At 58.8% G+C, this 57498-nt stretch carries 51 protein-coding genes and 3 pseudogenes (2 of these 54 running past the window's edge); 30 read left to right on the forward strand and 24 right to left on the reverse strand.

Going from position 1 to position 57498, the window contains the following annotated elements; all coding sequences use genetic code 11:
* Window positions 1-1078, reverse strand: partial view of an NADH:flavin oxidoreductase gene (locus tag QRN38_RS22520; RefSeq protein WP_011104374.1) — the 5' portion only. The gene continues 20 nt to the left of window position 1, outside the view; 1078 of the gene's 1098 nt are visible here — the first part of the coding sequence; the start codon lies at window positions 1076-1078; the stop codon falls past the left edge of the window.
* 138 nt (window positions 1079-1216) lie between these two features.
* Here QRN38_RS22520 and QRN38_RS22525 point away from each other — a divergent pair, with 138 nt between their 5' ends.
* The gene (locus QRN38_RS22525; RefSeq protein ID WP_024668269.1) at window positions 1217-2140 is read left to right on the forward strand and encodes a LysR family transcriptional regulator; all 924 of its coding nucleotides are present in this window, start codon (window positions 1217-1219) and stop codon (window positions 2138-2140) included.
* Between the two features lie 41 nt (window positions 2141-2181).
* Here QRN38_RS22525 and QRN38_RS22530 read toward each other — a convergent pair whose 3' ends face one another.
* The 4 genes from QRN38_RS22530 to QRN38_RS22545 are packed head-to-tail and all read right to left on the reverse strand — an operon-like array spanning window position 2182 to window position 5114.
* Window positions 2182-3054: a transporter substrate-binding domain-containing protein gene (locus QRN38_RS22530; protein WP_007246265.1), complete on the reverse strand. Its 873-nt coding sequence runs from the start codon at window positions 3052-3054 to the stop codon at window positions 2182-2184.
* Window positions 3051-3812 (reverse strand): amino acid ABC transporter ATP-binding protein, encoded by a 762-nt coding sequence (locus QRN38_RS22535; protein WP_054090749.1) that lies wholly within the window; start codon window positions 3810-3812, stop codon window positions 3051-3053. The genes QRN38_RS22530 and QRN38_RS22535 overlap by 4 nt, the downstream gene beginning before the upstream one ends.
* Entirely contained in the window at window positions 3809-4468 is a 660-nt protein-coding gene (locus QRN38_RS22540) for an amino acid ABC transporter permease (RefSeq protein ID WP_005766148.1), read from the reverse strand. The genes QRN38_RS22535 and QRN38_RS22540 overlap by 4 nt, the downstream gene beginning before the upstream one ends.
* On the reverse strand, window positions 4449-5114 hold the full coding sequence (locus tag QRN38_RS22545) for an amino acid ABC transporter permease (protein WP_044389961.1): 666 nt from the start codon (window positions 5112-5114) through the stop codon (window positions 4449-4451). Before QRN38_RS22545 ends, QRN38_RS22540 begins: the two co-directional genes overlap by 20 nt.
* A gap of 297 nt (window positions 5115-5411) precedes the next feature.
* On the opposite strand from QRN38_RS22545, the gene QRN38_RS22550 reads away from it, so the two are divergent.
* Window positions 5412-5573 carry a hypothetical protein gene (locus QRN38_RS22550; RefSeq protein ID WP_005766152.1) on the forward strand — a complete coding sequence of 54 codons (162 nt, stop codon included), beginning with the start codon at window positions 5412-5414 and terminating at the stop codon, window positions 5571-5573.
* 4 nt (window positions 5574-5577) lie between these two features.
* Entirely contained in the window at window positions 5578-6216 is a 639-nt protein-coding gene (locus QRN38_RS22555; RefSeq protein ID WP_057417749.1) for a helix-turn-helix domain-containing protein, read from the forward strand.
* A 110-nt stretch (window positions 6217-6326) separates the two neighbouring features.
* On the opposite strand, the gene QRN38_RS22560 is transcribed toward QRN38_RS22555, so the two are convergent.
* Window positions 6327-7163: a type III effector gene (locus QRN38_RS22560; protein ID WP_010207080.1), complete on the reverse strand. Its 837-nt coding sequence runs from the start codon at window positions 7161-7163 to the stop codon at window positions 6327-6329.
* A 1257-nt stretch (window positions 7164-8420) separates the two neighbouring features.
* Between QRN38_RS22560 and QRN38_RS22565 the strand changes: the two genes are divergently transcribed.
* The 7 genes from QRN38_RS22565 (at window position 8421) to QRN38_RS22595 (ending at window position 15948) form a co-directional block, all read left to right on the forward strand.
* On the forward strand, window positions 8421-10049 hold the full coding sequence (locus QRN38_RS22565) for an ABC transporter substrate-binding protein (protein WP_057417751.1): 1629 nt from the start codon (window positions 8421-8423) through the stop codon (window positions 10047-10049).
* On the forward strand, window positions 10046-10996 hold the full coding sequence (locus QRN38_RS22570; protein WP_007246271.1) for an ABC transporter permease: 951 nt from the start codon (window positions 10046-10048) through the stop codon (window positions 10994-10996). The genes QRN38_RS22565 and QRN38_RS22570 overlap by 4 nt, the downstream gene beginning before the upstream one ends.
* 4 nt (window positions 10997-11000) lie before the next feature.
* Window positions 11001-11918 carry an ABC transporter permease gene (locus tag QRN38_RS22575; protein ID WP_007246272.1) on the forward strand — a complete coding sequence of 306 codons (918 nt, stop codon included), beginning with the start codon at window positions 11001-11003 and terminating at the stop codon, window positions 11916-11918.
* Window positions 11915-13561, forward strand: coding sequence for a dipeptide ABC transporter ATP-binding protein (locus QRN38_RS22580; RefSeq protein WP_007246273.1), 1647 nt, complete (start codon window positions 11915-11917; stop codon window positions 13559-13561). Before QRN38_RS22575 ends, QRN38_RS22580 begins: the two co-directional genes overlap by 4 nt.
* Before the next feature lie 38 nt (window positions 13562-13599).
* The gene (locus QRN38_RS22585; RefSeq protein WP_057417752.1) at window positions 13600-14436 is read left to right on the forward strand and encodes a class I SAM-dependent methyltransferase; all 837 of its coding nucleotides are present in this window, start codon (window positions 13600-13602) and stop codon (window positions 14434-14436) included.
* 128 nt (window positions 14437-14564) lie between these two features.
* On the forward strand, window positions 14565-15086 hold the full coding sequence (locus QRN38_RS22590; protein WP_005766169.1) for a hypothetical protein: 522 nt from the start codon (window positions 14565-14567) through the stop codon (window positions 15084-15086).
* A gap of 400 nt (window positions 15087-15486) precedes the next feature.
* Entirely contained in the window at window positions 15487-15948 is a 462-nt protein-coding gene (locus tag QRN38_RS22595; RefSeq protein WP_005766171.1) for a DUF3574 domain-containing protein, read from the forward strand.
* Between the two features lie 91 nt (window positions 15949-16039).
* On the opposite strand, the gene QRN38_RS22600 is transcribed toward QRN38_RS22595, so the two are convergent.
* From QRN38_RS22600 to QRN38_RS22610, 3 genes are all read right to left on the reverse strand, one after another.
* Complete coding sequence (locus QRN38_RS22600; RefSeq protein ID WP_225982948.1) at window positions 16040-16309, reverse strand: hypothetical protein; 270 nt, start codon at window positions 16307-16309, stop codon at window positions 16040-16042.
* Between the two features lie 38 nt (window positions 16310-16347).
* Window positions 16348-16992, reverse strand: a complete 645-nt coding sequence (locus tag QRN38_RS22605) for a hypothetical protein (protein ID WP_057417753.1) — start codon at window positions 16990-16992, stop codon at window positions 16348-16350.
* A gap of 67 nt (window positions 16993-17059) precedes the next feature.
* Window positions 17060-17554 (reverse strand): Hcp family type VI secretion system effector, encoded by a 495-nt coding sequence (locus tag QRN38_RS22610; RefSeq protein WP_005766174.1) that lies wholly within the window; start codon window positions 17552-17554, stop codon window positions 17060-17062.
* A gap of 532 nt (window positions 17555-18086) precedes the next feature.
* On the opposite strand from QRN38_RS22610, the gene QRN38_RS22615 reads away from it, so the two are divergent.
* Together QRN38_RS22615 and QRN38_RS22620 are read left to right on the forward strand one after the other, a co-directional pair.
* On the forward strand, window positions 18087-18632 hold the full coding sequence (locus QRN38_RS22615; protein ID WP_057418429.1) for a BRO-N domain-containing protein: 546 nt from the start codon (window positions 18087-18089) through the stop codon (window positions 18630-18632).
* A 28-nt stretch (window positions 18633-18660) separates the two neighbouring features.
* Window positions 18661-18783 (forward strand): annotated as a pseudogene (locus tag QRN38_RS22620) (amino acid ABC transporter ATP-binding protein); the annotation flags it as partial.
* A 51-nt stretch (window positions 18784-18834) separates the two neighbouring features.
* On the opposite strand, the gene QRN38_RS28400 reads toward QRN38_RS22620, so the two are convergent.
* Window positions 18835-19707: a methyl-accepting chemotaxis protein gene (locus QRN38_RS28400; protein WP_375233746.1), complete on the reverse strand. Its 873-nt coding sequence runs from the start codon at window positions 19705-19707 to the stop codon at window positions 18835-18837.
* 33 nt (window positions 19708-19740) lie between these two features.
* A pseudogene (locus tag QRN38_RS28405) lies at window positions 19741-20763 on the reverse strand (methyl-accepting chemotaxis protein); the annotation flags it as partial.
* A gap of 301 nt (window positions 20764-21064) precedes the next feature.
* On the opposite strand from QRN38_RS28405, the gene mexE reads away from it, so the two are divergent.
* The 5 genes from mexE to QRN38_RS22650 all read left to right on the forward strand — a co-directional run bounded on the left by mexE (window position 21065) and on the right by QRN38_RS22650 (window position 29012).
* Window positions 21065-22309, forward strand: a complete 1245-nt coding sequence (gene mexE / locus QRN38_RS22630; protein ID WP_007246281.1) for a multidrug efflux RND transporter periplasmic adaptor subunit MexE — start codon at window positions 21065-21067, stop codon at window positions 22307-22309.
* A 12-nt stretch (window positions 22310-22321) separates the two neighbouring features.
* On the forward strand, window positions 22322-25513 hold the full coding sequence (locus QRN38_RS22635) for an efflux RND transporter permease subunit (RefSeq protein ID WP_003380455.1): 3192 nt from the start codon (window positions 22322-22324) through the stop codon (window positions 25511-25513).
* Window positions 25513-26910 (forward strand): efflux transporter outer membrane subunit, encoded by a 1398-nt coding sequence (locus tag QRN38_RS22640; protein WP_010201131.1) that lies wholly within the window; start codon window positions 25513-25515, stop codon window positions 26908-26910. Before QRN38_RS22635 ends, QRN38_RS22640 begins: the two co-directional genes overlap by 1 nt.
* Before the next feature lie 157 nt (window positions 26911-27067).
* Window positions 27068-28162, forward strand: coding sequence for a tetratricopeptide repeat protein (locus QRN38_RS22645; RefSeq protein WP_057415947.1), 1095 nt, complete (start codon window positions 27068-27070; stop codon window positions 28160-28162).
* Between the two features lie 487 nt (window positions 28163-28649).
* Complete coding sequence (locus QRN38_RS22650; protein ID WP_003380449.1) at window positions 28650-29012, forward strand: histone-like nucleoid-structuring protein, MvaT/MvaU family; 363 nt, start codon at window positions 28650-28652, stop codon at window positions 29010-29012.
* Window positions 29013-29488: 476 nt separating this feature from the next.
* Here QRN38_RS22650 and QRN38_RS22655 read toward each other — a convergent pair whose 3' ends face one another.
* Window positions 29489-30097, reverse strand: coding sequence for a DUF4946 domain-containing protein (locus QRN38_RS22655; RefSeq protein WP_010211225.1), 609 nt, complete (start codon window positions 30095-30097; stop codon window positions 29489-29491).
* Between the two features lie 102 nt (window positions 30098-30199).
* Between QRN38_RS22655 and gloA the strand changes: the two genes are divergently transcribed.
* A complete protein-coding gene (gene gloA / locus QRN38_RS22660) occupies window positions 30200-30721 on the forward strand; it encodes a lactoylglutathione lyase (protein WP_005737870.1) in 522 nt (173 codons plus the stop codon).
* 88 nt (window positions 30722-30809) lie between these two features.
* Here the strand turns inward: gloA and ahpF are convergent, their stop codons facing one another.
* The 3 genes from ahpF to QRN38_RS22675 all read right to left on the reverse strand — a co-directional run bounded on the left by ahpF (window position 30810) and on the right by QRN38_RS22675 (window position 34130).
* Window positions 30810-32372, reverse strand: a complete 1563-nt coding sequence (ahpF, locus tag QRN38_RS22665; protein WP_007246288.1) for an alkyl hydroperoxide reductase subunit F — start codon at window positions 32370-32372, stop codon at window positions 30810-30812.
* Between the two features lie 124 nt (window positions 32373-32496).
* A complete protein-coding gene (gene ahpC, locus QRN38_RS22670) occupies window positions 32497-33060 on the reverse strand; it encodes an alkyl hydroperoxide reductase subunit C (protein ID WP_003380444.1) in 564 nt (187 codons plus the stop codon).
* 110 nt (window positions 33061-33170) lie between these two features.
* On the reverse strand, window positions 33171-34130 hold the full coding sequence (locus tag QRN38_RS22675; protein WP_024668287.1) for a site-specific integrase: 960 nt from the start codon (window positions 34128-34130) through the stop codon (window positions 33171-33173).
* 186 nt (window positions 34131-34316) lie between these two features.
* Here QRN38_RS22675 and QRN38_RS22680 point away from each other — a divergent pair, with 186 nt between their 5' ends.
* Window positions 34317-35327: a DNA-binding protein gene (locus QRN38_RS22680; RefSeq protein ID WP_057418427.1), complete on the forward strand. Its 1011-nt coding sequence runs from the start codon at window positions 34317-34319 to the stop codon at window positions 35325-35327.
* A 10-nt stretch (window positions 35328-35337) separates the two neighbouring features.
* On the opposite strand, the gene QRN38_RS22685 is transcribed toward QRN38_RS22680, so the two are convergent.
* The 3 genes from QRN38_RS22685 to galU form a co-directional block, all read right to left on the reverse strand.
* The gene (locus QRN38_RS22685) at window positions 35338-36636 is read right to left on the reverse strand and encodes a hybrid sensor histidine kinase/response regulator (protein ID WP_032710559.1); all 1299 of its coding nucleotides are present in this window, start codon (window positions 36634-36636) and stop codon (window positions 35338-35340) included.
* A 63-nt stretch (window positions 36637-36699) separates the two neighbouring features.
* A complete protein-coding gene (gorA, locus tag QRN38_RS22690) occupies window positions 36700-38058 on the reverse strand; it encodes a glutathione-disulfide reductase (protein WP_054090764.1) in 1359 nt (452 codons plus the stop codon).
* 103 nt (window positions 38059-38161) lie between these two features.
* Window positions 38162-39001, reverse strand: a complete 840-nt coding sequence (gene galU / locus QRN38_RS22695; protein WP_003315315.1) for a UTP--glucose-1-phosphate uridylyltransferase GalU — start codon at window positions 38999-39001, stop codon at window positions 38162-38164.
* A 330-nt stretch (window positions 39002-39331) separates the two neighbouring features.
* Between galU and QRN38_RS22700 the strand changes: the two genes are divergently transcribed.
* Window positions 39332-39613, forward strand: coding sequence for a lipoprotein (locus QRN38_RS22700; RefSeq protein WP_005766205.1), 282 nt, complete (start codon window positions 39332-39334; stop codon window positions 39611-39613).
* A gap of 57 nt (window positions 39614-39670) precedes the next feature.
* Here the strand turns inward: QRN38_RS22700 and QRN38_RS22705 are convergent, their stop codons facing one another.
* The gene (locus tag QRN38_RS22705) at window positions 39671-40024 is read right to left on the reverse strand and encodes a hypothetical protein (RefSeq protein ID WP_005737860.1); all 354 of its coding nucleotides are present in this window, start codon (window positions 40022-40024) and stop codon (window positions 39671-39673) included.
* A 167-nt stretch (window positions 40025-40191) separates the two neighbouring features.
* Here QRN38_RS22705 and QRN38_RS22710 point away from each other — a divergent pair, with 167 nt between their 5' ends.
* The 3 genes from QRN38_RS22710 to alkB are packed head-to-tail and all read left to right on the forward strand — an operon-like array spanning window position 40192 to window position 41438.
* Entirely contained in the window at window positions 40192-40497 is a 306-nt protein-coding gene (locus QRN38_RS22710; RefSeq protein ID WP_003380432.1) for a DUF1883 domain-containing protein, read from the forward strand.
* A gap of 14 nt (window positions 40498-40511) precedes the next feature.
* The gene (locus QRN38_RS22715) at window positions 40512-40694 is read left to right on the forward strand and encodes a hypothetical protein (protein WP_003380430.1); all 183 of its coding nucleotides are present in this window, start codon (window positions 40512-40514) and stop codon (window positions 40692-40694) included.
* A gap of 57 nt (window positions 40695-40751) precedes the next feature.
* Window positions 40752-41438, forward strand: coding sequence for a DNA oxidative demethylase AlkB (gene alkB, locus QRN38_RS22720; RefSeq protein WP_011104393.1), 687 nt, complete (start codon window positions 40752-40754; stop codon window positions 41436-41438).
* Between the two features lie 8 nt (window positions 41439-41446).
* Here alkB and QRN38_RS22725 read toward each other — a convergent pair whose 3' ends face one another.
* From QRN38_RS22725 to gnd, 4 genes are read right to left on the reverse strand one after another with little or no spacing between them, the layout of a single operon-like run.
* A complete protein-coding gene (locus QRN38_RS22725) occupies window positions 41447-43264 on the reverse strand; it encodes a glycoside hydrolase family 15 protein (protein ID WP_005766210.1) in 1818 nt (605 codons plus the stop codon).
* A 52-nt stretch (window positions 43265-43316) separates the two neighbouring features.
* Complete coding sequence (locus tag QRN38_RS22730; protein ID WP_005766212.1) at window positions 43317-44135, reverse strand: Cof-type HAD-IIB family hydrolase; 819 nt, start codon at window positions 44133-44135, stop codon at window positions 43317-43319.
* Window positions 44128-45660 carry a glucose-6-phosphate dehydrogenase gene (gene zwf / locus QRN38_RS22735; RefSeq protein WP_005766214.1) on the reverse strand — a complete coding sequence of 511 codons (1533 nt, stop codon included), beginning with the start codon at window positions 45658-45660 and terminating at the stop codon, window positions 44128-44130. Before zwf ends, QRN38_RS22730 begins: the two co-directional genes overlap by 8 nt.
* Complete coding sequence (gene gnd / locus QRN38_RS22740; protein ID WP_310886852.1) at window positions 45660-46799, reverse strand: phosphogluconate dehydrogenase (NAD(+)-dependent, decarboxylating); 1140 nt, start codon at window positions 46797-46799, stop codon at window positions 45660-45662. The genes zwf and gnd overlap by 1 nt, the downstream gene beginning before the upstream one ends.
* Before the next feature lie 148 nt (window positions 46800-46947).
* Between gnd and QRN38_RS22745 the strand changes: the two genes are divergently transcribed.
* Window positions 46948-47121: a DUF6026 family protein gene (locus QRN38_RS22745; protein ID WP_032622366.1), complete on the forward strand. Its 174-nt coding sequence runs from the start codon at window positions 46948-46950 to the stop codon at window positions 47119-47121.
* Between the two features lie 136 nt (window positions 47122-47257).
* On the opposite strand, the gene QRN38_RS22750 is transcribed toward QRN38_RS22745, so the two are convergent.
* Window positions 47258-47749 carry a GNAT family N-acetyltransferase gene (locus QRN38_RS22750; RefSeq protein ID WP_005766220.1) on the reverse strand — a complete coding sequence of 164 codons (492 nt, stop codon included), beginning with the start codon at window positions 47747-47749 and terminating at the stop codon, window positions 47258-47260.
* A 617-nt stretch (window positions 47750-48366) separates the two neighbouring features.
* Between QRN38_RS22750 and glgA the strand changes: the two genes are divergently transcribed.
* The 6 genes and pseudogenes from glgA to glgX all read left to right on the forward strand — a co-directional run.
* A complete protein-coding gene (gene glgA, locus QRN38_RS22755; protein ID WP_285362567.1) occupies window positions 48367-49956 on the forward strand; it encodes a glycogen synthase GlgA in 1590 nt (529 codons plus the stop codon).
* Window positions 49957-49975: 19 nt separating this feature from the next.
* The gene (gene treZ, locus QRN38_RS22760) at window positions 49976-51790 is read left to right on the forward strand and encodes a malto-oligosyltrehalose trehalohydrolase (protein WP_057418426.1); all 1815 of its coding nucleotides are present in this window, start codon (window positions 49976-49978) and stop codon (window positions 51788-51790) included.
* A pseudogene (malQ, locus tag QRN38_RS22765) lies at window positions 51780-53858 on the forward strand (4-alpha-glucanotransferase). Before treZ ends, malQ begins: the two are co-directional and overlap by 11 nt.
* On the forward strand, window positions 53855-56638 hold the full coding sequence (locus QRN38_RS22770; protein WP_057418425.1) for a malto-oligosyltrehalose synthase: 2784 nt from the start codon (window positions 53855-53857) through the stop codon (window positions 56636-56638). The pseudogene malQ and the gene QRN38_RS22770 overlap by 4 nt, the downstream one beginning before the upstream one ends.
* 17 nt (window positions 56639-56655) lie before the next feature.
* Entirely contained in the window at window positions 56656-57069 is a 414-nt protein-coding gene (locus tag QRN38_RS22775) for a DUF2934 domain-containing protein (RefSeq protein WP_054090768.1), read from the forward strand.
* A 159-nt stretch (window positions 57070-57228) separates the two neighbouring features.
* On the forward strand, window positions 57229-57498 hold the 5' portion of the coding sequence (glgX, locus tag QRN38_RS22780) for a glycogen debranching protein GlgX (protein ID WP_007246305.1). 1914 nt of this gene lie beyond the right edge of the window; 270 of the gene's 2184 nt are visible here — the first part of the coding sequence; the start codon lies at window positions 57229-57231; the stop codon falls past the right edge of the window.

Here is a 57498-nt window from a genome sequence, read left to right on the forward strand (position 1 = left end):
TGATATTGGCAATCGGCCCGAGAATGGCCGGATCAAACTCCCGGATTGCCCCGCCCTCGAGCAGCAACCGTGGAAGGTCCGGATTGGCCAGCGCGCCCTTGCCCACGGCGATGATGTCTGCGCCATCGCGAAAGACCTGCGCGGCTTTTTCCGGGTCGTGCAACCCGCCATTGGCGATCAGCGCAACATCGGGCGCGTAGCGACGAGCCAGTCTGACCAGGCTGGCCTCACCCTGCGCGAAGGCTGGCTGCCAGGCCTGGTGCTCCGTGATGTGAATGTAATCGACACCGGCATCGGCCAGTGCGCCAAAAATGACCTCTGCGTCGCGTTCGCCTCCCGCCCATTTGTGCTGAAAATCGTTGACCTTGCCTTGCGAAATACGCACGCCAACCGGAGCCTGCCCGGCGGCCTTTTTCACCTCGGCGATGACATCGAGCGTAAGGCGCAGACGCTGGTAGACGTTACCGCCCCATTGGTCTGTTCGCTGATTGGTGTAATCGGTCAGAAACTGATCCAGCAAATAGCCGTTTGCGCCATGAATCTCGACCCCGTCAAACCCTGCTGCACCAACAGCCCGTCGCGTGGCGCGGGCGAACCCGTCGAGGGTATCGGCGATGTCCTTGTCGCTCATCGCCCGCGGCACCCGATAGCGGCCCTCGCCATAATAGAACGCCATCTGTTCACCTTTTGGGCGAATGGCAGAGGGGCCAGCGGCTTCGTTGACGAAGCGATTGGCCTGACTGAGCGCCCCCGCGTGCATGATCTGCGCAATTACCGCACTGCCATGACGATGAACCGCATCGGTCGTGGCGCGCCATGCCAGGGCTTGCTCGTCATCGGTGAGGCCAGGCTGGAACGGGTATCCTTGGGAAAAACTGCGATCGGTGTAGTTGCCCTCGGTGATAATCAGACCGAAACCGCCTTTGGCGAATCGCTCGTAGTACCGAGCCATGGCCTGTGTTGCGCAGCCCTGCTCGGTCGCGCTGACTCGGGTCATGGGCGCGAGTGCGAACCTGTTCTTCAGTTTCAGACTTCCCATATTGAACAGCGCTGGAACGTCTTTGTTTATCTCGCTCATACTTCAAAACCTCACCGTGCAGGTAGCCTGCGATTGGCCCGCAGTCATTGACAGAACCTGCACGACGGTAAGTCTTGAGGCCGCTCAGCGGAACCCAGCCATTCAGATAAGGCGCTTTAACGGAAATGGATAGAATCTGTGCAAATTTCTGACATTGAGGTGTTCGCGGCCATCGCCTCCAGCAGGAGCCTGTCCGAAGCAGCACGGCGACTCGGGTTATCTCCGATGGCGGTTTCCAGACGCCTGGCTGCGCTGGAAAACGACTTGGGCGTGAGGCTGGTTCACCGAACAACCCGCTCGGTATCACTGACCCCGGAAGGCGAAGTTTTTCTGCCTCACGCCAAGACGATGCTGCAAGCAAGCGAGGCCGCCCGTGCCACGCTGAAAGCGGACGCAGGCACTGCCAGCGGCATTTTGCGAGTGACAGCACCCAGCGTGTTTGGCCAGACAGTCATCATGCCGCTGCTGCCCGAATTGATGCTGGAAAATCCGGCATTGAGCATCGACCTGACGCTCTCGGACAGCATCGTCGACATTGCCGGGCTGGGGATCGATGTCGCCATCCGGATTGCCACGATACGCGACTCGGCCTTGGTGGCCCGGTCGTTGGCACCCAACCCTCGGGTCGTGTGTGCAAGCCCCGACTACCTTGTGCGGCGCGGCACGCCGACGGTAATGGACGATCTCAGGCACCACCCGTGTATTGCCTTGCATGGCATGCCTTACTGGTCTTTTACCCGGGGCGGCGAGCCCGTGACCATTCGGGCGCAGGGGTCTTTTTCTGCCAACAGTGTCGAAGCCGTCCGTACGGCCAGCAAACAAGGCCTGGGGCTGGCCATGCTGACCTATTGGGATATTCAGCAGGAAATCAGGGAAGGCAGTCTTCGGCAGATAGACTTTGAAGATGCCCTCCCCGAACAACTGTCGATCACGGCGGTGCTGCCAACACGCCAGCGTGTTCCTCACCGGGTGCGCCTGTTCGTTGACCGCCTGGAAGCAGAGCTTCAGAAACACAACGCAGGCTCAACGGGTACAGCCTCGTCAACGAACGAACCGGCATAACGCCGGTTCGCACTCTCTGCGCTGCACTCAAACGCCGACCCTCAAGGCTTCCAGTTGCCACCCTCGACGATGACCGCATTAGGGTCAGTGCCTTCGGCCAGCTCAGGGCGCACATACTGGTCGTAGAGTTTGAGCAGGTATTTCTCTTCGCCCAGTCTGGTCAGCTCGGTGTTGACCCAGTCACGCAGTTCAATGTTGCCTTTCTTGACGGCTGGAGCGATGGGCGCTTCGTCACCCAGCTTTTGCTCCAGCACGCGGTAGCCGGGGTTTTTCTTCGCCCAGCTGAACAGCACCAGGTTGTCCTGCGCATAAGCGTCGCCACGGCCATTGGCCAGCGCTTGCAGGGACTCGGAGTTTTTCTCGAACTTCAGCACTTTCCAGTCCGGGTGGTTTTTCGTCAGCCATATATCCGCGGTGGTGCCGGTGGTAACGATGGTGGTCTTGCTTGCCAGATCGTCCAGCGTCTTCACCGGGCTGGCTTCGGGCACCAGCGCCTGCACCGCAACGCGCAGGTTGGGGTGGGTGAAGTCCACGGCCTCGCTGCGTTCCGGGGTGACGGTCATGTTGGCCAGAATCAGATCGACCTTGTCGCTCTGCAAAAACGGGATGCGGCTGGCAGGCTCGACCACCACGAACTCGACTTTCTTCTCGTCACCCAGCAGGTCCTTGGCAAAACGCTTGCCCAGGTCTGTGTCGAAACCGACGTATTGACCTTGTTCGTTGACGAAGCCAAAAGGCGGTTTGTCGCTGAACACGCCGACAATCAGTTTGTCACGGGCCTTGATGGTTTCGAGGTAGCTGGTGGATGGTGAAGGTGCAGCCTTGGCGACCGGCTTCTGTTCGGCGGGCTTGTCGCAGCCGGCCAGCAGAGTAAAGGCAATCAACGGTAAAACGAGGGCAGTCTTGAAGCTCACGATGCTTTCCTTTTTGGCATGTTTTCCACGTAGGAGAACCTCTCCAGGAACTGCTGCGCGCGTGCGGTCTGCGGGGCGCTGAAGAAAGTTTCGGGGTCGTTCTGTTCCGCGATGATTCCACGGTCCATGAACAGGATTCGGTCAGCTACCGCTCTCGCGAAGGCCATTTCATGGGTGACGATGAGCATGGTCATGCCGCCCTGTGCCAGATCGAGTATCACTTCCAGCACTTCCTTGACCATCTCTGGATCAAGGGCTGCAGTGACTTCATCGAACAGCATGACTTTGGGGTTCATGCACAGCGCACGTACGATGGCGATACGCTGCTGCTGGCCGCCGGACAGCTCGCGTGGATAGGCGTCGCGTTTGTCGGCCAGGCCCACCCGTTCCAGCAGCGCTTCAGCCTGCTGACGGGCCTCGACCGCCGCACGCTTTTGCACGCGCAACGGGCCGAGCAGGATGTTATCGAGCACAGTCATGTGTGGAAACAGGTGATAGCTCTGAAACACCATGCCGATCTGCTGCCTCACCAGCCGCCAGTCGGCGTTGGCCGGCAGCGCCTTGCCGGCAAAATGCAGAGTGCCCGCGTGGCCCAGCTCCAGACCATTGAGGCAACGCAGCAAGGTGCTCTTGCCGCAACCGCTGGGGCCGAGAATCACCACGACCTCGCCCTCCTGCACCTTCAGGTCGACGTCTCGCAATACCGGTGTAGCACCGAAGTTTTTACTGAAACCGGACAGTTCGATCAATGTGCTCATACGTGATTCCAGCGCCGTTCAAGCACGCGCGAGGCGGCTGACAGCGGATAGCAGACGATAAAAAAGAACAAAAACAGAAAGCCGTAGATCAGCACCGACTCATAAGTGCGCTCGATAATCTGCTGGCCGACCTTGGTGATGTCGATGACGCCGATCAACACTGCCAGCGAACTGGTCTTGATCAGGCGCGTGTAGACATTGATCACCGGCGGCGTCAGGCGCTTGAGCGCTTGCGGCAAGAGCACTCGACCATACAACTGGCCCAGACCGAGGCCGATCGCCAGGCCCGCTTCACGTTGCCCGCGCGGGATGGAACGCAACCCGCCGCGCACCACTTCGCCGACCTCGCTGGCCCCCCACAGCGACAACACCAGAACCGCGCACCAGAACGCCGGAATGCTCAGGCCAAAGAAGATCGGCAAGCCAAAGAAGAACAGGTACAACCAGACCAGCACGGGGATCGCCCGGAACAGCTCCAGATAAATGCGCAGCGGTATCTCGAGCCAACGCTTGCCGAGGCTGCGCAACACGCCGTAACACAGGCCACCCACACTGCTGAAGACAATCGCAAGCAGCGAAATTCCCAGTGTGCGGCCTGCCCCGGTGATCAATTGCGGCGCCGACACCCACAACAATTCAAGACCCGAACTGGCCATGCTGGAGCCTCCTTTCCAGAAGGCCAAGCAACAGCGACAACGGCAGGAACAACAGCACACACAGGCCGGTCATCACCGCGAGCATCTCGTAGGTCTTGTAATACAGCGCGATGTAGCTTTTGGTGGTGTACAGGATTTCCGGTACCGCAACCGCCGACACCACGGTGGTTTCCTTGAGCAGGAAGACAAAGTTGGCGAACAGTGCCGGCAGGCTGAGGATGCCCGCCTGCGGCAGAATGACGTGCCGCAGCAACTGCCAGCGAGACAACCCGATGGACAGGCCGGACTCGATCTGCGCCTTGGGCACCGCTTCAATCCCCGCCCGCAGGATCTCGGTCAGGTAAGCACCGCCGAGGAACGTCATGGCGATCACCGCCGAGGCAAAGCCCGACACGCGAATGCCCATCGTCGGCAAAGCGAAGTAGATGAAAAACAGCTGGATCAGCAACGGCGTGTTACGGGCGAGTTCGACGTACACCGGCACCAGACGGTGCAACACCGGCACCCGAAACATGGCAATCGCTGCATTGATGATCGCCACGCTCAGCGAGGTCAGAATCGCAATCAGCCCTACTTGAAGGGTGACACCAACGGCTTTGAAAAACGCAGGCAACGTGGAAAGGGCGAACGCGTAATCGAAGGTCATCGCGGGCCTTCTACGTGATGGTAAGCGAACGGGAGAGACATCAGGCGGGGCCTTGAACTGGCTGATTGATATATAGCTTAACCGTCTGTTTTGTATAAATTTAATACCTGTTTCGCATAAGCATAGAGCGGGAACGGTGTATGACTCAAGGCTGCGCACCTGCGCCTTGCTAAGCACCAAATGGAATTAATACATACTAACTCAGTATTTATGGATCTATACGGATTCGCAGTAGTGTGAGCATCACTTGGCCGCCCGCCCAGGCCAAACCCATGCAAAAACTGTGAGAGCCGCCTCATGTCTGATTCTGCAAACGTCATCGATTTCAATCTTTACCGCAAACGACGCCAGGCACGGGCTGCGGCTGAACTGATGTGGGCCATGTACGTCGCCAGGGCCAGCGTTTCCAGTTTCACCGTTGCCGTTGCAAGCACCTCCAGCGAGACGCGCCAGGCCTGAATCAATGAATTTTCTACACACCGTTGAGGGTCAGGAACAAACAGCACAGGGATCCGGTGACAGCATCCAGAGCGATGAGGACCTGATAGGCCCCCGGGTCGCGCGCAACCTGCAACGGTTGCGCAGCAAACGCTATTTATCCATGGACGCACTCGCCCGCCTGACCGGCGTCAGCAGAGCAATGCTTGCGCAAATCGAGTCAGGCCGCAGCGTGCCGTCAATCAAGGTGCTGTGCAAGATTGCCAAAGGCTTGAAGGTCTCGATCGCTGCATTTCTCGAGGACCGCGCCTTTGAAGGCGTGGAGCTGTTGCCTGCGCAACACAGCAAGCGGTTGGTCAGTGCCAGTGGTGTGTTTGTCAGTCGGGCGTTGTTCCCCTTCGACATGGCACGCCAATCGGAATTCTACGAGATACGCCTTGGTGCATTGGGGGAAGAAATCTCCAAAGGGCATGGCCCCGGCGTGCAGGAAAACCTCGTGGTCGCCCAGGGCGTACTCGAAGTCAGCGTCAATGAAGAGCGCTACCTGTTGTCCACCGGCGACTCGATTCTGTTCTACGCCGACCAGCCGCACCGCTACCGAAACCCCGCCGACAGTGAAGCGTTGGCGTTTCTGGTGATGACCTACCCCGAGCGCATGGACTGAGCCCTGACGCAGGTGCGAAGTCCGTGACTCGGGAGCTTTCCACGCCGACCTTCGAAGTGGCAGTGAGCGCTGTCGGCGCTAGCTTGATGGGCTTTTAGCTGTCAGCGCGGTCAGGGGACTATTCTAAAAGCATACTTGGCGATATTTTCGGCGTTAAGCGTTTCTCTGGTCATCGGATGCTCAGGCTTGCCTGCGAGGAATTGGGCAAGTTTTTTCATATCCATGAACACCAGGTCCTTATTTGCCTCTCGGCTGTAAGACTCCGACATGTCCGTTGCCTTACCTGCCAGGCCGATCACCTGCTGATCCGAACTGGTCAGCGACAATTCTTCACCAAAAAGGCATTGCGTCGCGTCGTCTGGGTGGTCCGCCGCATCCTTGAAGCCCGGTTTATTGGAGGCAGCATCGGCCTTAGAGACCGTACGCAACTTATTGAATTGTTTAGATAAATTTAGGGCTGCGCGTATGTCGGCAACAACCGCCTGCCGCTCGTAACGGTTGTTTACAAAGGCCGCAACAGTCTCCCTGACCCCCGCGCCCGGATTCAGGCTCAGCAAGCGCACTCCGTAGGCCACATTATTTTCGTAATCCTCCCGCGCCGGTATTACCTGCAATCTTGTGGCACGCGCGCTATCTGGTCGCCTGGAGACGGTCGCGGGAGCCACCGGAACGGCTGGACGAGGCGCTTGAGCACGAGCGGGACGAGGCCCTAGTGCGCGGTGCAGCGCAACACTCAAATTCATCAGCGGGTTTTCCATAAGGCTCTCTCCCGTATCGATACTTGGCGCAATGCCCACACCCTGCAAGGCGTACGCTATATCCATGGGGATCGGGCGGCGATGCAATATATGTCTTTCAAGCGCGGCGCGCAGGTCCTCCATATCAACCCCCTGCTGAGCCAATCCTTGCAGCGCGGCGTCGGCCTCGTTATTACCATGATTACGCATCACAACCCTGTTAGCGCCTGTGGGTACCTGGTTTACGCGTGGCGGGCTTCTGTCTACAGGCCTTTGAGAGGCAGACGCGTTCGAAGCGCTCGACGGACGTCTCTGATTAGGCGTCATCAACCCGGCGAACCGCCCCAATAACGTACGCTGGTTGCTGCCCGATGATGATTCCGTAGAAGTGGGCGGCACCGTCGACCGCTCCGGCGTCCTTACGGAGGACCGCGCTGCTGTTCTTGGGGGGGGCTGACGCCTCCTGTTGGCGAACCTCCCGACGGAGAGCCGCACGGAACGCGGTAGCGAGCTCTGAGCCACTAATGAGTTCACCCGCTAGCAGGTGAGGGAAATGCTCGATCAAAATACTCTGTACTGTTCGAGAAGGAAGAGCTATCGCGTGGCGACGCATGGCATTGTCAATCATGGTGTTAATACCGGCAAGATCAGCGCCCGCGTCAACCAATTGTTGAACAATTCTATTGGCGTGTGGCACCGCACCTGTGTGGCGTGGGGAGGTACCGGCAAGCGCCTGCGGTGTGCGTCCTCCCTCTGTGCGTACATGCGACGCTGCTGCATCAGCCTCCGGCGTGTGTCTTTCCTCTGCACGTGCCTGCGGCGCTGCAGCCTCGGCAGACTCCTGCGGCCTGATGGGCACTCCAGCCTCCGCCGTTGGCGGCATACCCTGCGCCACCCACTCCCTGGTTTGGCGCGACAGCGGCCTGGCTCGCAAAAGCATTTCGCGTCGATCTCGCGCCTGCGACGCGGGTGCATCCGGAGGCGCCGGCAAGCGCGGACTGTTCGAGGATCTCGCGCCACTGCTGGATCCGTGTGCGCCCCCCGATGCTGGCTCGGGGTCTGTGTGGCCAACAAAATAAGCGCCCGATGGTCCCGCTCTATTGATACCCGCCATATGCTGATCCTCTCCGATCTTCTGCCTGCGGACCGAATCACCCGCAAGATCAGCTCTGTGTGGAAAAAGAGCAGGAAAGAGTTCCATCACACCTTTCCCTATACACCCTGGGGAACGTACACCACACAACCAGACACACCCTCTAAAAATACCAATAAAGCATAATTAGTTATCAAATAAATCACAAAAACCTATATTAGCTTAGAAGAAAAAAGACTTTTACAGCGCCCTTCCATAAGAATACGGTCTTAAAACCAGCTACAGCGCTGCGCTCGACTTGAAGAGGATTTTTCCATGCCCCGCACTCAACCTTCGACATTCCCAAACGGATTCGTGTATCGGAGGGCAGCACGATGAGCGGGCGCCCTCTCCTCACGCGCCTGCTGTTCGCCGCTATTACTGTCACCCTGCTCGGCTGTTCGCCTTCGGGCCAGGACAGCCAGGCTGGCAAGACACTCAAGGTCACTTTTTTCAGAGACAACACCACGCTGGTCAGCCTTGACCCGTTCCAGGTGTACTGGCTGGAGCACCGAGTGGTGCTGCGTAACGTTGCCGAGTCGCTGACCGATCAGGACCCGCAGAACGGCGACATCATTCCCTGGCTGGCGGAACGCTGGGAGGTCAGTGACAACGCGCTGGAGTACACCTTTCACTTGCGCAAGGACGTGACGTTCAGCAATGGCACGCGCTTCGATGCTCAGGCCGTAAAGACCGCCTATGACACCAACAAGGCGTTCGCCGACCAGTTGCCGGCCACCTTTGGCGCGACCTACCTGAAAGGCTACGACCACGCTCAAGTGCTGGATTATTTCACCGTCAAGCTGGTGCTGGCCAAACCCAATGCCGGATTCCTGCAAGCCACCTCCACCACCAACCTCGCCATACTCGCCCCGCAGTCCTACGCACTCAGCGTCAAGGAGCGTTCATTGGGCGCGATCATCGGCACCGGGCCTTTCGTGCTGGAGCGCTACACCCCGGAGAGCGGCCTGCGTCTGACCAAGCGCAAGGGCTATGCCTGGCCATCAGCCAACGCACAAAACAAGGGCGAGGCGCATCTGGATGCAGTCGACGTCAGCTATGTGCCGGAAGAAAGTGTGCGCAACGGCCAGTTCGTTCAGGGCCAGGTGGATATTCTCTGGCCGCGCAACCCGTTTTCCGAGGTCGATCTGAACCTGTTCAAATCCAGGGGCGCGACCATCCAGAGCCGTTCGCTGCCAGGGCCGGCCCTGAACATGTACCCCAACACCCGTGGCAATCGCACCCTCGCCGACCGTAACGTGCGTCTGGCCCTGCAAAAGGCCATTGACCGCAAAACCTATGCAGCCACGGTTTACAACCCGCAGTTCCCGGTGGTTTCGGGCATCTACGATGTCACCACACCGTTTTACAAAAACCAGGCTGACAAACTGGCCTACGACCCTCAAGGGGCCGAACGCCTGCTCGACGAGGCTGGCTGGGCAAAAAATGCCGACGGCTATCGCTACAAGGACGGCAAGCGCCTGAAACTGGCTTACAACCTGTCGCCCGCCGAAACCGCTGGTGACGTGCTGATCCAGGATCAACTGCGCAAAGTCGGTATCGAGTTCAAGCTCAACGTAGTCACCACCGCCGAGTGGGCCGCGAACAATGCCGCGGGCAACTACGACCTGACCTACAACTACATGACCCGCGCCGACCCGATCATCCTGCAGACAATCATCGACCCGCGCAGCGCCAACAGCTCAACGCTGGCCACCAACCTTTACGCACCGCAAACGCTGCCAAAGGCCCTGGAACTGTTCGATGCCGGACTGACCGCCACGCGCAGCGAGCAGCGCGCAAAAGCCTATGGCGACTTGCAGGATTTGCTGATCGACGAAGGTTCGGCATTCCCGGTCTATGAGCGGGTCTGGCAAGCCGCCACTGCAAAAAACGTGCGTAACTTCCACTGGACCGCCGAAGGGTTCGCGCTGTTCAACGACATCGAGATCGCAGCGCCATGAGCCGTTATATCCTCGGCCGAATCGCGCAGGCGTTGCTGGTGCTCTGGGGTGCCTACAGCATCACCTATTTCATTCTGTACCTGCTGCCCGGTGACACGCTGTCGATCATGCTCAGCGCTTCCGGTGTTGAAATCGACTCGCTGTCCGCGCAGGACCTTGCCAAGGCCAAGTTGTATTACGGGCTGGATCGCGGGGTTTTCGAGCAGTACTTAGACCTGTTGTGGGGCGCGATTCACGGCGATTTCGGCAATTCGCTGACCCTCAACCGCCCGGTCTCGGAACTGCTGGTCGAGCGTCTGCCGCAAACCCTGAGCCTGGCCGGCCTGGCCATTGTGCTGTCGCTGATCGGCGGGATCGGTCTGGCGTACCTCACCGCCTACGTGCGCTGGCAGCCGCTGAAAGTGGCGCTGTCACGCTTGCCGTCGCTGGGCTTTTCGGTGCCGGTGTTCTGGATGGGCCTGCTGTTCATCCAGTTGTTCGCGTTCAGCCTTGGCTGGTTCCCGGCGACCGGCAATCAGGGCTTCGCCAGCCTGATCCTCCCCGCCGTCACGCTGGCGATCCCCAGCGCTGCGGTGTACGCGCAGGTCCTGCAACGCGGCTTTCAGGGGGTGTGGAAAGAACCCTACATCATTACCGCCTACGCCAAAGGCCTGACCCGCGCGCAGGTTCAGGCCCGCCATGCGTTCAAGAACGCCGCCCTGCCGCTGTTGACGCTGATCGGTCTGCAAGTGGGCAACACGGTTTCCGGGGCCGTGCTGGTGGAAACCATCTTCGCCCGCGCCGGGGTCGGCCGCCTGGCTCAGGAAGCCGTGCTGCGCCAGGACATTCCGGTGGTACTGGCCATCGTTGCGGTTTCGGCCGCAGCCTTCGTTGTGGTCAATCTGATTGTTGACCTGCTGTACCCCGCGCTGGATCCGCGCATCGCCCACACGCCAAAGGTCTCTTGACGCCATGACCATTTTCGACGACCGCCTTGCACGCCTGACCCAGGCTGTTCTCACCTCTAAAACCCCATCGGCGGCGCAATGGCGACGACGCAGCAACCTGAGCCGAGTTATCGAGGCGGTCAGGCCGCTGCTGCGTCGGCCGGGGTTTGTGCTCGCCGTGGCGTTGGTGGCCTTTGCGCTACTGGCCGCGCTGGCACCCAACCTGTTGACCAGCTACACGCCTTACGCCACCTCGCCCACCGACAAACTCATCCCGCCGAACGCCGTGCACTGGTTTGGCACCGACGAACTGGGCCGTGATCTTTATACCCGCGTTGTGCATGGCTCCAGCCTGTCGGTGCAGGCCGCCCTGCTGGCGGTGGGCATTGCCATGGCCGGCGGCCTGAGCCTTGGGGTGATTTCCGGTTTTGCGGGGGGCCGCATCGATGCCGTGATCATGCGTTTCATCGACGTATTGCTGGCGCTGCCCGGCCTGCTGCTCGCGCTGGCGATTGTCACCGCCATCGGTTTCGGCACCCTCCCGGTGGCTATCGCGGTGGGCGTGGGGATCATTCCGGGTTTCGCCCGCACCACCCGCGCCGAGGTGCTGCGGGTCAAGACACTGCCGTATGTGGAAGCGGCGCGGCTAGGCGGCGCCAGTTGGACCCGCACCCTGCTGCGGCACATTTTGCCCAACGCCTGGGGCCCGGTGGCGGTGCTCGCTACGCTGGACTTCGGCGCGGCGATTCTGGCCACTGCCGGGCTGAGCTTTCTCGGCTTCGGCGCAGAGCCGCCAGCCGCCGAATGGGGCACGCTGATCGCCAACGGCCGTCACTTTCTGATAACAGCACCTTGGGTATCGCTGCTGCCCGGCCTGTTTCTGGTCGGCGTGGTGTTCAGCTTCAACCACATCGCCCGCACTCTGGAAGAGGTTCAACGATGACTGACAGCCCGCCACTGATCGACATCCGTCATCTGAGTGTCGCTTACCGTTTCGACGGCCAGATCAACCAGGCCGTGCGCAGCGTGTCATTCCAGGTGGCCAGCGGCGAAACCGTGGCGATTGTCGGCGAATCCGGCTCCGGCAAGTCAACCCTGGCCAACGCGATCCTCGGCCTGCTACCGGACAACGCGCGCATCAACGGCGGCGAACTGCATATCGATGGTCACGACCTGAGCCACGCCTCCGAGCGCGAGAGACGTCGGGTTCGCGGCAGTGTGATCGGTCTGGTGCCACAAGACCCGATGGTCAGCCTCAACCCGACATTGCGCATCGGTCGGCAGATTGCCGAAGCGCTGATTCTGGCCAATGGCCGCCGCTATCCGGCAGTCGATGCCGATGTGCTGGAATTGCTCCAGCAGGTCGGCCTGGACAAGCCCGTGCTGCGCGCCCGACAGTACCCGCACGAGCTGTCCGGCGGCATGCGCCAACGTGTGTTGATTGCCATTGCGCTGGCCGGCAACCCGCGCCTGATCATCGCTGACGAGCCCACCAGCGCGCTGGATGTGACGGTGCAGCGCAAGATCCTCGATCACCTGCAACGACTGGTCGCCGAACGGGGCATTTCCCTGCTGATCATCACCCATGACCTCGGCGTGGCAGCCGATCGGGCTGATCGCGTACTGGTGATGAAAAGTGGCGAGCTGGTCGAACAAGGCGCGCCGCAACACATTCTCATCAACCCGGCTCATGCCTACACTCGCGCACTGATTGCCGCAGCACCGGCTTTCGGCCAGCGCAAAAGCCCGGCAGCACCCCGCGTGGTGTCGAGCAATGACACGCCGCTGTTGACCCTGAGCAACATCGGCAAGACCTATCGCTTGCCTTACGTCAAAGGCGAGGATGCCGATTTTCAGGCATTGCAGGACGTCAATTTCAAGGTGTATCCCGGCCAGACCCTGGCGATTGTCGGCGAGTCCGGTTCAGGCAAAAGCACTGCGCTGCGCATTGCCCTGGGCCTGGAGAAACCGACCTGCGGGCGAGTGTTGCTTGAAGGACGTGATGTCACCGACCTCGGCTGGCGCGAGTTTAGGCCCTTGCGACGGCGTATCCAGTTGGTGCAGCAAAATCCGTTTGCCGCGCTGGACCCGCGCTTTACGTTATTCGAGAGCATCGTCGAGCCACTGGTCTCATTCGGCCTGCTGAAAGGCCGGGAACTGGAACAGGCAGCCCGCCAGTTGATTGAGCGGGTGCACCTGCCAGTGGCTTACCTGGACCGCCTGCCCCGCGAGCTGTCGGGCGGGCAGCGCCAGCGGGTGGCGATTGCCCGAGCGCTGGCGCTGAAACCGGATTTGCTGCTGCTTGATGAGCCGGTGTCGGCGCTCGATGTGTCAGTGCAGGCGCAAATTCTCGACTTGCTGGTAGAGCTGCAAGCCGAATCCGGCATTGCCTACGTGCTGGTCTCTCACGACCTCGCGGTGGTCGCCAGCGTCGCCCATCAGGTGCTGGTGCTCAAGCATGGCAAGACCATCGAACACGGCCCGGCCAGCGACGTTTTCGAGCGGCCGGAAGCCGCCTACACTCAAGAATTGATTGCTGCGATACCCGGCCGCCGCCTGGAGCTACAGGCAGCGGCACAGCACTAAAATCCGGCCCGTTTCAGCCGTCTACTTTCAGGAAGATCATGAACAAAGCCCTCATCGCGTTAAGCCTCGCCACCCTCCTGCTGCCCGGTATCAGCCAGGCTGCCTCGCCCGACGCGCACATCAGCGACGAGCAATACGCCACAGTGCTCAAGGGCCCTTGGCGAGCCAAGGAAAACAGCGCGCGCGACACCTATCGCCATCCACAACAGACCCTGCAGTTTTTCGGTGTGCGGGCCGACCAGACGGTCATCGAAATCACCCCCGGTGGCGGCTGGTACAGCGAAATTATTGCGCCATTGCTCAAAGACCGCGGCCACTACATTGCGGCGCTACAGGCGCCCTCTTCCGATGAATCAAGCAAGCAGGCCGCAGACCGCCTTAAAAAGAAATTCCAGGCCGACCCCGCACGTTATGCCAACGCCGGATTCGTCGAGTTCGACCCGCAAAAACCGGTGTTTGGCGCACCCGACTCGGCCGATCACGTGCTGACCTTTCGCAACGTACACAACTGGATCGAGGCCGACGATGCCCGGCAAATGTTTACCGGGTTCTTCGACGTACTCAAACCGGGCGGCGTGCTCGGTGTTGTAGATCATCGAGGCAACGAAGGCGCAGACCTGCAGAGCATCAAGCAAAGTGGCTACCTGCCCACCGCCTACGTCGTGAAACTGGCCACCGAAGCAGGCTTTGAACTGCAAGCGCAAAGCGAAATCAACGCCAACCGCAAAGACACCAAGGACTACGAGGCAGGCGTCTGGACACTGCCGCCGGCCTTGAAGCTGGGTGACAAGGAGCGCGCCAGGTACCTGGCCATTGGCGAGTCGGACCGCTTTACACTGCGCTTTGTAAAACCGATCAAGACGGCAAGCCGGTAGGCGGCACTGCGCTACAAGCGCCTGGCCAACCGCTGAAAACACAAAAGCCCTGACGCGCAAACGTCAGGGCTTTTCATTGCCGGGCCGGTCGCAGCGCCTCAGCGCTGCGTGACCGAACCGATCAGCAGGTGCAGCACATCATCGGCATGCCGTTGCAGCTCATCATCATCGGCATGGCGCAGTCGTTCATCATTTTCATCATCAATGCGCAGCAGTTGCTCATCATTTCCATGCTCATGCCAGGCATCGGCATCATCATGCACTTCATGCAATCAGCCTCGACGGTGCAGGTCATCATGCACTTCATCATCGGCATAGGCATGCCCATCGGCATCATCATCGGCATGTTCATGCCAGACATCATGTTCATCATTGCCATACCGTCTTCCGACATGCACATCATCGACATGTTGCCGCACTGCATCATCATCGGCATGCCGCAGGTCATCATCATCGACATCATGTCGGCGCTGTTCTTGAACATAGTCATGTCCATACCCGCAGCAGGCTTCATGGTGCACATCATGCCGTCGACCATCATCTCGCACTGCATGGTCGCCATCATCATGGGCATGCCCATCATCGGCATCATTGGCATGGCGTTGTTCATAGGCATCTGCATTGCATTCATCATGTTCGAAACTCCGTAATCGAAAGGGATGTTGAAATTCATGGGCGGATTCTAGAGATACGCAGACATGCCGCAAGACGCTGGTCAAACGGTCGGATTCAACGCTCAAGGCGCTTGATCCTCCATAAAAGCAGCATCCGACTCGTGCATCACAGCGGCATCAACAGCTATAGCAGCTGCCCATGACGCTGCAGCGTCGATCTGATGACGATGGATATGCTTTTGTGATCTATCGATAAAACAAAAAGAAATAATCGGTCTAAACAGCTGCCACTTTGATGAAGTAGAAACGCTGCAAGTTGGCCCTGCTTATTCTTTTTAGTCGCAATAAGCGGTTTTTTATTATTTCAGTCCCTGCACCTGGCTTCTTATAGTGAGCCTTCACTCTGAACGCTGTTATGTGCCCCAAGGAATGCCTGATGCCCGCACGTCTTCTGTTACCTGGCCTGCTATTACTGCTGGCCGGGTGCACTGCCACCCCCGTTTTGCCGGTGCATACAACCAACCCGTCCAGCGCAACCCTGCAGGGCGACAGCCGCCGCCCCGCACAAGCGCAGTGGCTGCGCACCGAATTGTACTTCTCGACCGGGTCGCTGGACGATCCGCAGCATCAAGTGAATGCGGCGCGCTGGCGCGAGTTCCTCGACAAGGAAGTCACCCCGCGCTTTCCGGACGGCTTCACCGCATTCGATGCCTACGGCCAGTGGCGCGACAAAGACGCTGCCCAGCCAGAGCGGTTGAGTACCAAAGTCATTGTCATCCTGCACGAGAACACCGCCACACATCGCGCAGACATCGAAGCCATCCGCCTGGCCTGGAAACGGGTGACGGGCGACCTGTCGGTGTTGCGGCTGTCGCAGCCGGCGGAGATTTCTTTTTGAGTGCTGATTCGCCATTGAACCTCGCCTGTACCTGATCGGCCATTGCCTTACAGGTTCGGCGTTTGATTGCCCACGTGAGCGACGTCGGCCGCTAAGCGTACACAACCAGAATCACGCCAAAAAGCATGATGGTTAATACGGCCTCTTTTCTAGAAAACAACACGCCAATAACGACTTGAAAAACGACAGCCATCGCTACCGCCATACCTCGAAAAACCGATCGATTGCTGTCGCCAGGCTCCAGGGTCTCGGCTGACGAATAGTCTGGCAGCAGTGCGAGGGAGTCAGGTTCAAACCAGTCATACTGCGAGCCCTGGAAAAACGCATAGGCAAGCAGGCATGTAAGGTAGACGGTGTACACGAGGAATCTGGTTAGGCACTTTCTTACTTTTATAAAATTCATATCATGAGCCGACTGAAGCGTTGCCAAGAATTGACAATGAAATTGCCATAACGAGTATCTCTTTTTATTTCCTCAAGCGACAAATCCATACCACGATTATAGCGAGCGCCTATAATCCTAACTTCATCCATTCCAATAGAATCGAACAGATCATGGTCGGCAAGCATGCGCAGATGCTTTGCGACTACATTGATATTGTACACATCGCGCTCAAGGCAGTTAGCCAGCCCCCTTAGCTGATCGGTATTCATATCGTCAGGGTTAAGCCCTAGAGTACGAGCTGCAGTACGAAGCTGTATGCTAACCCACCCGAAGCTTGTTTTTGCCGGCGGCACTGTCACGACTCTCGACGGAGTACCCAAATGGTCAAAGCTTCTTACCTCGAATGCGGCTCTATCTATAAAATTCGGATCGCCTCCTGTTTCAATCCAGCACACCCCAGCCAACAGTTCTACAGGAAGTGAATACTCATCCGCCGATGCTCTAATGTATTGTTTATTGTGGACTAACCACGCATCTTTAAAACGCTGTATGTAGCCACGCCCACCAGCAAAGCGCTCAGGCACCAGCTTCCAAAAAATGACATCCAGTGCACCCCACACTGGACTATGGTTGGAATTCGTACTGCAAAAATCATTCATATCAAATCCTTGATACCTGACTCACCCGCACAAAATATCTGCATTGGAATTCGCGAAGATAAGCGCTTTACGCAAACGGCTTGTTTGCGACCCTGTCCCACCCACCGGAAACCATACCCGCGCTAGCACCGTCTGTACGACGCTGTTGAGAGTATTCAAATTTTATTCGGCCATAGTTCAGTGTGATGGACTCTACCGGCAAGCCCGCATGCTCTGCACCCCGCCCACTGACGGTAGAGATTAAAACCTCCTCCATAACAATATCTAGGTATTTAAATTTCTCACTGCCAGCGCGATGCACTCGAAGCGTTACGGTTTTGATGTGCGAGCCTTTACAGCATAGTTCAAACAGCTTCGGCGTTGCGCGGTCTACATATTTACTGACCTGAAAATCTACAAGCGTCACACCGCCAGCGGACGCACCACCGCTTGAACTAGCAGAATGACTGATCGATTGCACCGCATCATAATGGTAGGATAATAACTCGATCCACCCCTTATGTTCGGCATCCACAGACTCACCTTCAATACCTTCCACTTTCATAAACGTATCAAATGACATGATGATTTCCTGATCTGAGATTTAAGAGAGCCCAACGTACACCGAACTTTTCACCTGTTAAAAGGGCTCATCATTCGAGACCTTAACTTTCAGAATGCGCCGTCAGACTTTTATGCTCATGCAAGTAGGAAGTTCACGCCAGCAACGTAGTAATTATCTCACTCAACGTGTAAGAATTTTCCATTGCGCCGCAGCCCCCCCAACAACCCGGCAAACCCTCCAGACTTTCGTTCTGCTCGACGAGCTACTATCCCCCCTTGCCACCCCACCCCCACCACGCTAACCTCCCCGCCGTTCGCTGCAAAACCAGCGGCTGGGTTTGGCGACCCAAAGAAAAGACAAAAATACGCACCATCGCAAAGCAGCAGATTCTATCGGTCTGACTTTCGCGCTATGGCGGCTGTGTGCGGGAGACCTTCGGGTCTGCCGGGGTTTGTCTTTTTGCCCGGTTCGCCAACCCTCGCACAGCTGCCACCCATTCGTTTGGCGACGATTCGTGGCGGCTCTTGATAAACAAAAAAGAGTGTCATACATGCAAAATATTGCTCTCAGAAACACCCACACCGCCTATTTCGACGCCACTCTGTTTCTGCGCCACAGTCGCATGCTGCGCGCCATTTTTACTGACGCCCAGGCGTGGTTCTGTCTGGCCGACCTTGCCCGGCTGATGGGCAAGGCGCTGGACCAGCGTGCCACGCTCAAGCTTGATGCGGATCAGCGTCGCGAGGTCTGGTTGCAGGCCAATGGCGAGTGCCAGCGGCAATTGATGATCAGCGAGTCCGGCACGCTGGCGCTGCTGGTTCATCACTACGTGCCGGAGAGCCGCGCGCTGCGGCAGTGGCTGACGCATGAGGTGCTGACGGTTTTACACGATCAACAAAACGTGATCCTGGACAACCCCAGAATGACCCAACTGCAATGGCCGGGCACTTCGCTGAGCGTGCTGCACTGGCGCAGCGAAACCTGGATTCGGTTGCGCGATATGCCGAATGTGGTGACCGAGGCAGCGCCCCGGCCGCAGCCGGCGTTATGGCGCAGGGTGTTGAAGCGGGTGGAATGCAAACGCACCGTTGATTGATGAACCCTATACCGTCAAAAACCGTAACGCTGATCGCGTGTTATTCATGGAGGGCGGCCGCATCGTGGCCGACGGCAGCCCGGGCGAGATTCTGCTCAACCCGGAAAATGAACGCACCCGACGCTTTCTGCAGTTGGTTGAACAGCGCTGACGTTCAGCGCTGCTTTTTGCTACACGTTATGAGCACTACACGCTGAGCGGGTCAGATCCGAAAGCGCGCAACCATGCCTTGCAGGTTACTGCCCAGGCGCGCCAGTTCTACCGTGGACGCTGCGCTTTGCTCGGTCGCGGTGGCGGACTGATCGGCGATGTCACGCACACTGATGACACTGCGATTGATTTCATCGGTGACGGCGCTTTGTTCCTCGGCGGCGGCGGAAATCTGCTGGCTCATTTGTTCGATGGTGACGATCGAGCGAGTGATCTCCACCAGCGATTGCTCAGCCTGGCGGGCCAGTTCCACGGTGCCTTCGGTACGCTGGCGGCTGGCGTCCATCAGCTCCGACGCGGCTCCAGTGCCGTGTTGCAACGCCTGAATCAATGCTTCAATTTCAGTGGTGGATTTTTGCGTACGCTGCGCCAGCGAACGCACCTCATCGGCGACCACGGCAAAGCCACGGCCTTGCTCACCGGCACGTGCAGCCTCGATAGCCGCGTTGAGCGCCAGCAGGTTGGTCTGCTCGGCGACCGCCTTGATCACATCGATCACCCCGCCGATCTTGTCACTGTCCTGAATCAGACGCTGCATGGCCTGCCCCAACTGCCCGACTTCACCGGCCAACTGGCTGATTTCGCGAGTGGCGTGTTGCACCACGCTGCTGCCGTGGGCGGCACGATCGCTCGCCAGTCTGGCAGCCTGCGCGGCGTCCTCGGTGTTCTGCGCAACTTCCTGCACGGTAGAGGCCATCTGGTTCATGGCGGTGGCCACCTGATCGACTTCCATTTTCTGTTGAGTCACGCCAGCGCTAGTCTGCTCACTGACCGCTGAAAGCTCTTCGGCTGCCGTGGCGATTTGCGTCACGCCATTGCTGATACCGCCAATCAGCGTGCGCAGCGATACGGTCATATGTTGCATGGTGTTTTGCAGCAGGCCCAGTTCATCCTGGCGAGTGGTGCTGATGTCGTTGGTCAGATCACCGTCGGCAATGCGCCGTGCTGCGATCACAGTGGCGTTGAGCGGACGGGTAATCTGACGGGTGATCAGGATGGCCGCCAACACACCCAGCAACAGTGCGATCAACGCCACCGTGAGCAACTGAGTGACCGCACTGTCTTTTTCCTTGTTGGCACTTACCACCTGACCGGCCATGAGGCCATCGGCACTCTTGAGGATGTCCAGCGACTGTTGGCGCAGTGTGTCGCGGATCTGGTCGTTCTGTTGCATCATCTGCGAAATGGACACCATCAGCGACTTGTACTGTTGCAAGGCCGCAAGCGCGGTGTCGACAGCAGGCATGGCCTGGTTAGGCAACAGGGTACGAGCGCTCGTGACCTGCGCAATCAGGCCGTCTGCAGCATCGAAGGTAATCTGCTTGTTGTCGGCCGTAGGAATGCTGATATAGCGACGGAACACCAGGCGAAAGTTGGTCATGCCGTTGCGCAAATCGCCGGCAATTTTTACTTGATCAATACTGTTCTGATCAAGCGAGCGAGAAGCATCTTCGAATGTCTTTTGCAGCAGCGTTTCAAAGCTTGCGCTGACCTGCTCGGAGATAGCAATGAGCGGCTGCATGGCCTGATCGATTTTCTGATTGTTGTCGACCAGTTGATTGAACGTCAGTCGCAACCCGCTCGCCTGGTCACGGATACTTCTGAGGATATCGGCGTTGGCCGGGACGGTCAGAATCCTGAGACCTTCTTCGATCGTCTTGCCCAGGCTATCAAGCGCAGTGCCGTAACTTTGCGCGTTGCCGGCGTCAGGCTTGGCCGCGTAAATCTGGGCAGCGATTCTGATACTCAGCACGTCGGCTTTCACCTCCGCGACCCTGGACGCCTTGCCCAGGCGCTCGATCAGCAGGTTTGTGCTGAGGTAACCAATAGCGGTTACTGTCAGTACACCCAAAAGAATCAGCCCGAAGCCGATACTCAGTTTCTTGCTGACGTTCAGATTGTCCAGCCATGTCGATTTCATCAATTGCGCCTTGGTATATTTCGGGATACCCAAGGATCGACGTGGCGCTCGACAACTTGATAGTCATTGCGATTGCAAAGATTGATCGGACACATAGCGATATAACATGAGCGTATTGACGGTTTTAGGGTAAGTGAGCGGCATCGCCCGTACCGCCTGTAGCCAGGCCTCGGCACGCCGCCCAGGCGCCCTGTAGGCGTACATCATTCTGGCTGATAGTAACCTTTGGTTTATTCGATTCGTTAATAACACCCCTCGCGCAACAGAATCCGCCCATCGTTTATTATCGGCGGAACTTCTCATGACCCAGACACTCAGCCATCTGCGCTACCCTCTCACCGCCCTCGCGTTGATCGTGATCAGTGCGTGCGGCGGCGGCGCGCAACAGGCCGCCACCGCACCCGGCGCAGCCAAGGTCACCGTGGCCAAGGTGCTGGAGCAACCGGTCAACGAATGGGATGAGTTCACGGGGCGCCTTGAAGCACCGGAAACTGTTGAAGTTCGCCCTCGCGTATCTGGCCAGATCGATCAGGTCGCGTTCACCGATGGCTCGGTGGTCAAAAAAGGTGACCTGCTGTTCCAGATCGACCCTCGCCCGTTCCAGTCCGAAGTCCGCCGTCTTGAAGCCCAGTTGCAACAAGCCCGTGCGGTCGCATCACGTAGCGACAGCGAAGCCCAGCGCGGTGAGCGTCTGCGCAGCAACAACGCTATTTCCGCCGAGCTGGCCGATTCGCGTAGCACCTCGGCGCAGGAAGCCAAAGCCGGCGTTGCAGCCATTCAGGCGCAACTGGACCTGGCCCGACTTAACCTCAGTTTCACCCGCGTGACCGCTCCGATTGCAGGCCGCGTGAGCCGTGCCGAGATTACTGCGGGTAACATTGTCACTGCAGATGTCACTGCACTGACCAGCGTGGTCTCCACCGACAAGGTCTACGCCTACTTCGACGCCGACGAGCGTGTCTTCCTCAAGTACACCGAACTCGCCCGCAAGGGTCAGCGCGGCCAGACCACGCCGGTCTACCTGGGGCTGTCCAATGAAACCGGCAACCCGCACCTGGGCCAGATGAACTTCGTCGACAACCAGGTCAACCCGAGGACCGGCACCATTCGTGGTCGAGCGGTGTTCGACAACACTGACGGCAGCTTCACACCGGGGCTGTATGCACGGCTGAAACTGGTTGGCAGCGGCACCTACTCGGCAGTGCTGATCAACGACGAAGCGGTCGGCACCGATCTGGGCAAGAAGTTTGTGCTGGTGATGGACAAGGACAACAAGCCTGCTTACAGGGCTGTTGAACTGGGCCCGAAAATCGAAGGCCTGCGTATTGTGCGCAACGGACTGGCAAAGGACGACACCATCGTCGTCAAAGGCTTGCAGCGTGTGCGCCCCGGCCAGCCTGTAGACCCTGAAATCACCCCGATGGCCAGCGCCGACACCCTCGCCGCACTGCAAAAACAACGCCAGGCCCTCGACGCCAGCACCCAGCCACAGGTGACGTCCAAAGCCGCCGTCAAAATCGCCAGCGCCTCCGCGCCGCGCGACTAAGGGACTCGTCCGATGAACTTCTCCAAATTCTTTATTTCACGGCCGATCTTCGCCGCAGTGCTGTCGCTGCTGATCCTGATCGCCGGTGCAATCTCGCTGTTCCAGTTGCCGATTAGTGAATACCCGGAAGTCGTGCCGCCGACCGTTGTGGTACGCGCCAGCTTCCCCGGCGCCAACCCCAAGGTGATCGGCGAAACCGTCGCTTCGCCGCTGGAACAGGCCATCACCGGTGTCGAGGGCATGCTCTACATGTCGTCCCAGGCCACCGCCGACGGCAAACTGACCCTGACCATCACCTTTGCGCTGGGCACCGAGCTGGACAACGCTCAAGTGCAGGTGCAGAACCGCGTGACACGGACCGAGCCCAAGCTGCCCGAGGAAGTCACGCGTATCGGCATTACCGTGGACAAGGCCTCTCCCGACCTGACCATGGTGGTCCACTTGACCTCGCCGGATCAGCGCTACGACATGCTGTACCTGTCCAACTACGCCGTGCTCAACATCAAGGATGAGCTGGCGCGACTGGGCGGTGTCGGTGATGTGCAGTTGTTCGGCATGGGCGACTACTCGCTGCGTGTCTGGCTCGATCCGAACAAGACCGCCTCACGCAACCTGACCGCCACCGACGTGGTCAACGCAATTCGCGAACAAAACCGTCAGGTCGCCGCCGGCCAGTTGGGCTCGCCGCCTTCGCCGAATGCCACCAGTTTTCAGATGTCGATCAACACCCAGGGCCGTCTGGTCAGTGAGGAAGAGTTTGAAAACGTCGTGGTCCGCGCCGGGCCAGACGGAGAAATTACCCGCCTGAAGGACGTCGCACGTATCGAGCTGGGTTCCAGTCAGTACGCCCTGCGCTCGCTGCTCAATAACCAGCCTGCCGTGGCAATGCCGATCTTTCAGCGCCCAGGCTCCAACGCCATCGACATTTCCAACGATGTGCGGGCACGGATGGCCGAGCTGAAAAAAGGCTTCCCCGAAGGCATGGACTACAGCATCGTCTATGACCCGACCATCTTTGTGCGCGGCTCCATCGAGGCGGTGATCCATACACTGTTCGAAGCACTGATTCTGGTGGTGCTGGTGGTGGTGCTGTTCCTGCAGACCTGGCGCGCCTCGATCATCCCGCTGGTGGCTGTACCGGTGTCACTGATCGGCACCTTCGCTGTGATGCACATGTTCGGCTTCTCGCTGAACGCGCTGTCTTTGTTCGGCCTGGTACTGGCCATCGGCATCGTGGTAGACGACGCGATTGTGGTGGTCGAGAACGTAGAACGTAACATCGAGCTGGGGCTTGAACCGGTCGAGGCAACACACAAGGCCATGGCTGAGGTGACGGGGCCGATCATTGCCACGGCGCTGGTGTTGTGCGCGGTGTTTGTACCGGCAGCGTTTATTTCTGGCCTTACCGGGCAGTTTTATAAACAGTTCGCACTGACCATTGCCATCTCGACGGTCATCTCGGCGTTCAACTCACTGACCCTGTCGCCGGCGCTGGCCGCGGTATTGCTTAAAGCTCACGATGCACCCAAGGATCGCTTCTCGCGTTTCCTCGATAAAATACTCGGAGGCTGGCTGTTCCGCCCGTTCAACCGCTTCTTTGAAAAAGCCAGCCACGGCTATGTGGGCACCGTCGCACGGGTCATTCGCAGCAGCGGCATCGCGTTGCTGGTCTATGCGGGGCTGATGGTTCTGACCTGGCTGGGCTTCGCCAGCACACCAACCGGTTTTGTGCCAAGCCAGGACAAGCAATACCTGGTGGCATTTGCCCAGTTGCCGGACGCCGCGAGCCTGGACCGCACCGAGGACGTGATCAAGCGCATGTCGGAGCTGGCTCTCAAGCAACCCGGCGTGGAAAACGCGATTGCCTTCCCGGGTCTGTCCATCAACGGCTTCACCAACAGCCCTAACAACGGCGTGGTATTCGTCGCCCTCAAGCCTTTCGATGAACGCAAGGACCCAAGCCTGTCGGCCAACGCCATCGCCGGTGCCCTGAACGGCCAGTTCGCGTCGATTCAGGAAGCCTACATGGCGATCTTCCCGCCACCGCCGGTACAAGGGCTGGGCACCATTGGCGGCTTCCGCTTGCAGATCGAGGATCGTGGCAACCTGGGTTACGACGAGCTGTACAAGGAAACCCAGAACATCATCACCAAAAGCCGCAGCGTGCCGGAACTGGCCGGGTTGTTCACCAGCTACACGGTGAACGTGCCGCAGGTCGATGCCGCGATTGACCGCGAGAAGGCCAAGACTCATGGCGTGGCCGTCAGCGATATCTTCGACACCCTGCAGGTGTACCTGGGCTCGCTGTATGCCAACGACTTCAACCGTTTTGGCCGCACTTATCAGGTCAACGTCCAGGCTGAACAACAGTTCCGCCAGGATGCCGATCAGATCGGTCAGCTCAAGGTGCGCAACAATCTGGGAGAAATGATACCGCTGGCGACCTTCGTCAAGGTCAGTGACACCGCAGGTCCCGACCGCGTGATGCACTACAACGGTTTCATTACCGCCGAGATCAACGGCGCAGCCGCACCGGGCTTCAGCTCTGGCCAGGCGCAGACCGCCGTGGAAAAACTGCTGCGTGAAGAACTGCCCAATGGCATGGTCTACGAATGGACCGACCTGACCTACCAGCAGATTCTCTCGGGCAACACCGCGCTGTTCGTCTTCCCGCTCTGCGTGTTGCTGGCGTTCCTGGTGCTGGCCGCTCAGTACGAAAGCTGGAGCCTGCCGCTGGCGGTGATCCTGATCGTACCGATGACCCTGCTGTCGGCCATTGCCGGGGTGATCATTGCCGGTAGCGACAACAACATCTTCACCCAGATCGGCCTGATCGTACTGGTGGGGCTTGCGTGCAAGAACGCGATTCTGATCGTCGAGTTCGCCAAGGACAAACAGGCCGAGGGCATGAGCCCGCTGGATGCAGTGCTGGAAGCCTGCCGCCTGCGTCTGCGTCCGATCCTGATGACCTCGTTTGCCTTCATCATGGGTGTGGTGCCACTGGTACTTTCCAGCGGTGCCGGTGCCGAGATGCGTCACGCGATGGGGGTCGCGGTGTTCTCCGGGATGCTCGGCGTCACCTTCTTCGGCTTGCTGCTGACGCCGGTGTTCTACGTGCTGATCCGTAACTACGTTGGACGTCAAGAGGCCCGCAAGGCCGCCAAGGCGCAAAAACTGCAAAACCTGCCTGCGGAGATGCATTGATGAGCGCGTTTAAAGTCTTTGTCCCGAGCCTGTTGGTTCTGGCGCTGGCGGCCTGCGCCGTCGGCCCGGACTACAAGGCACCGGTCACCGCGCCTGCGACCCTGGCCTCGGCGGCCAAGGGCAACTATGACCGCAGCAAGGTCAACACCCTGTGGTGGCAGCAGTTCGAGGACCCGACCCTTAACAAGCTGGTGGCCCAGTCACTGGACGGCAACCGTGACTTGCGCGTCGCATTTGCCCGCCTCAAGGCTGCACGGGCGATTCGCGATGACGTCGCCAACGACGTCATGCCGGTGGTGACCAGCCGGGCCAGCAGTGACATCGGCAAAGGCCAGCAGCCCGGTATCACCGAGCGCCGCGTCAACAGCGAGCGTTACGATCTGGGCCTGGACATGGCCTGGGAGCTGGACCTGTTCGGACGCATTCAGCGACAACTGGAAGCCAGCGATGCCGACCAGGAAGCTGCCGAAGCCAATCTGTATCAGCTTCAGGTCACGCTGATCGCCGAAGTGGTCGATGCCTACGGGCAACTGCGCGGCGCTCAATTGCGTGAAGCCATCGCCCGGGACAACCTGACCAACCAGCAGAAGTCTCAGGGCATCACCACTCAACTGCGCGATGCCGGTGTCGGCAACGAGCTGGACGTCGTACGCGCCGACGCACGCCTTGCAGCGGTTGAAGCAACTGTTCCGCAATTGCAGGCAGAGCAGGCGCGCCAGCGCAATCGCATTGCAACATTGCTGGGCGAGCGACCAGACACCCTCAGCGTGGACCTGAGCCCGAGCAAATTGCCCGCGATTGCCAAGGCCTTGCCTATCGGCGATGCAACGCAGGTGTTGCGCAATCGCCCTGACATACGTGCTGCCGAGCGCCAACTGGCTGCCTCGACTGCGCGTATCGGCGTGGCGACGGCCGACCTGTTTCCACGCGTCAGCCTGAGCGGTTTTCTGGGCTACACCGCCGGACGTGGCTCGCAGATAGGTTCCTCTGCGGCCAGAGCCTGGTCGCTGGGGCCGAGCATCACCTGGGCAGCCTTCGATCTGGGCAGTGTGCGGGCGCAGATTCGCAGCGCAGATGCCGATGCCGAAGGCGCGTTGGCCAACTACGAGCAACAAGTGCTGCTGGCGCTTGAGGAATCGGAAAACGCGTTCAGCGATTACGACAAACGCCAGCAGCGACTGGTGGCACTGATGCGCCAGAGTGACGCGAGTCGCTCGGCAGCACGACTCGCCTCGGTGCAATACCGTGAAGGCACCGCCGATTTTCTGGTGTTGCTGGATGCAGAGCGCGAGCGTCTGGCAGCCGAGGACTCTCAGGCTCAGGCAGAAATCGAGCTGTATCGCGGCATCGTGGCAATCTACAAGGCACTGGGCGGTGGCTGGCAGCCGCAAGCCTGATACGCAAGTCTGATAAATGTAACGCCGTGTAAAACGCCCCGCGCCCCTCAAAGGCGCGGGGCTTTTTTCTGCCAGTTGTTCAATGCCCGTAAGATTGACGTTTGACAGCTGCCACCGACTCCCCGAAGCTGCAACCCGTCAAGCATTGGAAACCGATATGCCCAGACTGCCTTTCAAGGGGTTATCGCCTCAACCCACTACTCGACGTCGCTGGCAGACAGGCGCAGCGGCCGCGACGCTGCTGACGCTTGCACTGGCGTTCTGGTGGTGGCGCACGCCAGTACAGACAACGCCAGTCAAGTTGAGCCATACCTACGCCCAGGCACTGGAGCAGGCACATGACGGCAAGCCCGGCGCGGCGCGCGTGCTGTATCAGCAACTGGCACGCACCGATCTGTCTGACGAGCAACGCATCACGCTGCTCGCCGAATTGAGCGACTACCCCAGCCCTCAAGCGCTCAAGCTGCTGGACGCAGGCCTTGGCGACGCTTCCGGCCAGGTGCGCAAGGCGGCCATCGACGCCAGCGTGAAGCTGGTCTCCAACAGCCAGCGCAGCCTGTTACTGGGCCCACTGCTGGACGACCCCGAGCAATCCGTCAGGTTTCACGCCACCCGTGCGCTGCTCGGCTTGTCACCCGACGAGCTGGGCCTGTACTTTGCCGTCCTGCAACAAAGTGCCGAGGCGTTTCAGGAGTCGCTCAAAAGCCAGCCTCAGGATGCTCAGAACCAGCTGCAACTGGCCAGACTGTATCTGCAGACCGGGGATCTCGAACCTGCGGTCGCGGCGCTGCAACGGGCCACCTCACTGGACCCCGGTAATATCGAAGCGGCACTCGCCCACATCGAGCTACTGGACCGCAAGGGCCAGGCCGAACAGGCGCGCAGTCTGTTTGCCGGGCTGCTGGAGCGCAACCCCGGCTCGTCAATCCTCCAGCATGCACTGGGTATGTGGCTGTTGAACCACGGGCAGGCCGAATTTGCCTTGCTCAGCCTGGCCAAGGCCACCGAGCTGGCACCCGACAACAACGACTATCGCTACGATCTGGCGGTTGCCCTGCATTCCTTGAACGAGCTTGAGGCGGCGCAAAAGCAGCTGACGCAGATCGTTCAAAACCAGCCCGCAAACCGCAAGGCCAGGGTGCTGCTGATTCAGTACTGGAAAGAAACCGGCCAGCTGCAGAATGTCCAGATATTGTTGGCGGAGCTTGAGCAGCAGAATCCTGACGACCCGGTGCTGCAACAGGGGTTGTAGAGTCAAAAAAACGACAAAAAGACAGGCCAAAGGCCATCCTTTGACACAGCTGCACGCCTTTCAACTCGCTGCCTACAGACATTCCTGCCTCTCGCGCATCTGACAGCCTTCATGCCTGTCAGATGTTTCTTTTTTTACGCGAGCCCTTATCACATGGCGCGTTTCTCATCAGTGACTATTATCGGAAATAACTTACAACGCACCGCGCCCCAGTACCCAGGAATCGTCACCTATATCCAACCGTGTCGAGCGGCTTCATTTAAGGAATTTGAAGAAGACTATTTTCTAACTGAAAAAAAAGGTGCATCATTTGCGTGCTACTGAGTTATAAACACCCTCTGTCTGCGCAATGACAAGCCGAAAAGGCCAAGTTTCACCATAGAAACCGCGGAGAGCGGGCAGAATTGATTGAGCGAATCGGCCAAAGAGTTTTGTCTCATCGCTTTATAGGGCTGACAACAGCCATTACATTGTTGGAGTGTATTACTTGTCCAGACTTGCCGAGTTTCGAGCAGCAGAGAAAGCCCTTCAAGAGCAGCTTGCACAGCTGGAATCCTTGAAGAATGACGCCGGATTGAAGAAGGAGATCGAATTCGAGCAAAAGCTCCAGACCCTGATGGGCACCTACGGCAAAAGCCTGCGTGACATCATCGCTATCCTTGACCCTTCAAGCTCTACGTCGCTGGTAGCGCCCGCCGGGCCCAAGCGCCGTCGTGCACGCGTGGTCAAGGTTTATCAAAACCCGCACACCGGCGAGCTGATTGAAACCAAGGGTGGCAACCACCGCGGTCTCAAAGCCTGGAAAGAACAGTACGGTGTGGACACTGTTGATTCGTGGCTTCGCGCCTGATTACAACTACGTCATTTGAAGCCCTGCACTTGCAGGGCTTTTTTTTACCGGCCTGTGCGCCCGTCAATCGTCAGCGCATTGCCGCCGCGCGAGCCTGCGTGACAACTGCGCAGCACCTTGACACAACCTGACATTCATACAGATCATTAAGTGAACTGGCCGGTACATCAAACTTCCGTGGCAGACGATATTAATACCGCGAGAATAATGACGCCAATAAAGTGCGGCTGATGCGATTCACTGCACAGTTACAAAGCTGAACAATGCCTGAACTGGGTAGAGTAATTATTCAGTTTATCTACAATAATGACATATAAAAGATTTTGTAACCGGACGCGTCGAGAAGCGCCGTGTGGGCGAGGCAGTAGAGCTTCACACTTTTTTCACATGGAATCTCGGATGATGAAGACCGCTAAAGGAATAGCGCCCCATGCCCGCCTCGGCGGGCTTCTTTTTGCCTGCAGAAAAGTCCCGCCTTACTGCTCGGCCTCCAGACGCAGACTCTCGCGAATGCGTAACGCCTCGTCCTTGTTGGCTGCATAACCTTCAGCCGACCCTGCGTACGACAGCGACCAGGCCATCTCTTTATTGGCAGCCGCCACCAGCGTCTGGGTCAGCACATGCACACCGTTCTGAGTGATGGTGCAGGTGGTTTCCAGCGCCGGCACGACGCTCAACTGGCTCTCACGAACATGCGTGCAGACACTTTGCAGACCGCTGCGGGCGAAATTGACCTGCACGGATTTACGCATCTCCAGCAGCACCCCCTGAACATTGACCTCATGGCCGGGACTCAGGCGCGTCTGGGTCAATTCCATGACCATCAGCGGGTTTCCACGTTGATCGTTTTTAACCGCGCGCTGTCTGACCTGCACGGAGGGTTGAACGGGCGTATCTGACTCGGTCGGTAACGACTCGACCTCCCAGCCCGCAGGCCAGATGATCATCGCATCGGTGGCATGGGCATGGGCCTGTGCAGCGCACAGCAGCAGGCATAGGCCTGGCAAGAAACGTCGGTATTGCAGAGCAATCATGGTCAGGTCGCCAGAACGGTGGACCTGAAATTCTGAGCCTGTTGCCGGCATCGAGCAAGGACATAACGATGTTATCCGGGCCAGGGTTTGGCACTGACCGCCCTGCCCCGTATCATTTGGTACTAATTTGTACATTCTGTTGGAGACATATTCATGAGCTTGCACGAACTCAACACACTACCGGGCGTGACAGCCAACCCTGAAGCGGCTACCCGGCAGTTTGTGTTCAATCACACCATGCTGCGCGTCAAGGACATCACCCAATCGCTGGACTTCTACACCCGCGTGCTGGGCTTCAGCCTGGTTGAAAAACGTGACTTCCCGGAAGCTGAGTTCAGCCTGTACTTCCTTGCACTGGTGGACAAGGCACAAATCCCGGACGACGACGCTGCGCGCAACGAGTGGATGAAATCGATCCCGGGCATTCTGGAGCTGACCCACAACCACGGGACAGAAAGCGATGCGACAGCCTCGTATCACAACGGCAACAGCGACCCGCGCGGCTTTGGTCACATCTGCGTGTCCGTACCCGACGTAAAGGTCGCCTGCGAGCGCTTCGAAGCGTTGGGTGTGGACTTTCAGAAACGCCTGTCCGATGGCCGCATGAACAGCCTGGCGTTCATCAAGGACCCGGACGGCTACTGGGTAGAGATCATCCAGCCGACACCACTCTGAGGCCCTGCGTGAATCGTTCCGATACTGAACGATAAGCGAAAAAAAACCCCGTGATCGCTCACGGGGTTTTTTATTGACCGCTAAACAATCAGGCTGGCGCGGAGGTACGGATCAGGTGATCAAAAGCGCTCAGCGAGGCCTTGGCACCCTCGCCCAGGGCGATGATGATCTGCTTGTACGGCGTCACGGTCACGTCACCGGCAGCGAAAATGCCCGACACTGACGTTTCACCCCGCGCATCCACCACGATCTCGCCACGCGGCGACAACTCAAGGGCGCCTTTGAGCCATTCGCTGTTGGGCAACAGGCCGATCTGCACAAAAATACCTTCCAGAGGAATGGTGATTTCTTCGCCAGTCGTGCGGTTCTTGTAACGCAGGCCATTGACCTTCTGCTCGTCGCCAGTCACTTCAGTGGTTTGCGCACTGGTAAGCACGGTGACGTTCGGCAGGCTGTGCAGCTTGCGTTGCAACACTGCATCGGCGCGCAGTTGCACGTCGAATTCCAGCAGCGTTACGTGAGACACGATACCCGCCAGGTCGATGGCCGCTTCGACGCCCGAGTTACCGCCACCAATCACGGCAACGCGTTTGCCTTTGAACAGCGGACCGTCGCAGTGCGGGCAGTAGGCCACACCCTTGTTGCGGTATTGCTGCTCACCGGGAACGTTCATCTCCCTCCAGCGCGCGCCGGTGGCAAGGATCACCGTCTTGGCCTTGAGGCTCGCGCCGCTGGCGAACTTCACTTCGTGCAACTCACCGGCCGCGCCCGGAATCAGCTTGTCGGCGCGTTGCAGGTTCATGATGTCGACTTCGTACTGCTTGACGTGCTCTTCGAGCGCAACAGCCAGCTTCGGCCCTTCAGTGTGTTGTACCGAGATGAAGTTTTCGATAGCCATGGTGTCGAGCACCTGACCACCGAAACGCTCAGCTGCAACGCCGGTGCGGATGCCTTTGCGGGCGGCATAGACCGCAGCCGCCGAACCGGCAGGACCGCCACCCACCACCAGCACATCAAAGGACTGCTTGGCGTTGAGCTTCTCGGCCTGACGCGCACCGGCACCGGTGTCGATCTTGGCGAGAATTTCTTCCAGGCCCATACGGCCCTGACCGAACAGTTCGCCGTTCAGGTAGATGCTCGGCACCGACATGATCTTGCGTTCGGTGACTTCGTCCTGAAACAGCGCGCCGTCGATGGCGACGTGCTTGATGCCAGGGTTCAATACTGCCATCAGGTTCAACGCCTGGACGACGTCCGGGCAGTTCTGGCAGGACTGCGAGAAATAGGTTTCGAAATGGAATTCGCCTTGCAGAGCGCGAACCTGTTCGATGGTTTCCGCACTGACCTTGGGTGGGTAGCCGCCAACTTGCAGCAGCGCCAATACCAGCGAGGTGAATTCGTGGCCCATGGGGATACCGGCGAAACGCAGGCTGATATCGTGGCCAGGGCTGCTCAGCGAGAACGACGGCGTACGTGCGTCGGTACCGCTGTCATTCAGGGTGACGTCTTTGGAAACACTGATCACGTCGTTGAGCAGTGCGAGCATTTCCTGAGACTTCGCGCCGTCATCAAGGGACGCGACGATCTCGATGGGGCGAGTGACCCGCTCCAGGTAGGATTTCAACTGGGCTTTAAGATTGGCGTCCAACATGTGGCGACTTCCTGTTTACAAAGGGTAGAAATAACAACGCCCAGGCGATTACCGCCCGGGCGTTTTATGGGGCGATGCGGTTTACTTGCTCAAGAGCTCAACGCCCCCAGCCGATTCATGTGAATCAGATCTTGCCGACCAGGTCCAGAGACGGCGCCAGAGTGGCCTCGCCTTCTTTCCACTTGGCAGGGCAGACTTCGCCCGGGTGAGCAGCAACGTACTGAGCGGCCTTGATCTTGCGCAGCAGCTCGGAAGCGTCACGGCCAACGCCGCCGTCGTTCAGTTCAACGATTTTGATCTGACCTTCCGGGTTGATCACGAACGTACCGCGATCCGCCAGACCGGCTTCTTCGATCAGCACGTCGAAGTTGCGCGAGATAGCCAGGGTCGGGTCACCGATCATGGTGTACTGAATCTTGCCGATTGCTGGCGAAGTGTTGTGCCATGCAGCGTGAGCGAAGTGGGTGTCAGTCGAAACGCTGTAGATTTCTACGCCCAGCTTCTGGAAGGTGTCGTAGTTGTCAGCCAGATCTTCCAGTTCGGTCGGGCATACGAAGGTGAAGTCGGCCGGGTAGAAGAATACGACAGACCACTTGCCTTTGAAGTCGGCGTCCGAAACGTCAACGAAAGAGCCGTTCTTGAAAGCGGTAGCCTTGAACGGTTTTACCTGGCTGTTGATGATAGGCATCGGTATATCTCCTGATGGTTTGGATGGGTTGTGAATTCGATGGAGTGAAGCTTACGCATCATCCGTGACAATCGCTCATTGGCAAACCTGATGTCACTGATTGCTTTTCACTATGAAGGCAGCTTATCAATAGAAGAAACCTTCAGGCCGATTCCGCTCTCCGGGTTGCCTGGAAACGGCGCGGCGTCAATGTAACGCATCGCCGACTTGATGTCCCTCCAACCGACATAAGCCATCAGCGACTTGAGGTCCCAGCCAGCGGCATGCGCCCAACTGGCAAAACCACGACGCAGCGAGTGGCTGGTGTAATGCTCGCCGGCAATGCCTGCGCGTTCGAACGCTTGACGCAGCAACGGGATGACGCTGTTGGCATGCAGCCCCTCCTCCTGCAGATTGCCCCACCGGTCAACGGCTCTAAACACCGGACCGCGCACCAGCGCCGCACAGTTGACCCACTCGATGTAGGCCTGCACCGGGCACAGCCGCTGCAAGGCGGGTGTCTGATAAGTCCTGCCCAGGTTGTCACGATCCCCTTTGCTGCGCGGCAGATACAGGGTGATACCCGAGTGAGCGATGGCCTTGATGTCCTGCACTTGCAGACGGCATAGCTCATCACTGCGAAAGCCCCGCCAGAAGCCCAGCAGAATCAGTGCCGAATCACGACGACAGCGCAGCAGGCGCGGTTGATCGTGCTGCGCGGCCGCTTCCTGTATTTCGAGCTGCAGCCAGGCGATGACCTTTTCAAGGTCCTGCAACTGCAGAGGCTCGGCCTGTTTTTCCTGTGCCGGGTGCAGCGCACGAATGCCCTTTATGACCTTGCGCACCATCGGTGCCTTGGTGGGGTCGACAAAACCCTGGCTGATATGCCACTGGGCCAGCGCCGACAGACGCAGCTTCAAGGTATTGACCGACAATGTTCCGGCATAGCAGGCCAGGTAGCGCGCGACGCTTTCGCTGGTTGCCGGCAGAAACCCGCCCCATGTCACCTCGAAATGTTCGATGGCCGCCCGGTAGCTCCGGCGCGTGTTGTCACGGGTCGCGGCATCTATGTAGCGATCGACGTCATTCATGGCCATTCATTGCTCAAAGCCTGCGGGTGTACCGGGAACAGCCTTCAAAAGGCCGCTGACAGTGCCTGACACGGGATAATACGCCAATATCCCATGTTAATTAATTCAAATAATACGAATTTATTTTAAATAATATAGTATGTAATTACAGGGTACATACCACAGTACGAAATCGTAGGAGAAAGCATGGCTCGGGGCGGCGTAAACAAGGCATTGGTGCTCAAGGCAAGGGCTTCTCTGTTAGCCAGAGGCGAGAACCCGAGCATTGATGCGGTACGCATCGAGATGGGTAATACCGGCTCGAAAACCACGATTCATCGCTACCTCAAAGAACTGGATGCTACGCACGCGCCAGCGCCGGACCTCAATGAGGAACTGAGCGATCTGGTGGCCCACCTCGCCCAGCGCCTTGACGAGCGGGCGCAGGAGCGCATAGACGAGGCGCACGACAAGTACCAGGCCAGCTGCAATGACCTGCAGCAGCAACTGACGACGGCCCGGCAACAGATCAGTGAATTGCAGGAACACCTGCTGCAACGCAACGAGACCGTCGAACATCAGGCCACCGCCCTGCTCCAGACCCGGCAAACGCTGCAAGACGCCCAGACCGAGCACGCCAGGCTGCTGCAAGCCAATCTTGATCTGGAATCTCGCCTGCAAGACAAGGAGGGTCAGATTCACTCCCTTGAGGAAAAACACCAGCATGCCCGCGAAGCACTGGAGCACTACCGCAACTCGATCAGGGAGCAGCGCGAGCAGGAGCAGCAGCGCCATGAAGGCCAGGTTCAGCAATTGCAGATGGAATTGCGACAGGCACAGCAAAGCCTCGCCATGCGCCAGGAAGAGATCACGCAGCTCAATCGCGACAACGAACGGTTGCTGGCTGAAAACCGCAGCACTCTGCGTGTCGCGCACGACCAGAAAGATCAGCTGAGCCGGGCCACTGCCCAGGCCGCTGCGTTGGCTGAACACCAGCAACGCACCCATACACAGTGCGCACTGCTGGAAGAAAGGCTACGCAGCCTGCAGGAAGAGCGTGCGGCGCTCAAACAGAGCGTGACCGATGGCCAACAGCAAAACCGGATGCTGGAACTGCTGTTGATCAAAAAGGAAGTCGCATTGGAAAACCTGCAACTACAGGCCAACCCGCCTGAAAAACCTGCGACGGGCAAAAAGAAGCCACCCAATAAAGCGTAAGGGACGGATTTCAGGCAGTCGCTGCGCCACACGGCAGGTACAGACAAATCCGCGTGCCTTGACCCTGCTCGCTTTTTATCTGCACATGCCCGCCAGTCTGCTTGATGAAACCGTAAACCATTGACAGGCCCAGGCCTGTTCCCTGGCCAACAGGCTTGGTCGTGAAAAACGGGTCAAACACTCGATCAATGACATCTTGGGCAATTCCACAGCCATTGTCTTCGACACTGAGCCGCACATAGTCACCTGCGGCCAACGCCCCTTCCTGCGCAACAAGCCGCAAAGCCTGACTGCGAACACTGATCAGACCGGCGACAGGCACGGCATCACGCGCGTTGATCACCAGGTTCAATAGCGCGTTTTCCAGCTGATGCTCGTCAGTCTGAATGGCGCTCAGCCCCTCCTCCAGCTCAATGTGCAATTGCGCATGATTACCGACCGTGCCGCGCAGCAACTCTTCCATCGAGCGCACCATGCAATTGATATCCACCGTACCGACGCTGAGTGACTGACGGCGGGCAAAGGTCAGCAGTCGCTGGGTCAGCGCAGCAGCACGATTAGCTGAACTGACCGCAGCGTCAACGTAGCGATCCACCTCACCGAAGCGCTGCGCCCCTATACGCAGCCTGATCATATCCAGCGCGCCGAGCACCCCGGACAGCATGTTGTTGAAGTCATGGGCGATGCCGCCGGTCAATTGACCGATGGCGTCCATTTTCTGTGCATGGCGCAACACCTCTTCAGCCTGAGCCCGCTCCGCGATCTCGACCTGCAACAACTCATTGGCCTTTGCCAGTTCGCGGGTACGCTCAGCCACGCGCAACTCCAGACTTTCGTTGAGTTCGCGCAACGCTTCTTCGGCATTGACCTGAGCGGTGATGTCGGTGTGAGTACCCAGCCAGTGGGTGATGTGCCCTTGTGCATCGCGCATGGGCAGTGCGCGTGACAGAAACCAGTTGAAGGCACCGTCCTTGCCGCGCAGGGCAAAGGTGTCCTCCCAGACAGAGCCGGTGGCAAAGCAGTATTGCAAGCGTGCCATCACCCGCTCGCGATGCTCGGGATGCACGACCGAGCGCCAGCCCAGCGCCACCATGGCCTCCAGCGTAGCGCCGGTGTAAGCGTACCAGCGCTCGTTGTACCACTGGACCTGACCACGCGGGCTGGCAGTCCAGGCCAGCTGACTCATGTTGTCAGCCAGCATCCTGAACCGACGCTCGCGCTCACGCAGCGCATCGACAGACTGCTCGACCACACAGTCCTGGCTGGTCGGATGCAGAGGCATCCAGGCAGAGGGTTTTTCTCTATTCACTCAGGGATCCGTCCTTTCAAGCTTTAACCCGGAGACCTTCCTGAACTCCGGGTGCTGCGCGGTTTAACGCTTTGCGGGCGTGCGCATGGTAACGAACTCCTCTGCAGCCGTAGGGTGCACGCCGATCGTATCGTCGAACACTTGCTTGGTTGCACCCGCCTTGATGGCAATCGCCAGGCTCTGCACTATTTCGCCAGCATCGGGCCCGACCATGTGGCATCCAAGCACCCGGTCAGTCTTCGCGTCTACCACCAGCTTCATCAAAGTGCGCTCCTGATCGTCGGTCAGCGTCAGCTTCATGGGCCTGAACCGACTCTCGAAGACCTGCACATCATGACCCGCCTTGATCGCATCTTCTTCAGTCAAACCGACAGTGCCGATGTTCGGCAGACTGAAAACCGCTGTTGGAATGTGATTGTAGTCTACCGGACGATATTGCTCGGACTTGAACAGGCGACGGGCCACGGCCATACCCTCAGCCAGCGCCACCGGCGTCAGTTGCACACCGCCTATAACGTCGCCGAGCGCGAGAATGGATGGCTCACTGGTCTGGTAATGCTCGTCGACCTTGATGTAGCCATGCTCGTCGAGCTTGACGTCGACACTGTCCAGACCAAGGTTATCCAGCATCGGCCGACGACCCGTCGCATAGAACACGCAATCGGTCTCAAGTGTGCCACCACCCTTCATGGACAATAGCAGACTGCCATCGGACTGCTTGTCGATGCGCTCGATATCACTGTTGAAGCGAATCGTCATGTGGCGCTTGAGCAACTCTTCATGAAGATGGCTACGCACGCTGCCGTCAAAGCCGCGCAGGAACAGTTCGCCACGGTAGACCAGCGTGGTGTCGGCGCCCAGACCATTGAAGATCGAGGCAAATTCCACGGCGATATACCCGCCGCCTACCACCACCACGCGTTTTGGCAGGGCCTTGAGGTAGAAGGCCTCGTTGGACGTGATGGCATGCTCGCGCCCAGGCACGTCAGGCACCTGCGGCCAGCCGCCGGTCGCAATCAGGATGCGCTCGGCGCTGTGGGTCTGGCCGTTGATCTCGACCTGTTGAGGGCCGACGATTTTTGCATGACCTTCCAGCAGCGTGACGCCGCTATCAACCAATAACTTGCGGTAGATGTCATTGAGGCGATTGATCTCGCGGTCCTTGTTGGCGATCAGCGTGGACCAGTCAAAGCTGGCTTCACCCAATGACCAGCCGAACCCTTTGGCGTGATCGAAGTCTTCGGAAAAATGCGCGCCATACACCAGCAATTTCTTGGGCACACACCCCACATTCACGCAGGTACCACCCAGATAACGGCTTTCAGCCACTGCCACTCGCGCACCGAAACCGGCCGCAAAACGCGCCGCCCTGACGCCACCCGAACCGGCACCAATTACAAACAGATCAAAATCAAAGGCCATTGATATCTCCTAGGCAGGGGCACAGCATAACCGCTTGGCGGTCTGGCAGAAACGACAAAGCCACCCGAAGGTGGCCTTGTGCAAAAACGTCATCAATCAAAAATCAATGCGCTTTGCCAGCTTTGTAGAAATGTTCGAAGCAGAAGTTGGTCGCTTCGATGTAGCCTTCAGCGCCGCCACAGTCAAAGCGCGTGCCCTTGAACTTGTAGGCCAGCACGTTACCTTCCGCTGCCTGCTTCATCAGGGCGTCAGTGATCTGGATCTCACCACCCTTGCCTGGCTCGGTCTGTTCGATTTTTTCGAAGATGTCCGGCGTCAGAATGTAACGGCCGATGATCGCCAGGTTGGACGGTGCATCTTCAGGCTTCGGCTTTTCGACCATGTCGGTCACGCGGAACAAGCCTGGCTTGATCTCTTCGCCAGCGATGACGCCGTACTTGTTGGTTTCCGACGGATCGACTTCCTGAATGGCAATGATCGAGCAGCCATAGTGCTTGTGCAGCTTGACCATCTGCGCCAGCACGCCGTCGCCTTCAAGGTTGACGCACAAGTCGTCGGCCAGCACTACGGCAAACGCTTCGTTGCCGATCAGCGGACGACCGCTGAGGATAGCGTGGCCCAGGCCCTTCATTTCGGTCTGACGCGTGTAGGAGAAGCTGCACTCGTCGATCAATTTGCGAATACCGACCAGATACTTCTCTTTGTCAGTGCCTTTGATCTGATGCTCAAGCTCGTAGCTAATGTCAAAGTGATCTTCAAGAGAGCGCTTGCCACGGCCAGTCACGATGGAAATTTCGGTCAGACCTGCCGCGAGCGCTTCTTCAACACCGTACTGGATAAGTGGCTTGTTGACCACCGGCAGCATTTCCTTGGGCATGGCCTTGGTCGCTGGGAGGAAGCGAGTGCCGTAACCGGCTGCTGGGAACAAGCATTTCTTGATCATAAAAGTCCTTGGTAAGGGCTGATGGTGTTAACGGGCCAGTCTAATCAGGCGGCGGCCACCTTACAATGACCCGCCAAGGGCCGTCCAATGCCATGATAGAGGAATCCACAGCCAGATAGTTCCGCACAATCTCGTATATTGCGAGCATCGAATGGCGCCGCATGGGCATAAAACTGCCTCACTCTACTGACAATCAGACTAAAGATAACGTCTGCATCAGCCGACGTAATGGCGGTGCAATAACGTAAAACATGGCGGAACGATGGCACCCGCCCAAAGTCCAACAGCTCGCTGTTGCCTTTTCTCTGAACTTATATCGAAGCGAAAAACATGATCAGACTCCTGTCCATTATTGCTGTGCTGGGCCTTGCCGGCTGCGCGACCGCCTCAAACACCTACCTGAAAAACGGTAAACAGGGGCTGAGCATCGACTGCTCCGGCGAAGCCATGTCGTGGGCCAGCTGCTATGAAAAGGCCGATGCGTCCTGCGCGGGCACAGGCTATGAAATCGTCGGCACAGACGGCACGCCACAGCCTGCGGAACGCGACAAGACCCTGGGCGTGGACGTCGGTAACTACAAGAGCCGCAGCGTGCTGGTGGTGTGCAAATAAGTCAGGCCTGCCGCCCCGTGCAAACACCGCAGGGCGGCGCGATCCACAAGGGTGCAATTAGCCGGAAATACACGCGTCGGCGGCGTTCTGAACGTCCCTGAAGCGGATAGGCACATTGGAAAGTCGCTCGTAGACCTTGATCGTGCTGCCGCCCGAGCGTGTCTCGATATCGACGACGGCCGCTGGCGACTTGCTGAGCTTCTGCGCCACGATGACTCGCAAACCGTCATGACGAGGCTCTACCAAAGGGGGTTTGCGGCTGCTACTGATCTTGCCAATGAAACAGTCCGCATATTCCTGAGGCTTCTTGCCCGACATCACGCTCATGGTAGGGAGCGTATGCTCGATGTCATCCACAGTGGCACAGCCGGTCATCGCCAGAGCCAGGACTACTACAGCAGCCAGTTTCATACAAAGCCTCCGAATAAAGGTCCTACGACAAGCCCGGGCGCAATTAAATCCCGACACAGGTGTTTTTTGCGAGAAACACGGCAAATTAGCTGCCATGAACGTCAAATTGCGAACGTCGCATGCTATCGTTTTGATTTTTCAGAAAAACCCCCGCTTCGGAGCCCGTCATGAAATTCGTACACCAGCGTGAGCATCTCAACGAGGACGACCTGGTCGTTATCGAGTGCTCCCAGACCTGCAATATTCGCCTGATGAACGATGCGAATTTCCGCAGCTTCAAAAACGGTGGTCGGCACACGTATCACGGCGGTGCGTTTGACACGTTCCCGGCCAAGATCGCTGCACCCAGCACTGGCTTCTGGAACATCACCATCGATACCGCAGGCCGCAAGGTCGATACCAACGCCGGACGCAAACCGCCTTTTACCCACAAGATCAAAATCGTCCGGCGCTCGACCTCTCGCCTGGGATGATGCAAGGAGTGACCGTGAACAATCCAGCACCGCGTACCACCAAATTCGCTGTCAGCTACAAACTCAACGGCGAACGCCGCTTCGAGTTCGCCCAGTTGCAGTCGGCTTCTGTAGAAGAAGCCGAGGCAGCCCTGAAGAAAATGCATGGCCCGGGCGACGATCAGATTACCGACGTCAAGGTCAGCAAGGCGCTCTGATTAAATGGAGCGCTGATTCAGCAACGCACACGATACTGCCAGGTGTTCGACCCGATCATGCAACGCAAAGGTGACACTCCCGCCACTCTGGACCTGTTTGCCGACCAGACACCCCAGCCTCGACGCGACGAGCAGATCGGGCCGGGGTCATGGTTATTCAGCGGTTTTGCGCTGCCTGCCATGCCAACGCTGCTGCTCGCCCTTGAGCAGACGCTGGGCCACTCCCCGTTCCGTCACATGCTCACACCCGGCGGGCTAAGCATGTCCGCTGCATTGAGCAGTTGCGGACCGCTGGGCTGGATCACTGATCGTCACGGCTATCGCTACAGCGACGTGGACCCGCAAACCGGTCAGCCCTGGCCTGCGATGCCGGACGCTTTCATGCAACTGGCGCAGAGCGCCGCACTCGCCGCCGGCTATCGCGGTTTTGTGCCTGACGCCTGCCTGATCAATCGCTATATACCCGGCGCAAAGATGTCGCTGCATCAGGACAAGGACGAGCACGACCATCGCTGGCCCGTGGTCTCGGTGTCATTGGGTATCCCGGCGATCTTCCAGTTCGGCGGCATGCAACGCAGCGACAAGACCCGGCGCATTTCACTGTTTCATGGTGACGTGGTGGTCTGGGGCGGCGAAGACCGGCTGCGCTTCCACGGCATCTTGCCGATAAAGCAGGCTGAACACCCATTGCTGGGCGAGCAACGGATCAACCTGACGTTCCGAAAGGCCGGTCGCGATAGCTGACAGGCCTCCTAAGCCCCCTCAAGCGCCCCTGAAGTCCGTGTCAACGCAGGACAGACCGCTCGATGCAGGTTCAGCGCGGTATTGATAATGCCAATGTGACTGAACGCCTGCGGGAAATTGCCCAGCATCCGACCATCCTTCGGATCATATTGCTCCGCGAGTAGCCCGACGTCATTGCACAAACCGCACAACCGCTCGAACAGCGCTGCGGCGTCATCGGCCCGGCCCAGCAGCACGTAGGCATCGGCCAGCCAGAACGAACAGACCAGAAAGGTCCCTTCGCGTCCTGCCACCCCATCGACGCTGCGCTCATTGTCGTAGCGCAGTAACAGGCCATCCTGCATCAGCGTGCGCTCGATCTGCGCGACAGTGCCGATGACACGAGGGTCTTCGGGTGGCAAAAAACCGGTCAGGACAATCTGCAGCAAACTGGCATCGACCTCTGTCGAACCGTAGGTCTGCACGAAACTGCCCAGTTCGGCATCAAAGCCGTGGCGACAGACATCCGCATGGATTTCGTCCGCCACTCGCCGGTAGTGTTCCGCCAGAGCACGATCTTCTTCGCCTTCGGCAGCCTGAGCGATCTGCGTGGCGTTGCGGTCGAAGGCCACCCAGGCCATGACTTTGGAATGGGTGAAGTGACGTGGTTCGGAGCGAATCTCCCAGATTCCGGCGTCCGGCAGGTGCCAGATCTTCGCCAGATAAGGCATCACCACCTTGGAAATCGCCACGCTGCGCGGGTGCTGCGGCATGCCGCCTTTAAGGGCCTGAATCATCGCATCTGCGACTTCGCCATAGACATCCAGCTGAACCTGATTGGCCGCGCCGTTACCCACTCGCACTGGCAGCGAGTGCTCGTAGCCGCTCAACCACGGCAGTTCATATTCCTGCAAACGTCGCTCACCGCCCACGCCGTACATGATCTGTATCTGTTCCGGGTTGCCGGCAATCGACCGCAATAGCCAATCGCGCCAGGCGGTAGCTTCCTCGAAATAACCCAGATTCATGAAAGCCAGCAGGGTCATGGTCGCGTCGCGCAACCAGCAATAGCGGTAGTCCCAGTTACGCTCGCCACCCAATTGCTCGGGCAACGAGGTCGTCACGGCGGCAACAATGCCGCCGGTGGGCGCATAAGTCATGGCCTTGAGGGTGATCAGCGAGCGTTTCACCTGCCCCGTCCACGGCCCGACATCAGGGCACCGATCAGAAAACTCGCGCCAGTAGGCTGCAGTGGTCTCGAGCGCATGATCGGGATCGATCTGTACGCGCAAAGGTTCGAAGGAAGGCTGGTACGCCAGAACGAACACCTTGCGCTCACCTTCCCCGACCTGAAATTGACTGGCGGTATGGTGATCCTGCGGATGCAAGGCCACCGGGCTATGCAAAACCAGCATTTCGGGACCTGCCACCGCTGTCAACGTATGCGCGTCCTTGCGCTCGACCCACGGCACGCTGCTGCCGTAATCGAAGCGAATGGCAAGGTCGACGCCGAACTCCACCTGCCCGCTCAGCCCGACCACCATACGCACCACATGGCCGCTGGTGTTCATGGGCATGAAATCGATCAACATCGCGCGACCGTCACGGGTTTCGAAGACGGTCTCGAGAATCAGCGTCCCTTCACGATAACGGCGCTCGACCGCGATAACCTCGGCGCGTGGCGCGATCTTCCAGCGCCCGTGTTCTTCGCTGCCCAGCAATGCCGCAAAACAGGCCGTCGAGTCAAAGCGCGGAAAACACAACCAGTCCAGTGAGCCATCCCGGGCGACCAGGGCAGCTGTCTGACAGTTGCCCAGCAATGCGTAGTCTTCGATCAGTGCAGCCATTCAGAAATGCCCGTCTTGAGAGAGGGTTCGTCGACATGAACAACAGGCCGGTTCAGGCTGGCAGGATGTAACGCTCGATGGCTTTGGCAACACCGTCCTGCTCATTGCTATCTGTAACATGGTCCGCCTGTCCCTTGACTGTCTGCTCACCCTGCCCCATCGCGATGGACAACCCGGCCGCGTGAAACATCGCCACGTCGTTACCGCCATCACCGATGGCTGCGGTACGGGACAACTCGACACCCAGGTATTTCGCCAGCGCGACCAGTGCCGAGCCCTTGTTGGCGTCCAGCGCGGTCACGTCCAGGTAGTATTTTTGCGAGCGGGCGGCCAGCGCCAGGCCTTCGATCTGCGGGTTGAGCTGTGACTCCAGGGTCTTCAGCAGCTCGAAATCGGCACTGGCTGCGACGATCTTGTCGACGCGATCAAGGTACGACTCGAAACTCTCGACCTGAACATAATCGTAGCCCAGCGCGTCGCGCTCATGATCGACGTAGTCCGCGCCAGGGTCGAGCAGCAGCCACTGATCATCGGCAAACACCCAGATAGCGACGTTGTGCCCTGCGAACAACTCAAGGCAGGTCCTGACCGCAGCCGGATCAATACGATGAGCCGCGAGCAGGCTGCCATCGGGATGAGTGATGGTGCCGCCGTTAAAGGCCACCGTTGGCAGATCGACACCCAACGCTTCGATGACCTGACGCATGGCCCTTGGCGGTCGGCTACTGGCCAGGGTGAAGTGGATGCCTGCCTGACGCAGGCGCCCGATCGCTTCGATGTTGACCTGACTCAAGCTGTGATCGCGGCGCAACAACGTGCCATCGATATCGGACAACAGAAACTGTACAGAGGATGAAGACGGCTCAGACATTCAGATCTCTCCACTCGCGACCATCACGGCTCAGCAACTCGTCACCCGCATCAGGTCCGTTCTTGCCAGCCTCATACGGCTGAACTTCAGGCTGGCTGGCCCAGGCATCAAGAAACGGCTGCACCGCACGCCAGCCGTTTTCGATGTTGTCGGCACGCTGAAACAGGGTCTGGTCGCCGGTCAGACAGTCGTATATCAGGGTTTCGTAGCCGGTCGAAGGCTGCATCTCGAAGAAGTCCTTATAGGCAAAACCCAGCGCGATGTCCTCCATGTCCAGCGTCGGGCCGGGCCGTTTGGCAAACAGGTCGAACCACATGCCTTCGTTGGGCTGAATCTGGATGCGCAGGTAGTTGGGCTTCAAACGATCGACTTCGGTGTCACGAAATTGCGCATAGGGCGCAGGTTTGAAGCAGATGGCGATTTCAGTGCTGCGGGCACTCATGCGCTTGCCTGTGCGCAGATAAAAAGGCACGCCCACCCAGCGCCAGTTGTCGACCATGACCTTGAGCGCCACATAGGTTTCCGTCGTACTGTCAGGCTCGACCCGATCTTCCTGGCGATAACCGACAACCTCCTTGTCGCCCATCGTGCCCTGCGCATACTGACCGCGTACCGAATTGGCCAGTGCTTCCTCTTTGTTCCACGGCCTGATCGCGCCCACCACCTTGGCTTTTTCGCCACGGACCGCGTCGGCACCGAAGGCCGCGGGGGGCTCCATCGCGACCATCGCCAGCAACTGGAACAGGTGATTGGGCACCATGTCGCGCAGTGCACCAGTGTGCTCGTAAAAACTGCCGCGGGTCTCGACACCCACGGTTTCCGCAGCGGTGATCTGCACGTGGTCGATGTAGTGGTTGTTCCAGAACGACTCGAACAGGCCATTGGAGAAACGGCTGACCAGAATGTTCTGCACCGTCTCCTTGCCCAGGTAATGGTCGATCCGGTAGATCTGTTTTTCGCTCATGACCTTGAGCAGGCAGCCATTGAGCGCCACTGCACTGGCCAGATCGGAGCCGAACGGCTTTTCGATGATTACCCGTCGGAACCCGTCATCGGTTTCCTGCAGCAAACCGGACGACCCCAGGCGCTGGGCCACTTCGCTGAAGAACCGCGGCGCGGTGGCCAGATAAAACACCGCGTTTTTCGCACCGGTGCTCTCGATCTTGCTGGCGATGTCCTGATAGGTCGAATCATCCAGAAAGTCACCCTGCACATAGCTGATACGCTCGGCCAGCGTGCCCCACAACGCAGGATCGAGAGGGTCCTTGCCACCGCCGGCAATTTTGCCGGCGGCCTCGTCGCGAATGAAATTTTCGAGTTTTTTGGCGAAGTCCGCATCGCTGATCGCGTTATGATCGACGCCGACGATGTGCAGCCCTTCATCCACCAGACCGTCGCGCGACAGGTTGTAAAGCGCCGGCATCAGCAGACGCTTGACCAGGTCACCATGTGCACCGAACAGAAACAGGGTGGTTGGGGGCGCAACTTCGGCTTTTTGCTCGGCACTGCCGCGCGACAGACCCATTACTTGGGTTCCTTGTGGCCACCAAATCCAAAGCGCATGGCAGACAGCATCTTGTCTGCATACGAGCTTGTCTGACGGGAGCGGAAGCGCGCGAACAAGGCGCTGGAGAGCACCGGAACCGGTACGGCCTGCTCGATCGCCGCCTCGATGGTCCAGCGTCCTTCACCACTGTCGGCGACCGAGCCGGAAAAGGCGTCGAGTTGCGGGTCAGTCGCCAGGGCATCGGCGGTCAGGTCGAGCAGCCAGGATGAAACCACACTGCCACGACGCCAGACCTCGGCAATGTCTGCAGTGTTGAGGTCGAAACGCTGCTCGGCCGGCAGATGCTCGGAGTTTTTCTGCTTGAGCAGGTCGAAGCCTTCGGCGAAGGCCTGCATCATTCCGTACTCGATGCCGTTGTGGATCATCTTCACGAAATGCCCCGAACCTGCAGGGCCTGAGTGGATGTAGCCACGCTCTGCGCGGTCGTCGGTCGAGGTACGACCGCGAGTGCGCTCGATCGAACCAAGGCCGGGTGCGAGGGACGCGAACAGCGGATCAAGACGCTCGACTGCCGCCACGTCGCCACCGATCATCATGCAGTAGCCGCGTTCAAGGCCCCAGACGCCACCGGACGTGCCGACATCGACATAGTGCAGGCCTTTTTCGCTCAGTTCCTGCGCACGACGAATGTCGTCCTTGTAGAAGGTGTTACCGCCATCGATGATCACGTCGTCGGCTTCAAGCAACTGACTGAGGGTCTGAATGGTGTCTTCGGTCGGAGCGCCTGCCGGGAGCATGACCCAGACTGCACGAGGCTTTTCCAGTGCACTCACCAGTTCCGCCAGATCAGCGACGGCAGTGGAGCCCTCATTGGCCAGGGCGCTGCGTGATGCCTCATCGCGGTCATACACCACTGTAGTGTGACCATCCAGCATCAGTCGCCGTGCAATGTTGCCGCCCATGCGGCCCAGTCCAATAATCCCAAGTTGCATGAAGGTGCTCCTTAAATCGTAAAAAGGTGCCCCACTTGCCGTCCAGCGCATCGACGGGTAGCGAGCATGCTGTTTAGTCAAGCGAGGCAGAACGTCGGTTCCCTTGCAAGAAGGTGAAGGCAGGATTGCCCTCCGATGGTGCATTTTGTCGCGATTAATAAACATTCGCGACAATTAAAAATAAAAAAGTTCCAAAATCATGCAAAAGAAATCAGAATCGGTGCCGATAGAGAGGTAAGCAGCGGCGCTCATGGATTGAAAGTCATTGCCACGGACCTTTCTGAGGTTGAATCCGCCATTTGCGAGGTGAGCAATGGGCACTGTACTACCAGCACTTGCACCACAGACCCTTTATGTCACGATCCGTCGCGACGAATTGCGTGCATTGAAAGAAGAACGCGAGCAGTTGCAGCGAAAAGTGGCTCACTTGACCATGATGCTGCAGCAAAACCAGCTGCCTGCACCCGGCAAGATGCTTCAAGCCTGACCGCAGTTGCACTACCCTTCAGACCGCTCCGTGGCAAGCCCGATATGCTGGCTTGCCCACTTGATCTGATGCTTCGCACAATCTTCTCCGCTTCTCCCTCCCCCGCCCGACCTGCTGCAGGCGCCCGCCACATTGGCTAGAGCGACTTCTGCCAGAACATCGCACGCCCCATTTCAGGGTTCAGCTGATAATTATCGAAGCCTAGCTTTTTATAAGCGCCTTGCGCCACGTCGTTGCCCTCGAGCACTTCCAGGGTCAGCTTGCAGCAACCGCGTTGACGGGCAATTTCTTCCACTTTGAGCAACATTTTGTGGCTGATACCCAGACCACGATATTGCGAGACCACCGCCACGTCATGAATGTTGACCAGAGGGCGGCAAGCAAAGGTTGAAAAACCTTCGAAGCAGTTGACCAGCCCGACCGGCTCGCCGGAAATAAAGGCCAGCACGCTGAAGGCATGTGGACGCTTGGCCAGCTCTATGGCCAGTTGCTGCCGGGTATCACTGGACAGTGACTTGCCCGCCCCCATGACATCCATCGAATATTCGTTCAAGACAAATCCGATCGCGTCAGCGTGCACAGGATTTGTATAACTCGCTTGCAGTACCAGTACCTCGGGGGCTTCCATTTCCATCCTCGTCAATTCAATCAGAGTGATTCAGTGAAATCAGTCAAAGGGGCGTTTATCAGGACCAGCGCCAAGGCTGGGACGGCTGGTCCGATTCTATCCTGCCTCGCTCCAAAATGTTCCAGCACAAATGTAGGAAATTTCTCCCCATGCCCGGAGATTGAACATCAGGCGCACCCGGAAAAGGCGCGCTGCACCGATGAGGCTCATCAACCCCTCGCTTGACTACCCTTCTGTTATAAAAACGAAGCACTTGGCAGGTATTGTCGAACGATCCGACGACCGGTCGTGTGCCGCGCAGCCTCGAAATCGAGCCCGAAAAAAACGTATCGACTGCCGGGCCGGCTCTTGCAGCATGCCCATCGCTGCGGCGTCGAAGCCCATGCCAGACATTCGTAAATAAAAAAGTCGAAACTTCTCAAAAACCGCCGGGTCAGGTGAATAGAGCATCTATGCTATTGGCTGACATCCGGTTATGGCGACATCACGCCGCTTGGTCACTACGCATAATCGAAACGGGTATTGATCTTGCGTAGTGCACGTATGTGTACCCGGCCATAGGAAATGGCCAATAAAAATCAAAGTGATGCACCAAGACTGTTTAAGGGGAAAAATCGATGATTAGCGCTGCTGTCAAAACCCAGAAGGGAGAGAGTTTTAACCAGCCAGTTGGCGAGCTGACTCATCTGCCGATCTTTGCTGCCAAGAGCGTTACTTCGCTGCAATTGCCGACCTCGACCGTTCAACCGACCATGTCTCAGGTCAACAGGCGCAAAGTGCTGTTCGTGACCTCCGAACTGGCCGACCTGGTGAAAACCGGCGGGCTGGGCGATGTGTCTGCCGCACTGCCACGCGCCATGCGCCACCTGCACGACGTTCGAGTTCTGATTCCTGGTTATCCGCAAGTGATCAACAGCGGCAACCCGATCCATATCATCAGCCAGCTGGGCGGGCATGCTGCACTGCCGCCCTGCAAGGTCGGGCGTATGGACATGAAAGATGGCCTGGTCATCTACGTGCTGATCTGCCCGGAACTGTATGAGCGCGAAGGCACGCCTTACGCTGACACTAACGGCCGCGACTGGTCCGACAACCACATCCGTTTTGCCCGTCTGGGCCTGGCCGCTGCCGAGTTTGCTGCTGGCGAAGTGAAAAGCCAGTGGTGCCCCGAGCTGGTTCACGCCCACGACTGGCCTGCCGGTCTGGCGCCGGCTTACATGCGCTGGCGCGGACAGTCCACGCCGAGTATTTTCACGGTTCACAACCTGGCCTATCAAGGCACCGTGAGTACTGCGTCGAGCCGTGAACTGGGCATCCCGGATGAGGCGATCACCCCGGAAGGCATGGAATTTTACGGCAAGCTGTCGTTCATCAAGGCCGGTATGGCGTTCGCGAACCACATCACCACGGTCAGCGCCACTTACGCCCGGGAAATCACCACACCTGAATTCGGCTGCGGCCTTGAGGGCTTTTTGCAGAGCAAGGCCGACAAAGGTCAGCTCAGCGGCATTCCCAACGGTATCGATGAAAGCTGGGACGCCGCCACTGACGAACACCTGATCTGTCACTTCGCGCCCAATGAGTGGACGCGCAAGGAAATCAATGCCGATTACGTCCGCGAGCTGTTTGAGCTGGACGCCTCCAGCGGGCCGCTTTACGCGGTGGTTTCGCGCCTCGTTTACCAGAAAGGCCTGGACCTGACCATCGGCGTGGCCGAGCACATCGTCAACAACGGTGGGCAGATTGCAATCATCGGCCGCGGGGAGCCCGAAGAAGAAGATGCCATGCGCGAACTGGCGGCACGCTTTCCTGGCCGTATCGGTGTGCGTATCGGTTTCAACGAAACCGATGCACGACGCATGTTTGCCGGCAGTGATTTTCTGCTGATGCCGTCGCGCTATGAACCCTGCGGCTTGACCCAGATGTACGCCCAGCGTTTCGGCTCGCTGCCTGTCGCCCGCAACACCGGCGGCTTGGCGGACACCATTGAGGATGGCGTTACCGGCTTTCTGTTCAATGAATCAACCGTCGAAAGCTACACCGAAGCCCTGAACCGCACGTTTCAGGTCTTCGCTCACCCGGAACTGCTCAATGCCATGCGCTGCCGCGCAATGGCTGCCCCCTTCAACTGGCATCAGGCAGTGGAGCCCTACGCAGAGCTTTATCGCGACCTGTTGAAGAAAAACGTGAGCATGACCAGCAACTAACTAGGTTAAGGATTAATGGATGCCCCTGCGTACAGACGATAACTGGCGCCACGGCGCCGTTTTGTTGGACCCTGAACACACCCGGTTTGCCCTCTGGGCACCGGATGCCTCCTACGTAAGTGTCGAACTGCAGGATGGCCAGTCTCTGGCCATGCTGCCCCAGCCAGAAGGCTGGTTCGTGCTTGAGGCCCGCTGCAAGGCGGGTACTCGATACCGCTTCGAAGTCGACCATACGCTCGAAGTGCCAGACCCGGCATCGCGTGCGCAGGTCGATGACGTTCATTCGCAAAGCATCGTGGTCGATCCCCAGGCCTATTCGTGGCAAAACACCGCATGGAACGGTCGTCCGTGGCATGAGGCTGTCATCTATGAGCTGCACGTCGGCGCAATGGGCGGCTATGCAGCGGTCGAGAAGCATCTTGCGCGCCTCGCCGCGCTGGGCATCACCGCCATTGAGCTGATGCCGCTGGCGCAGTTCCCCGGTGATCGCAACTGGGGCTATGACGGCGTTCTGCACTATGCCCCGCAGTCTTCATATGGCACTCCCGAGCAGCTCAAACACTTGATCGACACCGCACATGGCGTTGGCCTGATGGTGATTCTGGACGTGGTGTACAACCACTTCGGTCCGGACGGCAATTACCTAGGCAGTTACGCCAAGGAGTTTTTCCGCAGCGACCTGCACACACCCTGGGGCGACGCGATCGATTTCAGGCGCCCGCAAGTGCGGGATTTCTTCGTCGACAATGCCCTCATGTGGCTGCTCGAATACCGCATCGACGGGCTGCGCATGGACGCCGTCCACGCCATTCGCGACGAGACCTTCCTGCCCGAGTTCGCCACCCGCGTGCGCGAGCGGATCGAACCGTCCAGGCATGTGTGGCTGAACCTTGAAAACGAGTTCAATCAGGCCAGCCTGCTCGACAAGGGTTTCGACGCGCAATGGGACGATGACGGGCACAACACGCTGCACGTGCTGTTGACCGGCGAAACCGATGCCTATTACTCGGATTTCGCCAAAGAGCCGACCCACAAGCTTGCGCGCCTGCTCGGCGAAGGTTTTGTCTACCAGGGTGAACAGACGCGTCACGGGCACACCCGAGGCGAGCCCAGCGGCCACCTTGCACCCAGCGCCTTTGTGCTGTTCCTGCAGAACCACGACCAGATCGGCAACCGTGCGCTCGGCGAGCGTCTGCCACAGCTCTGTTCCCCTGATGCGCTCAGGGCCGCGACTGCGCTGTTGTTGCTCTCGCCGATGATTCCGCTGATGTTCATGGGCGATGAATGGGCCGCGAGCGAACCTTTCCTGTTTTTCACCAGCCATCACGGCGAGCTGGCCGATGCCGTGCGTGAAGGGCGTCGCAAGGAGTTCGCCGACTTCGCAGCGTTTGCCGATCCGGAAAAGCGCGAGCACATTCCTGATCCCAACGACATCAAGACCTTCGAGGCCTCCCGCCCGGCGTTCTCAGCGACAGAACTGCAGACCGAGAAAGGTCTGGAACACCGTCAATGGGTCGATTACTACGCGCAATTGCTGGCCTTGCGTCATCAGGAAATCGTCCCGCGCCTGCAGGGTGCGAGCTTCCTCAACACCGAGATCCTTGGCGACAAGGCGGTCAGTGCACGCTGGACGCTGGGCGACGGCAGCGTGCTGCGTATCGACCTGAACCTCAGCGAACAGCCTGTTGCAACCACGCCTGCACCACATGCCCGGGAGATTTTCTCCAGCGCTGCGAAATCGTCCGAACTTTCCCCTGACGCAATCCTCAATCCTTACACGGCCATTGTCAGCCTGACAGCAAGTGATGTTCTGGAGGAACAGGATGAACAATGAGCAATTGGAGAGGCTTGCGACCGAGGCAGGACTGTCGGTGCACTGGGTCGATGCCAACGCAAGGCCACAGGTCGTCAGCCCTGATGTGCTGCGCAAGGTTCTGGAAGCGCTGGGCTATCCTGCTGAAAGCGGTGAGGCCATTGATGCCAGCCTGCAAAAATTGCAGCTCGCCCGTCATGGCGCAAGCGCCCCACCCCTGCTGACGGTCGATCAGGACAGCAATCTGGACCTGTCGGAATGGTTTGCGGCGCAAACACCGTTCACGCTGCACCTTGAAGACGGCTCGTCGATTGACGCCACGCTGACCGCAAGCGGCGAATTGCCGGCACTTGCGCCCGTCGGCTATCAACAGCTGGAAATTGCCGGCCAGCACCTGACCCTCGCTGTTGCCCCGAAAACCTGCTTCAGTATGGCAATGGCTGTCGATGCGCCAGTGCCGCGCGGCTGGGGCCTGACGGCGCAGCTTTACAGCCTGCGCCGCGAAGGTGATGGCGGCTTCGGCGACACGGAGGCACTGGAAATGCTGGTGCGTTCGGCCGGTGAGCGCGGAGCCGATGCGCTGGGCATCAGCCCCATTCACGCCATGTTCGCCAACGACCCACACCGTTACAGCCCGTACTCGCCGTCCAGCCGGCTGTTCCTTAACAGCCTGTATGCCGCGCCGGGCGCAGTTCTCGGCGAGCGTGCCTGGCTCCAGGCAATCGAAGATGCAGGCGTAAGTGAAGAAATGGCACGCCTGGAAACACTGTCCTTGATCGACTGGCCAAGCGCAGCAAACGCCAAATGGAAAGCGTTTCACGCCCTTTACGACGTGTTCAGCACCGGCGCGCATCCACTGCACGAAGACTTCAACAGTTTCCGCCACAGCGGTGGTGAAGCGCTGGAAAATCATTGTCGCTTTGAAGCCCTGCGCGCCGAATCGGCCACGCTGGGTATCAGCGAAAACTGGCACGAATGGCCGGACACATTCAAGGATCCGCGCAGCCAGGCTGTCGCGCAATTTGCCGAAACACATGGCGAGCAGATCAGCTTCCATGCCTTTGCCCAATGGCTGATTGCCCGTGGCCTTGAGCGTGCGCAGGTTGCCGCGCGCAGCAGCGGCATGCGCATCGGCCTGATCGCCGACCTGGCCGTGGGTGCCGATGGTGCCGGTAGCCAGGCCTGGAGCCGTCAGGATGAGTTGCTCTCGGCCCTGACCGTCGGCGCGCCGCCCGATATCCTCAACCGCGCCGGACAAAGCTGGGGCATCTCGGCTTTTTCACCGGATGGCCTCAAGCGCAACGGGTTTCGTGCCTTCATCGAAATGCTGCGTGCCAACTTTGCCCATGCTGGCGGGTTGCGCATCGACCACGTCATGGGGCTGCAGCGTTTGTGGGTTATCCCGCAGGGTTCGCCGCCCAGCGAAGGTGCCTACCTCAATTTTCCGCTCGACGACATGCTGCGCCTGCTGAGCCTTGAATCCTGGCGGCACAAGGCAATCGTGCTGGGCGAAGACCTCGGCACCGTTCCTGAAGGCCTTAGCGAGAAACTCAGCGCACGGGCGATTCTGGGCATGCGCGTACTGTTGTTCGAACAGAACAACGGCCAGTTCAAGCCGATCCTCGATTGGTCCGATCAGGCACTGGCCACCACCAGCACGCATGACCTGCCGACGTTGGCAGGCTGGCTCAGCGAGCTGGACATCGAATGGAACGCCCGCCTGGGTCACATCGATGAATAGCACGAAGCCCAATGGCGTGATGAACGTGTGCGCGAATACCACAGCCTGCGTCGCGCCTTGAGCCAGAACATCGAAGAGATGCCCGCCGACAGCGAGGACCCGGAGCAGATTATCGACGCGAGTGTGCGTTATCTGGGCCACACGCGTGCGCCACTGGTGCTGCTGCCAATGGAGGATGCACTGGGTGTCGAGGAGCAGGCCAATCTGCCCGGCACCATCGATAGCCACCCAAACTGGCGCAGGCGCCTGCCCGGCACTGCTGCCTCCCTGCTTGATCATCCACATGCTGCTCGACGACTGGAATTGCTGTCCCAATCCCGGCTGCAAGCTGCGGAGCGTGACCGATGAACCGTCCACTACAGCCTTTGCGCGCCACCCAACGCCTGCAATTTCATAAAGACTTCACCCTTGATGACGCCGTGCCACTGGTGCCCTACTTCGCCAGCCTTGGCATCAGTCATATCTATGCGTCGCCATTGCTCAAGGCCCGCGCTGGCTCCATGCATGGCTACGATGTGGTCGACCCGACCGTCATCAACCCGGAGCTGGGCGGCGAACCTGCCCTGTTGCGCCTGGTATCGACCCTGCGCGAACACGGCATGGGCCTGATACTTGATATCGTGTCCAACCACATGGCCGTCGGCGGCGCCGATAACCCATGGTGGCTGGACCTGCTGGAGTGGGGGCGTCGCAGCCCTTACGCAGACTTCTTCGACATCCAGTGGAACTCCCCGGACCCGCTGCTGGAAGGCCAATTGTTGCTGCCGTTTTTGAGCACTGATTACGGCACCGTGCTGCAGGCCGGAGAAATCCCCTTGCGCTTCGACGCCGAGCGCGGCGCGTTTTACATCGAGCACTACCAGCATCACTTCCCGATCTGCCCGCTGACGTATGACTTGTTATTGCAGGCAGTGGAACACCCGCAACTGAAGGAAGTGGCGCAGCGCTTCACCGCGCTGGCGCAATACCCGCAGGCGTATGAACGCGCACGTCAGGCGAGGGCCGAGTTGGCTGAACTGGCCAAGGATGCGCAGGTTTCGCAGGCTATCGAGCAGATTCTTGCGCACTTCGACTCCAGCAAACCGGAGGGTTTCCAGCGTCTGCATCAGTTGCTTGAACGTCAGCATTATCGTCTGGCCAGCTGGCGTACCGCTGGCGATGACATCAACTGGCGGCGCTTTTTCGACATCAACGAGCTGGGCGGCTTGCGCGTCGAGCGGCCGCAGGTCTTCGAGGCCACTCACGGCAAAATCTTTCAGTTGATCGCGGACGGCCTGGTTGACGGGCTGCGTATCGATCACATTGACGGCCTGGCCAACCCGCGCGGCTATGGCCGCAAATTGCATCGCCGGGTCAAAAGCCTGTTGAAGCAGCGCCCTGCCGAGGCGCAAATTGAACATTTGCCGATCTTCGTCGAGAAAATCCTCGGCCCGGATGAGCCGCTGCGCGAGGACTGGAGCGTAGACGGCACGACCGGTTACGAATTCATGAATCAGGTGTCGCTACTGCAACACGATCCCAAGGGCAAAGAGCCCCTGGGCGAGCTGTGGAGCCGACTGGCAGAGCGTACCGCTGACTTTGATCAGGAAGTGCTGGTGGCCCGCGATCTGGTGCTGCACGGCACGCTGGCGGGCGATTTCGAGAACGTCGCGCAGTCATTGCTGCAAGTGGCACGCAGCGACCTGATGAGCCGCGACCTGACACTGGGGGCGATTCGCCGGGCCTTGCTGGCGCTGGTGGTGAATTTCCCGATCTACCGCACCTACATTTCGGTGTGCGGTCGCTCTGAACAAGATGATCGTTACTTCCAGCAGGCCATGGAAGGCGCTCGTACCACGCTGAACGAAGGCGACTGGCCGGTGCTCGATTATCTGGCACGCTGGCTGGGCGGCGAGTCATGGCGACAACTGCCGCGCGGGCACCTGCGCAAGCTGTACAAGAATGCCTGCGTGCGCTTCCAGCAGTTGACCTCCCCTGTCGCCGCCAAGTCGGTCGAGGACACATCTTTCTACCGCTCTGCGGTGCTGCTGTCGCGCAACGATGTGGGCTTTCATCCGCAGCATTTCAGCGCCCCGGTGGAGGACTTCCACGCGGTCTGCCTGGAGCGTCTGGAAAAATTTCCTGACAATTTGCTGACCACCGCCACCCATGACCACAAGCGCGGCGAAGACACCCGTACACGCCTTGCGGTACTGAGTGAATGTGCGCCGTGGTACGCCGAACAGGTTGAGCGCTGGCGACAGCTGGCCGTGCCGCTGAAAGGTGACGAGCCCGCTATCAGTGCGGGCGACGAGTTGATGCTCTATCAGGCACTGCTGGGCAGCTGGCCGCTAGGCCTGGAAGGCGAACAAGCCCATCAGGATTACGCCAAGCGTATGGTCCAGTGGCAGGAAAAAGCCCTGCGCGAAGCCAAGCTGCAAAGCAGCTGGAGCGCGCCTAACCAGCCTTACGAAACGGCCTGCCGCGAGTTTCTGGAACGCCTGCTGCTCGCGCCAGAAGCGCTTGCGCTGCGTCAGTCCCTGAGTGCGACGGCCAACCGTATTGCCACCGCTGGTGCGCTCAACAGTCTGGCGCAAACCTTGCTACGCTTGAGCGTGCCCGGCGTGCCCGATTTGTATCAGGGCACCGAGTTCTGGGATTTTAGTCTGGTGGATCCGGACAACCGCCGGCCGGTGGATTATGCAGCCCGGCAGAAGGCGCTGGCGCAGGACGCTAGCGCTGCCGACCTGTTGAGCAACTGGCAGGATGGCCGGATCAAACAGGCGCTGATCTCGAAGGTGCTGAACCTGCGGGCCCAGTACCCGGCGCTGTTCAGCGAGGGGAGCTACCAGCCCCTTGAGATAAAGGGCAGCCACGCCGATCAGGTGATGGCGTTTGCCCGGGAGACGCAAGGAGTGCGCGCTGTCATCGTAGTCCCACGCATAAGCAGTGAACTATTGGGTACCGCACAAACTCCATTGATTAATGCTGCCAATTGGGGCGACACGCGGATAATGCTGCCGTTTGCCGATTCCGATTCTGACTGGAAGGGGCTCTTTTCTGACGTTGTGGTAATGACTGATCGGGAAATACCGCTCAGTGCAGCGCTTGAAAGATTTTCCGTCAATTTGCTTATTCAAACTACGTAATAGCTGGGAGTCTCAAGATGAGTGCAGACGAAAAAAGAATTCGCGATTTTGCCTATCAGATCTGGGAATCGGAAGGTAAACCCTCCGGTCATGATGAGCGTCACTGGGAAATGGCGCGCAAGCTGGCAGAGGCCGAGGCACTGGCACCCAACAAGTCCACCGTGCGCAAATCCACCAAACCGAAACTGCCTGAGGTAGACAGCGCCAAGGCGCCTGCCAAAGGCGCGGCCAAGCCGGTGGCCAAGTCGGCTCCTGCGCCAAAGCCTGCGGCCGACAGCAAACCCAAGGCAGCGCCTAAAGCAGCTCCGAAGCCTGCGGCCAAGCCGGCTGCAAAACCGGCAACTGCGGCGGCGTCCAGTGCGCCGGCCAAAAAAGATGCACCTGCCAAACCTGCTGCTGCCAAGAAGCCGCGCAAGCCGTCAAATTCTTGAAACTCTTCTGGCTCGGTGCCAGTCCATTGTTACAGGTCCCGCTCTGATCCAGAGACGGGACCTGCTGCAACCCCATACTTTATCTTCGATGTTGGAGCCCCTGCGGCTTCGATAGCGGTCTTGGCCGCTCAGAAAATCATTAGACGTCAGGAAGGCACCATGAATACGAAGTCAACTCCAGCGGCAGATGAAAGCTCCGCTTCGCACGACAGTTCTGCCAGCACCCCGACGCGCATTCGTGAAGGGCTTCCCTTCCCTCTCGGTGCCAGCTGGGATGGTCTGGGTGTAAACTTCGCCCTGTTCTCGGCCAACGCCACCAAAGTCGAACTCTGCCTGTTCGATTCGACCGGTGAAGTAGAGCTGGAGCGTATCGAGCTTCCGGAATACACCGACGAGATCTACCACGGCTATCTGCCCGACGCTCACCCT

The organism is Pseudomonas sp. CFBP2511, from assembly GCF_030209255.1.
GTDB classification, from domain to species: Bacteria; Pseudomonadota; Gammaproteobacteria; order Pseudomonadales; family Pseudomonadaceae; genus Aquipseudomonas; species Aquipseudomonas avellanae.

Bases quoted from the DNA above. Each gene is read 5' to 3' on its own strand.
- QRN38_RS22700 (WP_005766205.1), top strand. From the start codon at position 39,332: ATGATCAGACTCCTGTCCATTATTGCTGTGCTGGGCCTTGCCGGCTGC.
- QRN38_RS22585 (WP_057417752.1), top strand. From the start codon at position 13,600: ATGAACAAAGCCCTCATCGCGTTAAGCCTCGCCACCCTCCTGCTGCCC.
- QRN38_RS22675 (WP_024668287.1), bottom strand. From the start codon at position 34,130: ATGAATGACGTCGATCGCTACATAGATGCCGCGACCCGTGACAACACG.
- QRN38_RS22570 (WP_007246271.1), top strand. From the start codon at position 10,046: ATGAGCCGTTATATCCTCGGCCGAATCGCGCAGGCGTTGCTGGTGCTC.
- QRN38_RS22725 (WP_005766210.1), bottom strand. From the start codon at position 43,264: ATGGCTGCACTGATCGAAGACTACGCATTGCTGGGCAACTGTCAGACA.
- galU (WP_003315315.1), bottom strand. From the start codon at position 39,001: ATGATCAAGAAATGCTTGTTCCCAGCAGCCGGTTACGGCACTCGCTTC.
- QRN38_RS22535 (WP_054090749.1), bottom strand. From the start codon at position 3,812: ATGAGCACATTGATCGAACTGTCCGGTTTCAGTAAAAACTTCGGTGCT.
- QRN38_RS22640 (WP_010201131.1), top strand. From the start codon at position 25,513: ATGAGCGCGTTTAAAGTCTTTGTCCCGAGCCTGTTGGTTCTGGCGCTG.
- QRN38_RS22605 (WP_057417753.1), bottom strand. From the start codon at position 16,992: ATGAATGATTTTTGCAGTACGAATTCCAACCATAGTCCAGTGTGGGGT.
- mexE (WP_007246281.1), top strand. From the start codon at position 21,065: ATGACCCAGACACTCAGCCATCTGCGCTACCCTCTCACCGCCCTCGCG.
- QRN38_RS22770 (WP_057418425.1), top strand. From the start codon at position 53,855: ATGAACCGTCCACTACAGCCTTTGCGCGCCACCCAACGCCTGCAATTT.
- QRN38_RS22560 (WP_010207080.1), bottom strand. From the start codon at position 7,163: ATGCGTAATCATGGTAATAACGAGGCCGACGCCGCGCTGCAAGGATTG.
- QRN38_RS22645 (WP_057415947.1), top strand. From the start codon at position 27,068: ATGCCCAGACTGCCTTTCAAGGGGTTATCGCCTCAACCCACTACTCGA.
- QRN38_RS22635 (WP_003380455.1), top strand. From the start codon at position 22,322: ATGAACTTCTCCAAATTCTTTATTTCACGGCCGATCTTCGCCGCAGTG.
- zwf (WP_005766214.1), bottom strand. From the start codon at position 45,660: ATGGGTCTGTCGCGCGGCAGTGCCGAGCAAAAAGCCGAAGTTGCGCCC.
- treZ (WP_057418426.1), top strand. From the start codon at position 49,976: ATGCCCCTGCGTACAGACGATAACTGGCGCCACGGCGCCGTTTTGTTG.
- QRN38_RS22705 (WP_005737860.1), bottom strand. From the start codon at position 40,024: ATGAAACTGGCTGCTGTAGTAGTCCTGGCTCTGGCGATGACCGGCTGT.
- ahpF (WP_007246288.1), bottom strand. From the start codon at position 32,372: ATGTTGGACGCCAATCTTAAAGCCCAGTTGAAATCCTACCTGGAGCGG.
- QRN38_RS22750 (WP_005766220.1), bottom strand. From the start codon at position 47,749: ATGGAAGCCCCCGAGGTACTGGTACTGCAAGCGAGTTATACAAATCCT.
- QRN38_RS22565 (WP_057417751.1), top strand. From the start codon at position 8,421: ATGAGCGGGCGCCCTCTCCTCACGCGCCTGCTGTTCGCCGCTATTACT.
- QRN38_RS22680 (WP_057418427.1), top strand. From the start codon at position 34,317: ATGGCTCGGGGCGGCGTAAACAAGGCATTGGTGCTCAAGGCAAGGGCT.
- gorA (WP_054090764.1), bottom strand. From the start codon at position 38,058: ATGGCCTTTGATTTTGATCTGTTTGTAATTGGTGCCGGTTCGGGTGGC.
- QRN38_RS22615 (WP_057418429.1), top strand. From the start codon at position 18,087: ATGCAAAATATTGCTCTCAGAAACACCCACACCGCCTATTTCGACGCC.
- QRN38_RS22540 (WP_005766148.1), bottom strand. From the start codon at position 4,468: ATGGCCAGTTCGGGTCTTGAATTGTTGTGGGTGTCGGCGCCGCAATTG.
- QRN38_RS22745 (WP_032622366.1), top strand. From the start codon at position 46,948: ATGGGCACTGTACTACCAGCACTTGCACCACAGACCCTTTATGTCACG.
- glgA (WP_285362567.1), top strand. From the start codon at position 48,367: ATGATTAGCGCTGCTGTCAAAACCCAGAAGGGAGAGAGTTTTAACCAG.
- QRN38_RS22610 (WP_005766174.1), bottom strand. From the start codon at position 17,554: ATGTCATTTGATACGTTTATGAAAGTGGAAGGTATTGAAGGTGAGTCT.
- QRN38_RS28400 (WP_375233746.1), bottom strand. From the start codon at position 19,707: ATGCAACATATGACCGTATCGCTGCGCACGCTGATTGGCGGTATCAGC.
- QRN38_RS22775 (WP_054090768.1), top strand. From the start codon at position 56,656: ATGAGTGCAGACGAAAAAAGAATTCGCGATTTTGCCTATCAGATCTGG.
- QRN38_RS22730 (WP_005766212.1), bottom strand. From the start codon at position 44,135: ATGTCTGAGCCGTCTTCATCCTCTGTACAGTTTCTGTTGTCCGATATC.
- QRN38_RS22655 (WP_010211225.1), bottom strand. From the start codon at position 30,097: ATGCCGGCAACAGGCTCAGAATTTCAGGTCCACCGTTCTGGCGACCTG.
- QRN38_RS22550 (WP_005766152.1), top strand. From the start codon at position 5,412: ATGTCTGATTCTGCAAACGTCATCGATTTCAATCTTTACCGCAAACGA.
- QRN38_RS22545 (WP_044389961.1), bottom strand. From the start codon at position 5,114: ATGACCTTCGATTACGCGTTCGCCCTTTCCACGTTGCCTGCGTTTTTC.
- gnd (WP_310886852.1), bottom strand. From the start codon at position 46,799: ATGTTTATTAATCGCGACAAAATGCACCATCGGAGGGCAATCCTGCCT.
- QRN38_RS22555 (WP_057417749.1), top strand. From the start codon at position 5,578: ATGAATTTTCTACACACCGTTGAGGGTCAGGAACAAACAGCACAGGGA.
- QRN38_RS22710 (WP_003380432.1), top strand. From the start codon at position 40,192: ATGAAATTCGTACACCAGCGTGAGCATCTCAACGAGGACGACCTGGTC.
- QRN38_RS22595 (WP_005766171.1), top strand. From the start codon at position 15,487: ATGCCCGCACGTCTTCTGTTACCTGGCCTGCTATTACTGCTGGCCGGG.
- ahpC (WP_003380444.1), bottom strand. From the start codon at position 33,060: ATGCCTATCATCAACAGCCAGGTAAAACCGTTCAAGGCTACCGCTTTC.
- QRN38_RS22580 (WP_007246273.1), top strand. From the start codon at position 11,915: ATGACTGACAGCCCGCCACTGATCGACATCCGTCATCTGAGTGTCGCT.
- QRN38_RS22575 (WP_007246272.1), top strand. From the start codon at position 11,001: ATGACCATTTTCGACGACCGCCTTGCACGCCTGACCCAGGCTGTTCTC.
- alkB (WP_011104393.1), top strand. From the start codon at position 40,752: ATGCAACGCAAAGGTGACACTCCCGCCACTCTGGACCTGTTTGCCGAC.
- gloA (WP_005737870.1), top strand. From the start codon at position 30,200: ATGAGCTTGCACGAACTCAACACACTACCGGGCGTGACAGCCAACCCT.